This is a genomic window from Akkermansia muciniphila (assembly GCF_030848305.1).
Lineage (GTDB): Bacteria > Verrucomicrobiota > Verrucomicrobiia > Verrucomicrobiales > Akkermansiaceae > Akkermansia > Akkermansia muciniphila_A.
Window position 1 is genome coordinate 1,840,726 of record NZ_CP114598.1, and the last position, 57,398, is coordinate 1,898,123.

Consider the following 57,398-nt stretch of genomic DNA (forward strand, 5'->3'; position numbering starts at 1 on the left):
TCAGGGCAATGTTCGCGTTGCCCATATGGGGCGTGGTGGGTACCAGCGGAGCGCGGCCATTATTAAGCTGGGCAACGCGGCGGGAGACCACGTTGATCAGCATCTGGGGCTCGGAAATGATTTTGGAGGCTTGTTCGACGAGTTCGGCTTTCATGTAAAAAGGTCTAGGTGGATATCCTGATGCGGAAAAACATATAAGGGCGGCTTCTGCCCGGAATCAAGCCTATATTACGGCATGAGCTGCCTCCGCTCGCGGGAATCCAGCTCTTTCCATGCGCCGGGTTTCAGTCCCGACAAGGAGAAATTTCCGATTCTGGCGCGCAGAAGCCGGAGCGTGGGAAAGCCGATGGCGGCGGTCATGCGCCGCACCTGGCGGTTTTTCCCTTCCACCAGCGTCAATTCCAGCCATGAAGTGGGAATGGAGGCGCGGTAGCGGACGGGAGGGATGCGGGGCGGCACGTCAGGCTCCCTGCGCATGAGGCGTGCCCGGCAAGGCAGCGTGCAGTGCCCGCGGATGCGGAGGCCACCGAGTTCCAGCGGGCGCAGGTCCGTTTCGGAAGGAGTGCCTTCCACCTGGCTCCAATAGGTTCTGGGATGTCTGCCGGAGGGGTTCAGGAGACGGTCCGCCAAGCCCTTCTCATCGGATAGAAGAAGCAGCCCTTCCGAATCCGCATCCAGCCTTCCGACAGGATACACGCCGGGAGGAAAACCGAATTCGGCCAGTGTCCGGTGGTGGGGAGCCTCCTTCGTAAATTGGGAGAGAACACCGTAAGGTTTATTGAACGCCAGAATCATGCCGTGTGCGGCGAGGGTAGCATGAAATGCCGGCTTTGGCACGGGAATTTGAAGCGGCTTGACTTGTCTGCGTTGGGGAAGGAAAGTATCTGCATGCATGGAAAAACGGCAGGCTGCGTCCTGATGCTTGCGTGCTGCGTGCCCTTCTGGGTTCAGGCCGCGCCGGATACGGCAGAAGTGAAGGCAAAAATTGCGCGGAAAATCTGGCAAAACGAATGTGCCGGGACAATAAAGGGGCTGGTTTCCTGGAACCGGGGAGAGGCGTTTCCTTCCCTGGGCATCGGACATTTCATCTGGTTCCCAGCCGGAGTCACGGAAAGGTTTGAGGAAAGTTTCCCTTCTTTCATTCATTTCTGCCGCAGGAAGGGAGGCCGGGTTCCGGAATGGTTTTCCGGTGCGGCTCCGTGGCGGACCAGGGATGAGTTTGAAGCGGCGGATGTTCGCGGCGGTCTTCCTGAACAAATGCGCCGGTGGTTGTCCAGTCCGGCGGCCCTGCAAATGCAGGCGGATTTCATTATTGCCAGGTCTGTGGCCGCTCTGGAGCGTATCAAGAGCCAATCCCGCCGCCCGGAAGAGATGGCGGCCCGCTATTATGCCGTGGCGGCGGCGCCCAACGGCATGTACGCCCTGATTGACTACGTGAATTTCAAGGGAGAAGGAACCAATCCGGCGGAACAGTACGGGGGGAGGGGCTGGGGGCTCAGGCAGGTGCTGGAAGAAATGCGGCCTGTTTCTCCCGGACAGCCCGCGGCGGTTGAATTCGCGGAAGCGGCCAAAAGGGTGCTTCAGCGCCGCGTGGACAACAGCCCCCCGGGCCGCGGAGAAGCGCGCTGGCTTGCCGGATGGCGGAACCGGTGCGATTCCTATAAGAGGAATTGGTGACGAATTCCTTTCCTGACGGAAAAGACCAGTTGCGCAATTATCCTTGACCTGACGGGGATTAAGGTGTAATTCCCTCACTTCATCCTGAAACTTCGCTAAGTTTATGCCAGACACTCAAGAAGAAACAACGCTGATTCTGCTGAAGCCCGACTGTGTGCGGAAAAACCTTTCCGGCACCATTCTGAAACGTTTTTTGTCCGAAGGGTTTCGCCTGCGCGGCATAAAGATGATTCAGCTTGACGAACCGGTTCTCCGGGAACATTACGCCCACATTCTGGACCTGGTTATCAACGGAGAACCGCTTTTCCCGAAGCTGCTTGATTTCATGACCAGTTCTCCGGTCATCGCCATCGCCCTGAAGGGGCCCGGCGTTATTGTGCGCGTGCGCGAACTGCTGGGGCCCACCAACTCTCAGAAGGCGGAGAAAGGCACAATCCGCGGCGATTACGGAACAGACAGCATGATGAACATCTGCCATGCGTCCGACAGCCGTGAATCCGCCGCTGTAGAGCTGGCAAGATTTTTCCGGGAAGAAGAATTGTTTGACGGCCTTAATTAAGCGAAGGCCGCCTTTTTCCCGTCCGGTTCATTGTAGGCCGCAGCTGTTGTCGCAGTTGCGGCCTTGGTCGTGTCGGAACTGTGCTTCCTATGGGATGATGAAGAGGGAATACAGCGGTTTTGCAGGGAAAAGCAGAAAAGAACGGATTACTTTTCCCAGGGAGTGGTGAGATAAAGGAAGGCCTTTTTCATGCGGTAGGCCTCGCGCATGAAGCCGTCCATGATATTGTTGCAGCTGTGCTTGGAAAAGGAATAGCCGTAAATGCGCTTGATGGCGGCATCCTCCCCGTGCTGCTTCTGGCGCTTTAATTCCGCGTCCATGTCCCGGCGTTCGATGTTGGGGGCGCTCAGATTGTCGCCATGCCAGCGGAAATCCGCCAGCAGCCTGTTGTAATGCACGAATTTCTTTCCGGCACGGCCCAGGCGCGCGTAATATTCCCCGTCCATATCATAGTGGAAACGCTCGTCCAGCAGAAACCCCTCTTCAATAGTAGTGCTCCGGCGCAGGAACAATGCCGTGGAGGCCAGATAGGTTCCGTACCAGATGTGCATGTTCAGGCTGTAGGGCAGGGCTTTCATGGCGCGTTGGATATCTCCGTCCGGCCCGATGAAATTCCATGCTCCGTGCACGATATCCGCATCCGGGCGGGAATCCGCAAAGACCTTGACCGCCGCCAGAGCTCCCGGCAGCAGCCGGTCATCCGTATTCAGCCACATTACCCATTTCCCGCGCGCTTTGCGGAAGCCGCGGTTAATGCCTTCTGACATGCCGGAATCCTTCTCCACATGCAGTTTCAGGTGAGGATAGGAATGCAGGATATCCAGGGTGCCGTCCGTGGAGCCTGCATCCTGGATGATGTGTTCAAATGTGGCTCCTTTCTGGTTATGGACGCTCTCTATGCATTCCCGCACGTAGCGGGCGTAATTATAGCTGGGCGTAATGATGCTGAAGTCCGGTTCTGTGTCCATGGGCAAGGTCAGTTAAAAGGCTTGATGGAACGTTCCTTGGCGATGTAAATAGGGCGCTTTTTAACTTCCGTATAAGTCTTGGCCAGGTACTGGCCCAGAATGCCCAGGCACAGCAGCACGATGCCGCCCATCATGCAGAACACGCATACCAGGGAAGTCCAGCCGTAGGCGGAATGGGGCCAGATTAATTCGTGGACCGTCAAGATAATGATGGAAAGGAATGAGATGAAGGAAAGAAGCACCCCCATGATGGAGGCCAGCGCCAGGGGGGCGGTGGAAAAAGCCACAATGCCTTCAATGGAGTACAGAAACAGCTTGAAGAAAGACCACTTGGTTTGTCCTGCCACACGTTCCACATTTTCATATTCAAACCATTTGGTCCGGAACCCCACCCATTCGTACAGCCCTTTGGAAAACCGGTTGTACTCCTTCAGGGAAAGCAGGGCTTCCAGTACGGGACGGGTCATCAGCTTGTAGTCCCGGGCTCCATCTACGATGCGGGTGTCCGATATCTGGTGAATGGTCTTGTAAAAGGCACGGGCGAAAAAGGACCGCAACGACGGTTCCCCCTGCCGGGTGACGCGTCGCGTCCCCGCACAGTCGTACCCTTCCTCTTCAATGGCTTTCACCATATCCGGGAGCAGGGAGGGAGGATCCTGGAGATCCACATCCATGACGGCGGCATAATCCCCTGTGGCCGCTTCCAGGCCCGCATAGATGGCGGCTTCCTTTCCGAAATTGCGGGAGAAGGAAATGAATTTTACCTCAGGGGAATATTCCGCCATTTTCTTAATTATTTCAAGGGAACGGTCCGTGGAACCGTCGTCCACGAAGATAAGTTCCGGGGAATAGCCCTCCAGGCGTTCCTTGAAAACCCGGTCTACTTCTTGCTTGAACACCGGAATGGCTTCTTCTTCATTCAGGCAGGGAATGATCAGGGAAATGCGTTTCATATCAGTGCCCGAATCATACTTGAGAGGACGTACGGATACCAGAAAATAGTCCTAGCATGCACAAAGCCTTCCTCCGCCTTTTGGCGGAGGAAGGCTGCCGGAGAAGGAAGCCGTGAGCGGCAAAATACCGGTAAAGTCAGAATTTCGGCAGGTTGCCGATGTCATCTTCGTTTTCAGGGGCGTGCGGGTCTTTCAAATCACTATCCCCGTCTTTTCCAAAAGACCAGAAATCATAATCCGGATTCAGGCCGTTGCCCATTTTCAGGTTTCTGGCCCTGTCAGTTCTGGTGGGGATGGACTGTTCGCTGCCCAGACGGTAACGGTAGGGAGAACCCCATGGATCCGCCAGAATATAAAGGGTAACCGGTCTGCCGTCCTTGCCTTTCACATGGACCTCCCGGACAGTCGGATTGCTTTTGGGCTGCGTAGAGGGATTCAGCTCGTCATTGTAAATGGTTGTATCCCTGGCAGGGACACCCTCATTCTTATGGTCGCCGAACAGGGCCATGTAAACTACATTGGAGCTGTATTCCTCCCCGTCGGCCACGGCTACGCCGTGATTGTTGAAGGGAGCTTCCGTGCCGTAGGGATAGCGGTCATGGTCGCTGTGGTAGCTCTCCAGCCCCATTTCAATTTTGCGGACAATGGATTCCGTAGCCTGTTCATTTTTTCTGGTTTCAAGCCAGGTGTAAATGGAGATGGTCAGCGTGGCCAGCACCACGATGATCACCATCACCACCAGGATTTCCATGAGGGTGAACCCCTTTGCCTCCCGGAGCCTGCGGTATGCGGAGTGAATTTTCATCTGCTTCTGCTTGAGCGGGTTACCCCATCTTTTCAATAACCTGCAGGAGGGGCAGGAACATGGCGAACACAATGCCGCCCACGACCACGGCCAGGAATACGATCATGATGGGTTCCAGCATGGAGGTCATGGCTCCCACGGCATTGTCCACTTCATCGTCATACACATCCGCGATTTTCAGGAGCATGTCCGGCAGTTGGCCTGTTTCTTCCCCCACGTCCACCATGGAGATCACCATGGGCGGGAAAAGCTTGGAGGAGGACATGGGCGTCACTACGGATTCGCCTTCTTTGACGGAGCCATGGATGAGGCCGATGGCGTCTCCCACGATCATGTTGCCGGCGGTGTCCTTCGTGATGGTAAGCGCCTGGAGGATGGGAACGCCGGAAGTCACCAGCGTGCCGAAGGTTCGGGCAAAGCGGGCGATGGCGCTTTTGCTCTGGACATTGCCGATGACCGGCATTGTCAGCAGTGCGGAGTCAATCTTGCGGCGTCCGTTGGGCGTCTTGCTCATGGCCGTGAAGACAGCGTACAGGATGGCGACTACAGCGGCCAGAATGACGGCATTGGGTACGAAGAAGGGAGCGGCCATGAACCAGTCGCTGATGCCGAACACAAACTCGGAAATACCGGGAAGCTCCTGATTCTGCTCTGCGAACATCGCCTTGAATTTGGGCACGATGACCAGCATCAGGAAGATCACAATGCCTACGGCGATGAACAGGACGATGGAGGGGTACACCATGGCGGAGATCACCTTGCTTTTCAGTTTTTGAGCCTTTTCCTGGTATTCCGCCAGACGGTTCAGCACGACTTCCAGCACGCCGCCCAGTTCCCCTGCCTTAACCATGTTGACAAACAGACGGTCAAAAATTCTGGGGTGTTGGGCCAGGGCTTCCGAGAAGGTGGAACCGCCTTGAACGGAATCTCCCAGAGCTTCGATGGTTACGCGCAGGTTGGGGTTTGCCTCCTGTTTGGCCAGCACGTTCAGACTCTGGAGCAGGGGAAGCCCTGCGTCAATCAGCGTAGCAAGCTGGCGGGTGAAAATCATCAGAGCCTTGGCCTTGATTTTGCCTCCCAGCTTGCCTTTTTGCTTCTTGGCCCCCTTGGCCTTTTTCTTGGCGGCAGGCGTCTGCTGAATTTTGCCCTTGCCCGCTTCTACGATCTGGGTGGGGTACAGGCCATGCGCCCGGATGGCTTCCATGGCCTCCGCTTCGGAGTTGGCCTCCAGGGCGCCTGTTTTCTGGTCGCCTTTATGGTCAAGTGCTGTATATTGATATTTAGGCATATATATTATGTTTTAAGTGTTTTTTCTTGGTGGTTGAAATAAGGGGGGAAGCAATGGCGTCCGGTTGTCCATTAAGTATATTTCAGCACTTCTTCAATAGTAGTGTTGCCGTCATAAATATTTCTCAGCCCGTCTTCCCGCAGCGTGGACATGCCCATTTCAATGGCTTTCTGTTTTAGCACCACGGAAGGAGCGCGATCCGTAATCATGTCACGCAGGGTGTCGTTAATATCCAGAAGCTCATAAATTCCCTTGCGGCCCCTGTAGCCGGAATTGGAGCATTTATCACAGCCGCGGCCCGTGAAAAAGTGCTTGTCCCCCAATTCATAAGGAGATACGCCAAGCTGGGAGAGGATGGTGGATGAGGGTTCATACGGCGTGCGGCAGTCCGGACAGATGGTGCGCACCAGGCGCTGGGCAAGCACCCCTTCCAGGGAGGCGGCCACCAGGAAAGGTTCGCACCCCATGTCCACCAGTCGCGTAATGGCTCCGGCAGAGTCGTTCGTATGCAGGGTGGAGAGAACCAGGTGCCCCGTCAGGGATGCCTGGATGGCGATTTGAGCTGTTGCCATGTCTCGCATTTCCCCCACCAGAATACGGTCCGGGTCCTGTCGCAGGAAGGCGCGCAGCACCATTGGGAAGTCCAGGCCGATGGCTTCATTGATGGGAATCTGGATGATGCCGTCAATGTCGTATTCAACGGGGTCTTCCGCCGTCAGAACCTTGGAATCAATGGTATTGATTTCACGCAGGGCGGCATACAGCGTGGTTGTCTTGCCGGCGCCGGTGGGGCCGGTAACGATGAAAATGCCGTTGGGCTTGTGGACTGTGTCCAGAATATACTCGTGGATATGCGCCGGAAGCCCCAGATTGTCCATGTTCAGGTTGACGGAAGAACGGTCCAGGACGCGGAGCACTACGGATTCTCCGTACTGAGTGGGGAGGGAAGAAACGCGCATGTCCACGGAACGGTCCCCTATCTGCTTGACGATGCGGCCGTCCTGCGGAATGCGACGTTCCGCAATGTTCATGTTCGCCATGACCTTGACGCGGGAAATGACCGGCACAGACAGGTGAACGGGGGGCGGCTGCATTTCATACAGGGCGCCGTCCACACGGTAGCGGATTTTGAATTCCTTCTCAAAGGGTTCAAAGTGAATGTCGGAGGCCTTCTCCTTGATGGCCTGCGTAATGACGAGGTCCACAAAGCGGATGACGGGAGCGGCGGCGGAATCTTCCGTCTCATTGTTGACCTGCATGTTGTTCAGTTCCTGCATCAGGTCGGACATGGCGGCGGATTCGCCTCCATAGAGTTCATTGATACGGTCAGAAATCTGGTAATCCGGCGCTACCAGAACATGGATGTCCTGGCCGAGGGCGAAGCGCAGGTCTTCTACCGTCTGGGGATTCAGGGGATCCACCAGGCAGACGTACAGGCCTTCCGGGCCGTGCCGAACAGGGAGCGCCCCGTGCAGGCGCACGAGCGTGGCCGGCATCATGTTCTGCACATTCGGGTCAGGCTGGAAGTTGTCCAGTGTAATAAATTCCGTACCCAGGTCGCTGGCGATCATCTGCCAGATGTCGTCCTTGCTGCCGATAATGCCGAAGTCCGCAAGCACTTCCGGCAGTTCCTTGCCGGAGGCGGTCATTTCCTCCTTGATGTCCTTTGCCAGGGATTTGTCGATCATTCCCCGGCCGATAAAAAGTTCCAGTGTGAGGTTGGTGTCCATAATAAGCAGAATGAATAGCGGGGAAAAATCAGTTGGCGTCTCCCATGGTGACGTTCAGCACTTCTTCCGGAGAAGTAAGCCCGGCCAGCACTTTGCGTACGCCGTCTTCTCTCAAGGTTCTCATGCCCAGTTCCCGGGCGCGCTGGCGCAGCTGGGGGGAAGTCAGGTTCTCGTTAATCATGCGGCGCACCTCGTCGTCGATTTCGAAAATTTCAAACAGGCCCATTCGTCCCTTGAATCCGCCGCCGCGGCAAAAGTCGCAGCCGTGGGGCGCCTTGATTTGGCCCTGGGCAAGGCGGGACATATCAATGTTCAGCGTATGCGCCTGCTTTTCCGTCAGAGCGCCGTCCACCTTGCAGCGGTCACACAGCTTGCGGACGAGACGCTGGGCCATGATGGCGCGGACGGAGGAGGCGATCAGGAAGCGTTTGATGCCGATGTCCGCCAGACGGGCCACGGCGCTGGGCGCATCATTGGTGTGAAGGGTGGAGAATACGAGGTGCCCCGTCAAGGAGGCGTTGATGGCGATGCTGGCTGTTTCCATGTCTCGAATTTCCCCAATCATGATGATGTTGGGAGCCTGGCGGAGCATGGCGCGCAGGGCGGCGGCGAAGGTCATGCCGATATCCGCTTTCACCATGACCTGGTTGATGCCGGAGAGTTCATATTCCACAGGATCTTCCACCGTGATGATTTTTTTATCCGGGCGGTTGATGTGGTTCAGGCACGCGTAGAGGGTCGTGGTCTTACCGGAGCCGGTAGGCCCCGTTACCAGGATAATGCCGTCCGGCAGGGTAATGAGGCGGTCGAACACGGCTTCATCATCCGAGAAAAATCCGAGCTGGGGAAGGCCCAGCACCAGGGCGGATTTATCCAGAATACGCATGACGATGCTTTCCCCGTGGTTGCTGGGGACGGAGGAAACACGGAGGTCGATTTGCTTGCCGCCGATGCTCATCTGGATGCGTCCGTCCTGGGGCATGCGTTTTTCCGCAATGCTCATGGTGGTGCTCATTACCTTGAGGCGCGCGATGATGGGGCTGAGCAATTTTTTGGGATGCGTGGCAACCTCCACCAGCTTGCCGTCCACGCGGTAGCGGATGCGGAGCCTGTTTTCCATGGGTTCAATGTGAATATCGGAGGCCCTCATCTTGAAAGCGTCCGTCAGCATTTGCTGCACCAGCCGGATAATGGGAGCGTCCTCCCCTTCCAGTCCGTCGGTTTCTTCCGGAACGCTCAGATCCCGGTAAAATTCATTTAACCGGCTTTCTACCGCGCTGCGGGTGGCGACGCTGAAAATCACGTCCCGTCCCATCAGCTGGGGCAGGCTGTCCATCGTCTCCAGATTCAGGGGATCGTCAATGGCTATGTTGATGGAAAAACCGTCGTCGGAAATGGGAATGGCCCGGAAACGTCTGGCAAGTTCCGGCGTGATGAGTTCGCGCACCTCCTGGGGAATGTGCATGGCGCCCAGGTCTACAACGGGGAGAAGGGAGTTGGACGCCGCCACCTGGGCGATGACGTCTTCCGTAAGATAATTGGCCTGAATCAAAAAATCGACCAGGTCCTGGGTGGGAGATTTTTGACTGCGCGCGTACTGAAGAATTTCTTCATTCAGATATCCGGCCTGCGTAAGAAGTTCGATGAGATATGATTCGTTGGAGTACACGTCGATCTCTGGATGCTATTGTTGAAAGTCTGCCGAAATGGAGCGGCAGGATACTCCCCTATTTCTGACAGGTTCGGAACGTAAAGTCAACTTAGCTTCCCTCAAAATGGCATTTTTTTTCAGGCGTGTGCGAAGGAGGAAAAAAACTCTTTCCCTCTCCGCCGTTTCCCGAATCTGCGGAATCTCCCGGAAGGAGGGATTTTCCCTGTTTTCAGGGCTTCTGGCCGGGAAGGTTGGAAAGCAGGTCTTCCAGTTCCGACATGCTGGATACGCGCACCAGGCGGGAGCGCATTTCCTTGGCGCCGGGAAATCCCTTCGTATAAGCCAGGATTCGTGACCTCATATGGCGCATGGTGTGAAGTTCGTCCCCATAATGGCGGGACTCCAGGGCCATCCGGGCATGCCGCAAAATCAGGTTTGTCTTTTCCTGCGGGGCTCTGGCCGGCGGCATGGCCCCGTGCAGCAGATAATACTTGGCGTCTCCGAAAATCCATGGGTTTTCCATGGCCGCACGACCAATCATGACGCCGCTGACGGCCGTATTCTCTTTTACATACGCTACTGCCTGCGGGGTGGAAATATCCCCGTTCCCGATAACCGGCACGGACATGGCCCGCGCGCATTCGTCAATAATGTCCCAGTTGGCCGTCCCCGAATACTGCTGGGAGCGGGTGCGTCCGTGAATGGTAATCATGGAAATTCCCTCATTCTCCAGCAGGCGGCACGCGTCCATGGCGCACAGGCTCTGGAAATCCCAGCCAATGCGTATTTTGGCTGTGACGGGGATTCGTTCTCCTACGGCTTTCACGACGCTTCCGGCTACGGAAGCCAGCAGGGGCAGATCTTTCAGGAGGGAAGAACCTCCATTTTTGCCAACCACTTTGGGAACCGGGCAGCCGAAGTTGATGTCGATAAAATCCGGCTTCTCATGGTCAAGGATCATTCTGGCCGCCTCTCCCATGTGGTTTCCGTCCGCCCCGAAGAGCTGGATGCCTATGGGGCGATGGGCATTTTCTATCTTTGCGTACCTGCGGTTCCTCTCCCATGCCTGGAGAATGCCTTCCGCAGAGACGAATTCCGTCACCATCACATCCACTCCCAGTTCCTTGCAGATGGTGCGGAATATAGGGTCCGTCACTCCTGCCATTGGAGCCAGGAATAGTGGGAAATCCGTTTTGAAGAACGGGAGGGGAGCGGGACGGTTGGAAAAAGTCATGATTCCTTAGGGTGAGGCTAGCACGGGTTTCTATTCCATTCAAGCATCTTGCCTGTTTGGGCGGGGAGGGGAAGACGCAACATGACGGTACTGCGCAGGCATCGGAACTTTGGAAAAATACGGTGAGCGATAAGGAGGCGCGGTATTCCTCCCGGTCTCCCGGAGGGAATTGCAGGCGTGCAGGACAACATCTTTGCGTGCGTTTTCAGGAAGAAAAAACGGCTTCACTTGTTGAGTGAAGCCGTTTGGCAAAAGTTGAAAGATTGTTTTAATGGTTGCCGCAGCCGCAACCGCCGTCCTTGTGGTCGTGGTCGCACTTGCCCTCGCAATCACAATTTTCCTTGTCGCACTGGCCGCCGCAGGAGCAGGAAGACTGGGCGCTCATGGCGCGCTGGCGGGCTTCCTCTATTTCTTCAGGAGTGGGGGCGCGGCCCAAGTCAATGGACATGCCCAGATAATGATTGATGGTGTTCAGAAGTTCGTCAATGGTCTGGCGCGCTTCCAGGAAGCCGCGGGCCGCATCATTCTTGATGACGTTTTCACGCAGGGCGTCGAACTTGGAAATTTCCTCTTCGGTAGGAGGCATCCCGGCCAGGTGCTTGTTGCGCAGTTCTTCACCGTAAGCGTTGACTTCCTCAAAAAGCTTGGTTGCTTCAGGATTCTGGAAAAAGAGACCTATTTTTGCCTTGGAGGCCACAATTTTGTCTTCCTTGGCGAGCAGGTTGCAAAGGGCTTCCGTGGCGGCGCGCAGGTTGTCGTTGAGAACGGGGGTATTCATATGGAATTTATTTAATCATGTCTTTTCGTGCAGGGCAATCCGGTTGCGAGGCATGGCGCGCATTTCCTTGACGCAGATTTGCTGCAGGCGGGAAACCCGGAAGAATAAAAAGGCGTTCCACGTTAAGCGGAACGCCTTTTGATGATGATCAACGTTTTTTAATGCGCCTTGCAGAATTCTTCAAAGCGGTCCAGCGCTTCCTTCAGAATGTCCAGCGTGGTGCAGTAGCTGATGCGGATAGCCTTGTCATTGCCGAAGGCGATGCCGGGGACGGCCGCGACCTTGTAGCGTTCCAGAAGCTTGTCGCACAGGTTCAGGGAGGTGAGCCCCAGCCTGCTCGTGTCCACAAAGAAATAGAAAGCGCCCTGCGGTTCCACAACGCTGATGTTCGGGATGGCGCTGAGGCGGGAGTAAACGTACTGGCGTCGCATGTCGTATTCGTCGCGCATGTCGCTGATGAAACTCTGGTCTCCCGTAAGGGCCTCAATGCCGCCGTACTGGGCGAAGGTGCAGACGTTGGACGTGGTGTGGTCCTGAATCATCTGGATGGCCTTGGCAATGGCGGCCGGAGCTGCGGAGTAGCCCAGGCGCCAGCCGGTCATGGCGTAGCCCTTGGAAAAGCCGTTGATGGTGATGGTCAGGTCGTACAGTTCCGGACTGAGGGAGGCGATGCTGACGTGCTTGGTGTCTCCATATACGAGGTGTTCGTAAATTTCATCAGCCAGGATGAGGATGTCTTCGCTCAGGGCCACTTCTCCCAGGGCGCGCAGTTCTTCTTCGGAATAAACGGCTCCGGTCGGATTGTTCGGGGTAGTGAGGATGACCATTTTGGTGCGGGGGGTCATGGCTTCCTCAAATTGTTCGGCGGTAAGCTTCCATCCGTTTTCCGCCGTAGTTTCCACGATGACGGGAATGCCGCCGCACATGCGGACCATTTCCGGATAGCTGACCCAGTACGGTGCGGGGATGATGACTTCGTCTCCCTCGGATACGGTCGCCATGATGGCGTTGAAACAGGCATGCTTGGCGCCGGCTCCCACGGTGATCTGGGTGAAATCGTATTCCAGGTTGTTTTCCCTCTTGAGCTTTTCAGCGATGGCCTGGCGGAGTGCGGGCAGACCGGCGGAAGGCGTATATTTGGTGGCTCCGTTGTTCAGGGCCTCGATGGCTGCCTGCTTGATGTTTTCCGGGGTGTCCATTTCAGGTTCACCGCCTGCCAAACCGTAAACTTCTTCACCGGAGGCTTTCATAGCCTTGGCCCGGTTGGTCACCTTGAGGGTCAGGGAAGGGGTCAATGCCGCAATGCTGGGGGAAATCATGTCCATTGTTGTGGTGCAGTCGTAAATTTTGATGCCCTGGCGGAAAACAGGCTATTCTCCGCATAAGCGGAAAAACTTTACTCACTGAGCGCACCCCTGGCAAGGAGAATGCTTGCGGCGGCCATTCTTTTTCTTGCGGAGGGCGTTTCTCCCTTTGTAGAAGGGAATTTTCCCGTCAGCGTTTCAGGAGTTTGGCGCGCACCGCTTCCAGCTCCGGCGTTTTCAGCAGGAAAGCGGCTGCCAGATAAACGATGCCGGCACAGCCGCAGACCAGGGATATCCCCAGCACTCTGGCCGGGAAGGGCCAGTTCAGGAAGCCCTGGAGGAACCATGTCTTGCCTGCCCAGCACACCGCACCCAGCAATATTCCCGCCGCCATGATTCTGGACAGCCCGGAAAGCAGCGTCCGTCCGTCTGCGCCGCCCAGCTGGCGGCGCAGGTAAAGGAAGTAAAAGAGAAAATTGAAGGTAGTGACTACGGAGGTGGTCAGCGCCAGCCACGCCGCGTTTTTATGCAGGATATAGACAAAACAGTAGTTGAGGCCGATGCTGATGGCCAGAGCCGCGGCGGCGGCGATCAGAGGAACCCAGCGTTTTTCAAGAGCCAGGAAGACGGGCTGCACCACCTTGGTTCCGGCATAGCCCAGCAGGCCCAGGGAATAGGCCCCCAGCACTTCCCCCGTGTAGCGCACGGCCTCCTGGTTAAAGCGCCCCCACTGGTATACGGCGGAGACGAATTCCGTTCCCAGGATGGAGAGGATGAGAAAAGCGGGTACCGCAAAGAATGCCACCAGCCGCAACCCCTTGGCGATGTGGACGGCCACTTCCTTTCTCCCGTCTCCCACCATCATGCGGGAAACGGCGGGCAGCACCACCATGCCCGTCGCTACTCCGAAGAGCCCCACGGGAAGCTGCCAGAGTCGGAACGCCGTGGTCAGGGCGGTGACGGAGCCTTTTTGGAGATCCAGAGCGAACCCCGTATTGATGAAGATGGTGAATTGCGTCACGCCTGAAGCCAGCACGGAGGGGAGCATCAGCCCCCAGATTTTGCGCATGCGGGAATCGTCCCAGCGGAAATTGGGTTTCCAGCGGAAGCCGGTTTTTCTGAGTTTGGGAAGCTGCACGGCAATCTGGGCCATGCCCCCGATGGTAACGCCGCAGGCAAAACCATACAAAGCTTTGGGGCCGAAGGATGGATCAATGAAATATCCGATCAGCAGGCCGAACAGGACGGAAGTAACGTTGAAAGCGGCGGAGGCCAGCATGGGCAATCCGAAAACTCCCACTATGTTCAGCGCTCCCATGATGAGGGCGGACAGGGAGGCGAAGCCGATGAAAGGCCACATGAGGCGGCTCAGGTCCGTGGCGAACAATTGCTCCGCCGGAGAGTGATCCCCGCTGTAAAGGGCTTCCATGACGGGCCCCGCAAACAGAATCCCCAGGGTTACAATAGCGATCATCAGGGTGGAAAGCTGGGTTGCCACCTTGTTGGTCAGTTCCCACGCGGCCGCATCGCCCTGCGCCTCCCTCGTTTTGGAGGCTACGCTGGTATAGGATTGGGAGAGAGCTCCTTCCGCAAACAGGTCCCTTAACAGGTTAGGGATGCGGAAAGCCGTGTAAAAGGCGTCCAGGGCCCCGGTAGCCCCGAACAGGGAGGTGTACACAACTTCCCTGACCATGCCTGTCAGGCGACAGGCAAAGATAGCGCTGGAGGCAACCAGGCTGTTCCGCATCAGGGACATGGAAGAGGGAGTCTACTTGAACAGCTGGCGGCAATAAGGCTCCACCTTTTTCATTGCCGGGTTGTCCTTGACAGCCTGATCGCGATCATCCCGGCAGGGGAAAAGGTACAGGGCATATCCTCCGTAGCCGCCCCCCAGGTATTTTTTTGCAAGGGCGTTGGGAATATCCGGCAGGGGCCGCATTCCTTCGTCAAGCTGTACGCTGTAATACAGGGCTACGCCTGCCGCCAGGGTATTGATGTTGCGTTCCAGCACTCCGGTGCGGGCAATGAGGGAGGATTGGGAGATGCGTACGTAGTCCCGTTGTTCATCCGCCATTTTTGGAGTGTCGTGTTCCTCGCCCGTGTATAGAATAGCCATTCTGCCTTCCAGGAAGTCGCCCGTGCCTTTGACGTCCAGCACCGGAGAACTGCCGGAGCGCCATACGCACAACCCCGTTTCCGCGATGACGGCGGGATCCTGCCAGCCGACGCCCAGAGCGAGTTCGGAAGCGACCGGATCGCGCCCTTCCAACATGGCCCACGCGCCGCTACCTCCCAACCCGGAACGTTTTTCATACGGCCATTCGCAGAGGGAAACCATGGGGGTGATGGCGCAGTTGACCACATAGGAACCTTTTCTGGAGTAGCGGGGCACATCCAGCCATCCCCCGGCGAAGTCCACGCGAAGAGGTACGGAGGACGGAGCCTTAATGCGGTTCACCAGCATGGTGGTGGAAACGGGAGTGAATTTGGGGGGCGTTTTGGGAAGCACCACATAATCGGCTCCGACGCGGGCGCACAGCTCTTTCTTGATATCGCTGTAAAGGTCATCTTCCGTGACGGCCAGAATGTCCGGTTTTTCCTGAAGAAATTCCTCTTCAAAATCCAGGCCTTTCTTCATGCCGGTACCCAGAATAACCTTGTCAACCATGCGCAGGCTTTCCAGCAAAACTTTTTTGTGTTCGTCCGGAATGGACGGCTTGCGCTGCTTGTGGTGCCACAGCACGGGTTCCGAAGCAAAAGAGACGATCAGAAAGTCGCCCAGAGCACGGGCTTCTTCAAAAAACTGGATATGGCCAGCGTGGACAATATCATAGCAACCGGAGACGAAAACTTTTTTCATACGTGTGAAAATGATAATTAGTCTGCGGCAGTATGCCCTATTGCCGCGCCGGATGCAAGAGCGAGATGCAGGTATATCAAAAAACGGCACGGGCTGAAGGAAGCCCGTACCGTCAGGGGTATAGAAAATCAACCTTTGCAAAGAACGGTCAGGAAGCTATGGCTTCCTGGTAGCGGCGTTCCACATCGTCCCAGTTGATCAGGCGGCAGAAGTCTTCAATATAGTCCGCCCGGAGGTTCTGGTGCTTCAGATAATAAGCGTGTTCCCAAACGTCGCAGACGAGAATGGGGACAAGGCCGGGAATTTCCAGATTCTGATGTTTTTCCGCCCCGCAGATTACCAGCGTCTTGCTGACGGGGTCCACGCCCAGAATGCCCCAGCCGGAACCTTCCACGCCCTGGGAGGCCGCCTTGAATTCATTCATCATGGCTTCCAGAGAACCGAATTTTTCCTTGATGGCATCTGCCAGAGGTCCTTGCGGCTCTTTTTTGGGATCAGGCGTCATGTTGGTCCAGTAAATGGTATGGAGAACATGGCCGGAAACATTGAAGGACAAGTTGCGCACCCAGTTGGTGGTGGCGGAAGCGTCCAGCTTCCCGTCCGCAATTTCACGGAGCTTTTCAGCCGCGGCATTGGCGCCGGCGACATAGGCCGCATGATGCTTGTCGTGGTGGATGCGCACGGTCTTTTCATCCAGCATGGGTTCAAGCGCGTCGTAGGCGTACGGAAGGGGAGGTAACACATATTTGCCGTCGGCATAACCGATCGTGGAGGGATTTTGCTTTTTAGTCATCTTGCGTTGTGAATGTAGGAATGGCCCTGCTGCCCGGGCTTGGCTGATTGTTCCCAGCGCCGCCAATGAGGAAAGAGCAATAAAACGTCTTCTGTTCATGTCCGCGCCACGGGAATCCATGGGAGTTTGGACATGGGTTGTTTTGGAGTTGTTCAAAAAAACTGGAACCCCGGGTGTTTTATTATGCTCCCTGGGTGGCGGGTCGGGGAAAAGCTTTTCTACCTCTTGACGGCCGATGCCGGCCCCTGGGCCCCGTAGGCGCTGACGCCCCTGACGGCGACAGCCCCCGCATCTCTCAGGAAAGATTTGGGCAGGGTTACGCGGGTCTGGCTGCCCGGAAGGAGGATGCGCGTGGCCCACCGGCTGCCGTAGCGCGCCTGAACGGCCCATTTCCTGGAGGGATTGCCGGACGGCTGCCAGGAGAGGGTTACGGTGGACCCGTTGTCCGCCACGTAAAAATTCTGCGGTTGTCCGGGCGTGCCGGTTCCGCACCAGGGCATGGCGGGCGGAACAGCCATGGAGGGATACAATCTGTTCAGGTATTTCTGGATGCCTCCTGCATTCCGCATGATGGATTTGATGCTCCAGAAGCATTGCCCGGGGGCGGTTCTGGCAAGGCTGCGGGAATAGTTGACCTGAGCCGCTATTTCAGAGGCGGGGCGGCCCGGGTCTTCGCTGCTCATGATGCGTGCCGTGGCAATGCCGGGCCACACCGGGCGTCTGGAGTTCTGGGCTGCCCACCATTGCATCAATGCGGGAAAGCTCTGCTTGGCCGGGCTGCAGCGCCAGTAAAGCTGAGGGGCTAGGTAATCCACCCATCCGCGGGAAAGCCACTTGCGGGCGTCGCAGGCCAGGTGCTCGTAGGCGTCCACTCCCGCTTCAATGCCGCCGGGAACGCCCGGCCTCCAGATGCCGAACGGGCTGACGCCCACCCGCACCCAGGGTTTGGAAGATTTGACGGATTTGTACATGTCCTGCACGAAGTCGTCGATATAGCTCCGGCGCTGGGAGGGAGATTTCCCGTCTCCAAAGGCGGCGGGAGACCACGCCCGGCCGGGAGTGGGGTAGGGGTAGAAATAGTCGTCCAGGTGCACCCCGTCAATGTCGTAGCGGCGCACGACGTCCATGATAACTTTCAGCGCGTGGTCGCGGGAGGCGGAAGCGCTGGGGTTCATCAGCAGCACGGAGCCGGTTCGTTTCATCAAATCGGGGCGCATGAGGGAAACATGGTTGCGGCCTACGGCATGCTTGACGTTGGCCTTTGCCCGGAAGGGGTTGAACCAGGCGTGCAATTCAATGCCGCGGCGGTGAGCCTCCTGAATGGCGAAGGCCAGAGGGTCATACCCCGGATTGACTCCCGGGCCGGAGAGCCACTGGCTCCATGGCTCCAGAGAAGAGCGGTACAGGGCGTCGGCATTCGGGCGCACCTGGAGAAACACGGCGTTCAGCTTTAACTGGGCGCAGGTATTCAGAATGTTCAACAGCTCCGCGCGCTGGGCTGCTCCGGGGAGGCCGGAACGGGAGGGCCAGTCAATATTATGAACGGTGGATATCCATGCCGCGCGGAATTCCTGAGGGACGGCGGGGACGGATTCTCCGGAGGGCTGCCACCCGAGCGCCTGGGAAGCCAGGGCAAGCAGGGAGCAGGAAAAGGCACGAAACAGGGGAAATCTGGTCATGACGAGGGAGGGAAAGGGGTGTTTCCGGAACATTTAACGCCCATTCGGCGGATCTGTCCATGACGGATGCCGGAGGTTCCGTCATGGAGAGGCGCTCCTCAGCAGGGCCTGGACGCCAGGCTGTTGATCAGGTGGGCATTGAATCCGGCCCCGAAACCGTTGTCTATGTTGACGACGGAAACTCCGTTGGCGCAGGAATTCATCATGGCGAGCAGGGTGGTCACCCCGTGGAAATTGGTTCCATAGCCCACGCTCGTAGGCACGGCGATCACGGGGGCCTTTACCAGGCCTGCCAGCACGCTGGGAAGTGCTCCTTCCATGCCCGCCACGGCCACCAGCGCGGTAGCTTGGCGAATGGAGTCCAGATGGGAGACCAGGCGGTGCAGGCCGGCTACGCCGCAGTCCCGGTACCGGACTACACGGCTGCCCAGAAATTCCGCCGTCAGGGCGGCTTCCTCCGCTACGGATTGGTCCGAGGTCCCCGCGCTGACGATGCCGACGAAACCCTTCGTCCGCGGGACGGGATTCGGAGCAATGCGCATGAGACGGGCTTCCGGGTGCATGTCCGCCGCCGGAAAGGCGCGGGTCAGGTAGTCCAGAGCTTCCCCGCTCAGGCGCGTAGCCAGAACATTTTGTCCGGCGGCAAGCAGACTGCGGGCTATCTCTTCAATTTGCTCCGGCGTTTTTCCTGCGCCGTAAATGACTTCCGGGCATCCGGTACGTTCCAGGCGGTTGTAATCAATATCCGTGTGGGAAGAGGCGGGAGCGGTGGCGGCCCGGATTTTTTCCGCCGCTTCCTCCGTGGAAAGGCGGCCTTCCTCAAACTGGTGCAGGATGGCGGTAATGTCATTCATGATGGTTCGTTCATGCTCCCTCTGGAATATCCTTCCAGATCCAGGGTGATGTGGCGGAAACCCAGTTCCCGCAGTCGGCGCGCCACGGTGGCGGCAAGTTTCCTGTTCCAGAACAGGTCGCCTTCCTTTTCCGGCAATTCAATGCGGGCCAGGCTGTCTCCGTGGACACGGACGCGGCAGCCTTTCAGCCCCAGGGTCCTCAGGAAAGATTCCGCTGCGTCCACGCGTCTCAGCAGGGCTTCCGTTACGGGACGGTTGTGCTCCAGCCGGGTCAGCAGGCATGCGTAGGCCGGTTTGCCGCTGACTGATTCCGGAAGGCCCAGCCGGCAGGCCAGACGGCGGATATCCGCCTTGTCCATGGCAGCTTCCAGAAAGGGACTCGGAATGCCGAGTTCCTGCAAAGCTCTGCGTCCGGGCCGGTAGTCGTCCAGGTCGTCAAGATTGGAGCCGTCCGCCAGCAGGGGGAACCCCAGCTCCGCCGCTTTGTCTGCCAGGGAGGAAAACAGGGCGTGCTTGCACAGGTAGCAGCGCAGGGGCGGATTATTCGCAAGGGCGGGCGGGATGGGAAACGCCAGTTTTTCCTGCCGGACACCCAGGCGGCGGCATAACGCCGTGCTGTCCCGCACTTCCTCCTCCATCACGTAGGGCGTTTGCGCGGTCAGGGCCAGGCAGTGATCCGCTCCCAGGATTTGGACGGCGGCGGCAAGCAGCACACTGCTGTCCAGCCCCCCGGACAAGGCGACGGCAAGGCGCTCCCTGGGGAGAAGGACGGCGCGCAGCCGTTCAAACGGAGTCTGTGGCGTCGTCGTCATGGGAAGGTGTGGGAAAAAGCCCCATCAGCTGGCATTGCTCCAGAGGCAACACGGTCTTTTCCGCCAGGGTCCTGCAATCTTCAAATTCCGCTTTCCGGTGATGGGGTCGGCCGTGCATAAAAGAAGTTTTTACATGAACCGTTCCATGGGGCGTAGGGACAGGAGCGCTTTCCCGGCGCAAAAGATGGCGGAGCGTGCCATGCTGCCTGATGCCCGGCGTGCTGCTGTGCAGGAAGAAGGCTTCCCGCACGCGGTCCGTCTGTTCCGGTTGGCACAAGGCGCAAACCTTGACCGCCAGACGGCCTTTCTTCATGCAGACGGACTCCTGCCAGGTATCCAGAGCGCCTGCCTCCATCAGCTTTTCCGCCAGGTAGGCTGTTTGTTCCGGCGTCATATCGTCTATATTGGCGCACAGCTCCGTCAGCAGTTCCGGGGAAGTTTCCACTTCTTCCGTTTCTACCAGCATCACCCGGAGAATATTCGGTATGGACAGTCCCTGTCGGTGGCCTATCCCATAGCCGGTTGCGGTAATCCGGCCTGCCAGCGGAGAGGGGACGGGCTGCGCCAGGGCGGCAATGTAGGCGGCTCCGGTGGGTGTAGTGGCCTCATGGGCGGTTCCATTCAGGGTGGCCCGGAAATGTTTCGCCAGCAAAGCCGTTGCCGGCGCAGGAACGGGCATTGTTCCGTGCTGGCAGGTTACGGTGCCGGACCCCAACTCCACCGGTCCGGTGAAAACGGCGTCCACCCGGAGCATTTCCAGGCAGATGGCAGCTCCCGTGATATCGATGATGGAATCCACTGCGCCCACCTCATGGAAATGTACTTCCTCAGGAGCCGTGCCGTGTACGCGGGCTTCCGCCTCCGCCAGCAGGGTGAAAATAGAAAGGGCCGTCCGCTTGACGGTGTTGGAAAGGGCGCTTGTCTCAATAAGTGTTCGTATATCAGCCATAGTCCGGTGGTGGTGCGCATGGCTGCAGCCGGAATGCCCTTCTTCCTCCGTCAGCACGTCAATCCGGGTTCCCTGGATGCCGTGTTGCTGCGCCCGGCGGCATTCCAGTTTCCACTCCCCGTGCACATGCAATTTGGACAGTTCCCGTTCCAGGTTTTCCCGGTCCGCTCCCAAATCAATCAGGGCGGCCAGATTCATATCTCCGCTGATGCCCGCGCTGCAATCATAGACCAAGGCTCTCATGATGGCCCAGTGTAGAAGGAAAATCTCCTGGCTCAAGGTCAAAATGAGCCTTATCCCGGGAGGGGGCCGGCGCCTGGCAAATCGGGTTTGGCGGATTGCCGTTCGGTTATGAAAAGATGTCCTGTGAAATACATTGCTAGGGAACTTTAAATATGCCACAATCCCTGCGGCGCTGACCAGCGCCGCCCCCGTTCTATATCATGTCCATTCCGTTCTTTTCGAAATTACGATCCCAGAAGCACTATCTTCAACTGGTTAAGCCGGAATTGAAGCAGGTTTCCGAGTTTGTTGAAGCGCAATCATCATGTTTTGACCCGGAGGTGGCCGATTACATGGAGACGGTATGCCAGTCCAAGGGCAAAATGCTTCGGCCGGCCCTGGTTCTGCTGGTTGCCGGCGCTACGGGCGGCGTCAAACCGGCCCATATCCGGCTGGGCGCTCTGCTGGAAATGGTGCATCTGGCTTCCCTCGTGCATGATGACGTGATTGACGGAGCTGATAAACGCCGGGACGAGGCTACGGCGAATGCCCTCTGGGGCAACAGCCTCGCCGTGCTGCTGGGGGATGTTCTCTTTTCCCATGCCATGGTGCTGGGCACGGAATTCGGCAGCACGGAATTCTGCCGCAGGCTGGCGAATACCGTCAGGAACGTATGCCAGGGGGAAGTGGCCCAGTCCAGCCGCCTGTATGATCTGAGCATGACCCGGGAGGAATATTTTGAAATCATCCGGAAAAAAACCGCTTCCCTTTTCTCCGCGGCTACGGGGGGCGCTGGCTGGATTTCCGGAGTAACCCCGGAAGTGGAAGAATCCCTCTATCAGCTGGGGGATCTGCTGGGTGTAGCCTACCAGATTTACGACGACTGCCTGGACATGGTGGGAGATGAAGACGACGCCGGAAAGACGCTTCATACGGACGCCACCAAGGGCAAGCTGACCCTTCCCATCTTCAATTTGCTGGAATGCGGTGACAGGAATGTGGAGGCGACCCTGCGGGACGCCATTGAAAACCGTGAAGTAGTGGATTACTCCGCCTTTCAGGATAATCCCGTTTTTGCGGAGGCGCTGGACAAGGCGATTCAGGTAGCGCTGGAGAAAAACGAGGCGGCCCGCGAAATCCTGTGGCTCCTTCCCCAAACGGAATACCGTGAAGCTTTGGCGGAGATGACCTTTTACATGGACGATCTGCTTAACGACTGCCGTATCTCCTGACCTTCTTCAGAACTTTTTGTCCGGTCATATCCTCATGTAATTTGTGTCTTCCGGCGCTTTTCCGAAAGGAAACCTGACGGAGGGAATGGCCGGGCTGCATGTTGCTTTCTTACGGCCCGGTTGTTTTTCAAGACATGATTAAACCCCGGCCATATGTTCGGGAACGGCGGCGTTTTCTTTATTCCGTTTTTCCGTACCTGCGCGCCCGGAAGGAGTAGGCTACCGCCACCACGGCGGCCAGTACGGCGTACAGGATGAAGCGGTCCGTGGAAATGGCGTTGGCTGCTTCTCCGTTGGACAGGAAAAAAGTAATTGCGGCCACCAGCATGTTGCCTGCAAAAATCGTGAGGTTCCAGAAGCTGGTGATGAGGCTTTTTAAATGCGCCGGAGCTTGCGTATAGGCAAATTCCAGGCCGGTGGTGCTGACCAGGATTTCAGAGATGGTGAGTACGCAGTAAGGAATCAGCTGCCATGCGATGGACATGGAGGCTCCTTCTTCCAGCCGGTATTGCAGGAAAGCGACAATCAGGAATGTAGCGGAACTAAGGGCCAACCCCGTTCCGAGACGCACCAGGGGCTTCGCCAGTGTTACCGCCCTGGGATAAACAAATACGGTGATGAGGGGGATAAACACCATGACAAAAATGGGATTGGCCGCCTGGATTTGGGCCGGCCCGATGGACCAGGAACCGCCCGGAAGCGGGATGGAAAGAGGAATCATCCTGCTGCCCTGGGCCACCCAGGAGGAAGCCGTCTGTTCGAAAATGGACCAGAATGGGATGATAAAGGCAAAGATGGAAAGGATTTTCAGGATGTGCCTGGTGTCTTCCACGGCAGAAGTTCCGCAGCGTTGTTCCGCGTTTTTCCAGCCTCCGTGGAACAGGATGATGAAAAGGACTTTCCAGAAGCCGGCCTGGCCGTTGTTCCGATCCGGAGACGTTTTGTGGTATTTTTTGCGGCCCAGCCAGAAGACGAAAGTGGCGACTCCCATGAAAAGGCCCGGGACGGCAAACGCCCAACTGTACCCGTAATGCTGTTCCATGGCCGGAATGACCAGGAAGGAGAAGAAGGAACCCAGGTTGATGGCCCAGTAGAAGGCATTGAAGGCCTTGGTCATTAACTGCGGGGACTTATTGGGAATCTGGTCTCCCATAAAAGCGGAGACGCATGGCTTGATGCCTCCGGCTCCCAGCGCGATGATGAACAGGCCCGCCATGAGAATGTAACGGCGCGCTTCAATGGTGTGAAAAAGATCCGCCGTTGCCAGAACTCCGTGCCCTACGCAGTAAAGCAGGGAAATATAAAGAATGGTTTTATATCGGCCCCAGACCTTGTCCGCCAGCCATGCCCCCGCCAGGGGAAGCAGATAAACCATTCCCACAAAGATATGGAGGGTGGAGGTTGCCCAGTTGTCGCTCATCAGCAGGTGGCCCGTCATGTACAGCATGAGGATGGACTTCATGCCGTAGAAGCTGAAACGTTCGCAGGCTTCCGTTCCGATGATGTATCTGGATTGGGAGGGCAGGGCGCTCATTGGATGATGAAAAGGCAGAGGATGGAGAGAATAATAAAAATGATGGCCTCCGGGCGGAGGCCATCATGGTGAATGCGTTCAGACGGCGTTCAGGGCCTGTGAAAAGGAGACGGGCGCACTGACGGTTGTCATGAAAGGAAAAACGTTAGCGTTCCTGATTCAGGATGGGGGCAATTTCCACCTTGTATTGGGCAATGCACGCTTTCAGCCAGTCCAGCATGATCATGGATTTTGCCTGGGCAGTCAGAGCCGGGGCAATTTGCTGGGTAGCTTTGATTTGGAATTCCGGCGTATCCTCCAGTTCGCGCTTGACGAGCTGGGTCAGCAGGATGCCGTCCCCCGTGTTGATGGGCTGGGCCATCTGGCCGGGGTTGATGACGGAAACCGCCTGGAATACTTCTTCAGGAGCCGGGAGTTCTTTGGGAGGGGCCAGGCGGGAATTCATGGCCCGTTCCAGAAGAGACTGGAGTTCTTCCTGTGTTTTGGCGTTTTGCAGGTTGACGCTGCTCAAGAGTGCGTTCGGATTAATAAAGGGGCCGTAAGCGCCGGTTTTTGCGCCGGCTTTTCCGGCGATGGCATTGAACTGTTCCACAGGGTTCTCCGCCTTCTGCAGTTCCGTATTGAGTTCCGTAGCTGCCTTGTTCATGGATTCAACGGTCATGCTTTCCAGGAGGTCGGCACGCGCGCTGTTGCGGGCAGACTCGTAAGGCAGGGCTTTGACCGGAGTAACGCCTTCCAGGCGGATCAGGACGACTTGCCCGTTTTCCAGCACCTGCATGGTGCTGATCTGTTCGGCCCCGGTTTTGGCGCGCGCTTCTTCAATGGCCTTGGCATCCGCATCCGCATTCAGGGCGGGGGCTCCCGTCAGGGAGAAAGCCACATCCAGCAGATTGGCGCTGCGTCCGTCGGAAGCGGATTGGTTGATTGTCTGGTTGATTTCCTGAGGCGCGTTTTTGCGCGTTACGGCCGTGTAAGATTTTTTCTCCATTTTGCAGACGCCGGGAGCCTTGGCCAGGGCTTCGCTGATGGCCTGGTCCATGTTCCTGCCGTTGGTGGCGTTCAGCGGTTCCCAGATGTCATTTTCCACCAGGTTCATGGTCTCCATGGTGGCGTTGGAAATGTCGCCAGGCTTGGGAGCCTGGGCATCTCCTGCGGGGATAAAGGTGTAAACGGTGAAGAAGCGCGCTTCTTCATTCTTGTAATTTTCCTTATGCTTGTCCCAGAAGGTTTTTATTTCCTCTTCTCCGGGATCCGTCTTGGGACGGAAGGCGCTTTTTTCCAGGAAGGCGGTGTTGATGGTAATCTGCTGGCTGTTGGATTCGGCGACAGCTTCGGCAAAACCGGGCTCCACGGAAATACCCCCGGTCAGCACGTCCTTGATGCGTTCCAGGCTGATGGTGTCTTCCATCAGTCCGCGCAGCAGTTCCTCCTGCAGCTTTTTACCCATGTTGCCGCGCATGGAAATGAAATTGTCGTATTTTTGGGGGTCGAAAACGCCTTTGTCGTTCTGGAACTCCGGAATCTTGCAAATGGCATCGTCAATTTCCGTGGTGCTGGGCGTCAAGCCCAGGCGTCCCGCCTCCCGACGGATAATGCCGCGGTAGGCCAGAAAAGCCGCATTGGGGTTATTTGTTTTCAACAGGTAGCAGAGTTCGCGCAGATTTTCTTCCGAGCTGAAATTGTCCTGAAGCAACGGTCCGAAGGTGGAAGGGAAGGAAAAAGCCACGGACAGGCCGGTCCTGCCCATGTTGTTATAATCCTTTTCCCCATAAGATTTCCCGTCCACGGAAACGAAAGTCTGCTTGAACATGCCGGTCAGGGAGCCGCCGCTTACGTCCCCGCCGATGAACATGAGGCCCACAAACACCAGGGCCATGGCTGCCATGATGACGATTGTATGTTTACGTAAGTAATCTAGCATGGAATGTCAGGTTGAAAATGCACGTGCAGCCGGGGCAGCCCGGACAGCCCGAACCTTTTACACTTTTTCCCTCCGCTAGGCAAGAACGAAGCTCTCCGCTTCCGGCGGCTTTTCCAAAACATGGCGGCATGCTCTTTCCTGTCATGAAGGGCTTTCCCGGCCGGGGCAGAACAGTTTTTGACCTCGACGGTGATGCAAATACGCCTTATGTTGCTCCTGCGCGAAAGATTCCGGGAACCATGGGACGGTTCTGCCCTATGGCGTTCGGATGCCTCCGGCGCGTGTCCATAGTCGGATATTCCTTTAATCGCAAGGATTTATGCTGAACCAGGTAATAGAACTCAAAAGAGAAGTGACGGCGGTCCAGATCCCCAGCGGGGATGTGCTCACCCTGCCGGAAGGGGAACGCGTGTATGTCACCCAGATACTGGGTGGCTCCTATACCGTGGCTACGGACCATGGCCTGGCCCGTATTTCCAGGGAGAACGCGGACGCCCTTGGCGCTGGAGCGGAAGAACCTTCTCCGGAAGCGGCTGCGCTGGATGAGAACGCCACACTGGAAGAAAGGGTCTGGGATACGCTGAAATGTGTGTATGACCCGGAAATTCCCGTGGACATCGTCAACCTGGGCCTGATCTATGATGTGACTGTCATTGAGCTGGAGAACGGCCTTCACCATGTGGCGGTAAAAATGACCCTCACGGCGCCCGGCTGCGGAATGGGCCCTCATCTGGTCATGGAAGCCAAGGACCGTATTGAAGCGTTGGAAGGGGTGGAGGCCGCGGATGTGGAAATGGTGTGGGATCCCCCCTGGAATCAGGACATGGTCAGCGAGGAGGGCAGAATGAAACTCGGATTGATCTGATTTTCCATGCCGGTAACGTTGAGATTATCAGATGAGGAAGCGCGTGATTTGGCGGAAATGCTTTCCACCGCCGCCACGGTGGCTGCCTCCAACCAGCAGGACGGGGCGGAAGCGCGCCTGGCTGCGTGGGGAAATTTGGTTTCCCGGCTGATGAAGGAGCTTTCCGTCACTCCCAAATTGAAAGGGCGCATTGCCTATGCGGAGGACCTGGGCGGCTATGCCTTCACACGGGAATATGAAGAAAACGCTTTTTTTCAGGATTGCTTGGATGAATATCGGGATAATTCTTTCTGGGCGGATCTCGTGACGCGTATGGCGGACAAGGCCATCAGCGAACACCTGGGAGCGGAATATTTTGAAAACATGCCGGAAGAGGAACGCCGCCGCACTGCGGAAGCCCTGGAAAAATCCCTGTGGCAGGAATGCGCCAGATACGGCATTGACCGGCTGGGCTTCATCCTGCCCCCGTCAGACGGGTAAGGAGAAAAAACGTTTAAAAATCCTGTGAACCGGGGCGGCTCGCAGGTTCGGGCGCGATTTGCACGCATACCCTGGGGAACACCGGTCCGTATTGCCTTTCTGCCGAGAAAATACTCCCTTATATCCGTCCTGTTTCAGGTCTCGGGAACATGCGCGCTTTCTGGATGCGGCAAAATGATCCGGGGATTGTTTAGTCCTGCGTACGGCGGTTCACCGCATCGGGACCTTATTCCTCCGCATTTTCCGGCAGTGGCGGGGTAGGGCTACCCAGGTGTTCCGTTTCCTTGGGAGTGGAGAGCACCTTGTAATACGCCCATGCGGCGGCGGCCAGTACGCCGCCGATGGAAACAATCATGGTTAACCAGCCGGTTGGGGACATAATCAGTTCATGTTCTCCTGAACTAGACTGGTAACAGTCTTGTCAGGCAGGATGAGTTTAATATTTTGGGGCAGGGGGCGATTTTGGAACAGCTTGAAATCCGTCATTTTCGTGCTTCCCCCCGTCTGAAGCAGCACGGAACCATCAGGTTGGATATTCGCCATGACGTTGGTGGAAGGGGTTCGGTCGCCGGTGAACGTTACGCTGGTATTGGGATGCCATTTGCCGTCCTTGTACGCGAAGCTTGGGCCAAAGAAGGCTCCGCGGGCCTTCTTGGCGGATTCAAAATTGCGCATAAAATCTTCCACGAATCCGACGGAGAAGGAAAGCTCCTTTTCCGAGGAATGCGTTTTCCATTTGGAAATAAGATCCCAGGACTTGTTTTTGTTATTAAAGTAATAGCCGCTGATTTCCTTGAATTTGCCCATTTTTTTGACGCAGACGAGGAAGCGCATCTCCTCCCCGATTGTCCAGGGATAATCCACGAAGCTTTGTCCGCCTGTCCCTTCACCGCCAAAACGTCCGGAGCGTGCATCTTTGCCCAGTTTTACCAGCTTGGTGCGTTCTTCTTCCGGAACGTCGTTGGGGTTGTCCCCGTGTGCCACCGGATCCCAGATGGAAAAGATGATTACTTTTTTACCGTTGGATTGTTCCTGAAAACCGATATAGCCGTCATCAAAGTTCATGGCGCAGAAGTAGGTGCCGGGAACGGATGTTTTGGCTTTTACTACATTGTACAGGGCGCTCGCCTGGACGGGATGTCCCTGCTGATTGATATGGACGGAACGGCACTGGCGCTTGGCCAGCAGTTCCGGGTCCTGTGCTTGCAGGATAGTTCCGGAGAACAGGGCGGCGCAAATGACGGCGGTGGAGGTTAAAAGACGCATGGTTGTGAATGATTGATGGTTGTCTGCCTGATGACCGGAGGAAGGGCAGGCAAATAATTAGAACAGGCTAATTACGGTTGTCCTGAGGGAAATCTCGCATGCAGGCCGCACTTTTTTCACAATTTTTCCGGCATGAATATGATAAAAGAAATGTATGGCTCAGGCGAATTGCTCAGGATCCTGAAACGGCTGAAATCGTAAGCCCGGAAGGCCGGGCAGCTGCAACCTCTCCTTCTCCCTTCCGTTTTCGGCCGGCCGGCGCGGAACACGCGGCTTTTCCTGAATGAGGAAGGCCGTTCTGCGAACAATTCGGAGAACGGCCTTTGGAATCATGGGCGGAAAGGAAGCGTTTGTTACCGGATGGGATTCAGGAACAGAGGCATCAGGCCCCCCAGCACGATGAAAATGGAGAACGCGGCCAGCATGACTCCGGAAATGACCGGCACCTGCACGGGTTCTGCGTTTTCTGCGGGTTTGTCCCAGTACATGGAGCGGATGACTTTGAAGTAATAGTAAAACCCGGACGCTGCGCAGACGATCATGACGGGGAGCATCCAGCCCAGGTACAGCCCCGTATTGATGACGTGCACGAAAGAAATCATTTTGGCGAAAAATCCGGCCGTCAGCGGCACGCCCGCCAGGGAGGCGAACATGATGGTGACAGCCAAGGCCAATCGGGGATTGGTTTTGCCCAGACCGCGGAACGCGGAAATTTCCTCGCTTCCTCGCTGGATGCGAATCATAGCAAGGGCGAAAAAGACGCCGAAGGTCATGACCAGGTACACAGCTAGGTAGAACGGAGCGTTCGGAGCCAGCTGACCGTCCACAGTACCGATGAATAAGGGAAGGATGAAGCCTGCCTGCGCGATGGAGGAATAACCCATCATGCGTTTCAGGTTCGTCTGGGGAATGGCGCCCAGGTTGCCCACCAGCAGGGTAGCGGCGGCCATCAGGGCTACGACGAATTCGACGGGGGGCAGCACGGCGAATGGGGCCAGGATGATGCCGAGCAGGGCGAATCCGGCTACTTTGGAGGCTACGGAAAGGAAAGCCGTCACCGGAGTGGGAGCTCCCTGGTACACATCCGGAATCCACAGCTGCATTGGAACTGCGCCGATTTTGAATGCTGTGCCGAGCAGTAGCATGGCGAGGGCCAGGTACATGGCGGGGGCTATCTGGCCGGCCAGAGCGTGGCTGACGATGGTTTCATTATAAATGAATGTTCCCGTAATGCCGAAATACCAGGCCAGGCCGAAAACGAGGAATCCCGTGCTGACTGCGCCCAGAATCAGGTACTTGATGCCCGCTTCCGTGGAACCCAGGTTCCGCCGGAAATAGCCTACCATGATGAAGGAGCTCAGGGTGAGCACTTCCAGGGAGACGAACAGTTCCACCAGGTTGGAGGCTTTGCACAGGGAGGTGATGCCTACGCAAGCCAGCAGGGGCAGGATGTAGAATTCCCCCGTGCCCTCCTGGGATTTGGAGTCATTGGAGGAAAAGTTGATGACGGCCCGGAAATCTACGGAAAGCAGCAGGGTGACAGCTGTGGCGACGAGCGCCAGGATGATGTAGGTATTGTCATAGAGCCCTTCCATGTAGAAGGGAAGCATCGCCAGGGTTCCCGCCGCGCCAATCAGCCCGAAAAAGAATTTGGGCGTTTTTTTGCAGAAGGTCTCCGCCAGAAGCAAAAGCATTGCCAGGCCGGCCAGGATAAATTCCGGAATATACGCTTGCATGGGTAAAAGAAAAATCAGGTTAAACTAGGATTGTATTCGGAAGGGGAGAAATCAGGAGAAGAACTGAAGCACCAGCGTGGGGAAGAAGCCGAAGACCGCCAGGGCGATGACCAGGAAGCAGTTGGCCGCCCGTTCGGAGGGAAGCAGTTCCGTGGCGTAGGCGGAGGCTTTGGACAAATCCCCCTGGAAGATATTACGGTAGGCTCTCAGCATGTATACCGCGCCGATGACCAGCCCCCAGAGGCACAGGATGGTGGCGATTTGAACGGGGCCGAAGCTGTTGCTGAAACCGGCGAAACCGGAGAAAAAGACCATGAATTCCCCAGGGAAATTGGCGAGGCCGGGGAGGCCGATGGAGGCCATGCCCGCCAGACCGAAAACGAAAGCCATGCGCGGCAGCTTGGTGCCCAGTCCTCCCAGAGAGTTGATTTCCAGTGTGCCTGTCTGCTTTTCAATCTGTCCGCAGAGCAGGAAGAGAAGGGCGATTGTCAGGCCATGGGCCAGCATCAGCAGAGCAGCCCCTTTCAGCGCCCAGGGATTGGCTTCCGCGGAACCGGAAACCACCAGGGCGGCGAAAGCCAGGAAAATATAACCCATGTGCATCACGGAGGAGTTGCCCAGCAGCAGGTCCAGCCTTTTCTGGTTGACGGTCACGTAACCCACCCAAATGACATTGCAGACGAGCAGAACCAGCAGGATGTTCGTCCAGGGAAGGAATCCTGTTTCCATCAGCGGCTGGAACATGAAAAGCCCGTACAGACCAAATTTCTTAAGGACTCCGGCGTGCATCATCGCTACCGGAGCGGGTGCGGATGCGTAGGCGGGGGCTGCCCAGGAATGGAAAGGGAAAAGGGAAATCAGCGTGCCGAATCCGGCGATGAGCAGAGCTCCGATAAGTTCCGCATGGGCAAGTTCGCGCCCGCTGGCCATGAAGTCTTTCAGGCCGGAGAAGGTGAAGCCCGCCTGCGTGCCGATCATCAGCAGGGCGGCCAGCAGAACCATGGAGGCAAGCCCCAGGTAAAGCGTGGCGCGCCAGGCCGTGGTGCGGCGGTCGCCGCGTCCATACAGGCCGATCATCACGAAGGTGGGGATAAGAGCCAGTTCATGGAAGGCGAAGAAGGAGATCATGTTGTCGGACAGAAACGCCCCGGTGGCGCCTGCGGAAATCAGAAGGGCGGAATTGTACCAGGAAGCTTCTCCCCCCTGGGGCGGGTTGGTGCCCAACACGGAGGCGAAGGTAACCAGGATGGTCAGCAGCAGCATTACTTTGGACAGGGCCGGAGCCAACGTGAGCTGGAGGTCCATCCCTTCAAAGCGGGACCAGCAGGAGGAACAGCCGTCAAAGCTAACCAGGGCCCAGATGCCGAGGGCCAGCGTCAGGGTGGCGCTGAGCAGGGCTGTCGGGCGTGCGGGCGCCTTGCACAGACCGATGAGGGCCGCGGCAATCAGAGGAATGAGAACAAGCCAGATAAGCATGGTATGTGATTGGTTGGTTAGGTTAGCAGGAATAGAAGACGGTAAAGTAAATGACCAGGAGCAGGCCAATGCCGAAGAGGGCCGTATAAGCGGCCATGTTGCCGGACTGCAGACGGCGCAGCAGGGAGCCTATGGCGGCAGTCAGCCGCGCCAGTCCGCCCACGATGAGGCCGGAGATGATGAACTGGTCCATAAAGTCGATGATGGCGGCCAGAACTCCCTGGATGCCCCTGACCAGCACCTTATCATAGAACAGGTCGATATAAAGGCGGTTGGCGAGAGCCCGGGAAACAACATTGCCGGAGAGCTTGTCAGAAGCCGGGGAACCTGCGTAGAAGGCAGCCGCAAGCAGGATTCCGAGCACCAGTGCCCCCATGGAGACGTAGAAAGGCATGCCCATGTGGAAGCTTTCGGAAACGAATCCGTTGAAAGGAACCAGCCTGTCTGCGATAAATCCGTAGCCGGAGATGAGAGCCAGGACCGCCAGAATCAGCAGGGGAACCAGCATGAGGCCGCCTACTTCCGAAGCGTGTTCCGAGCTGTGGCTGCGGCTCCTGCCGAAGAAGACCACAAAGATGACGCGCATCATATAGAAGGTGGTCAGCAGGGCAACGCCTGCGCCGATCCAGAAGAAGACCGGGTTTTTGTGAAGGGCTGCCTCCAGAATGGCTTCCTTGGAGAAGAAGCCGGACGTGAACGGAATGGCAATCAGCGCCATGGTGGCGATGATGAAGGTGAGGGAGGTCAGCTTCATGCGCTTCATGATGCCGCCCATTTTCCAGATGTCCTGTTCATGGTGGCAGGCGAAGATGATGGCCCCGGCGCCCAGGAAGAGCAGGGCCTTGAACCACGCGTGGGTGAAGAGGTGGAACATGGCTGCCTCCCCGGCCAGCAGCCCCAGGGCCATGACCATGTAGCCGAGCTGGGAGAGGGTGGAGTAGGCCAGAACGCGTTTGATGTCATTCTGCTGGGTAGCCATGAAGGCGGCGATGACGGCCGTAATGGCCCCGATGCCGGTAATGACGTTGCAGGCCAGGGCGGGGAAAGCCTCAATGCCGATGGAGTATTGAACGCGCACCATCATGTAAACGCCGGCGGCTACCATGGTGGCCGCATGGATCAGGGCGGAGACGGGGGTGGGACCTTCCATGGCGTCCGGAAGCCAGACGTGCAGCGGGAATTGGGCGGATTTGCCCACCGCTCCGCAGAAAAGGCACAGCACCGTAATGTTCAGCAGGTTTTTACTGATTCCTACGGGTATTTCCATCAGGCTGAAATCCAGCGTGTTGGTCAGCGCCCAGAGGGTCAGAATGCCGATCAGGAAGCCGAAGTCCCCGACGCGGTTGCAGATGAAGGCTTTTTTGGCGGCGTTGGCGGCAGTGTCCCGGGTGTACCAGTGGCCGATGAGCAGATAGGAGGAGAGGCCCACCAATTCCCAGAAGATAAAGGTCATGGCGATGTTGTTCGCCAGAACGATGCCCGTCATGGAGAACATGAAAAGGCTCAGGCACGCGAAGTAGCGCGTTTTCGCCTTGTCGTCCGCCATGTAACCCAGAGAGAAAACATGAACCAGCAGGCCGATGCCCGTGACCACCAGCATCATGCGGGAGGAAAGGGGATCCAGAATGAAACCCAGATCCACGGAAAAGATGTCGGAAATCGGAAGCCAGGAGAAGGAGGCAGACCCGGTCCGGTCCAGCAGGCCCAGGGAAAGAACGAAGGTCGCCAGGCAGGAGAAGGTGGAGGTGAGGGCCGCGACGTTAGGACGTTTGGTCAGCAGGAACCAGTCAAAGGCGGCTACGACCAGCGGCAGGAAGAGCAGAAGCCAGGTGTATTGAATATCAATATTGAACATATTCGTGGAGTAGTGTGTTGCTCTTAATCTTTCAGCGTGTTGAGATTTTGCGTGCTGGCCGTGCGCCTGGCCCTGTACAGGGAGACGATGAGGGCCAGACCGATGGCCACTTCCGCCGCGGCGATGGTCAGGATAAAGATGGAGAGGGCCTGGCCGTCATAGTTGGGCAGGCCCATGGTGCCCTGGGCGCGGGAAAACGCTACCAGGGACAGGTTGGCTGCACTGAGCATCATTTCCAGGCACATGAAGATGACGATGATGTCGCGCCGGACAATCACCCCCATCAGGCCGATGGCGAACAGGACGCCGGAAAGGATCAGATAATGCGTAAGAGGTATCATGGTGATGGCTGTGGTAAGGGGTTCTTTATTTTCCAGAGGGGCGGCGGCTCAGCACGACGACGCCGATGGAGGCCACCAGCAGGGCCAGTCCGGCGATGACCAGGCTCCGGTTATATTTGTCAAACAGAGTACGGCCCAGCAGGGCGGTGTCCGGGAATTCTCCGTTGTCTATCTCCGCACGGATGGTGGTGCCTTCCGGATAGAGGTGAGCGGAACATTGGGGAGAAAGGGAAGGGAGAATGACGGAAGGGGCTCCGTTGTTGCGGAGGCCGCAGGCGGGAGCTCCCATTCCGGTTTTGGAGGGGGCTGCGTTCTCCTGCCCGATTTTCAAATCGTTCCAGGCCTGTTCCGCGCCGGCCATCGGACAGCGGTGCGTTTCTTTGGCGCCGGGCAAAGAATAGATGATGCCGATAAGCTGGCCCAGGAAGAGGCCGGTGATGATGACCCCGATGGCGACGGAGAAAGGCCTGCTGAAGGGGGATGTTTCCTGCTTCACATTCAGCAGCATGATGATGAACGCGAAGAGCACCATAATGGCCCCGGCGTATACAAGGATCTGGAGAATGCCCAGGAAGTGGGCTCCCAGCCCGATCATGACGGCGGCGGTGGCTCCAAAGGAAAGAGCCATCATCATGGCGGAGGAGACGGGGTTGCGCATGAAGACGACCATCAGGGACAGGACCACGGCCAGGGCCCCGAAAACGTAAAAAAGTATGTCGCTGGCAAAAATGTTCATAACGTACGGGAAATGGAGTGTTCGGGGGTTATTTGTATTGGTTCCACTTGTTGACCAGCCCCTTGCGGGTGCCGCCCAGTTCATAGAGCTTGGCCTTGTTGTGGATGGCCTGGGTTTTATCCGTGGGGGTAAACAGGTAGTTATGGCTCATGAAGATGGCCTGTTCCGGGCAGGCTTCCTCACACATGCCGCAGTAGATGCAGCGCAGCATGTCAATTTGAAATTCCCTGGGGGCTTTTTCCACTTTGCCCCACGGTCCTTCCTGGATGGGGCCGGGGGTGATGGTGATGGCGCGGGCCGGGCAGATGAATTCGCAGAGCTGGCAGGAAACGCAGCGTTCACGGCCGTCTTCGCCTTTCACCAGCACGGGGGCTCCGCGGTAATATTTCGGCAGATGTTTGTCCCATCTGGCTTCCGGATACTGCATCGTAACGCCGATGCCGGAACCGGCCAGTTCTTTTTTGTTGCGGGATTTGCCCAGCAGATCCAGAACGAGGTGCTTGATAGTGAGCCAAAGACCGCCAAGAATGGATTGCAGATAGAACCGCTCTCCAAGGGAGATCTTCGGACGCTTGATCGTTTTGAAGGCCATAATAGTGATGTTGTCGGAATGAAGAAGGGGGAGATTACTTGACGAAGTACAGGATGGCGGCTGTAAGGAAGATGTTGATGACGGCCAGTTCAAAGAAGACCATCCAGCCGAGCTTCATCACCTGGTCATAACGGAAGCGGGGGAGCGTCCACCGCACCCAGACGAAGAAGAAGGCGAAGAAGAGAAGCTTGAGCACATATGCGATGAGCTGGCAGATGACCGCCACCCAGTTGGCTACGTGTTCGTTGAGCCAGCCGTCCAGGCCGAAGCCGATGGACCAGCCCCCCAGGAACAGCGTGATGACCAGGGAGGACCCCACCACCATGGCGGCATATTCCCCCATGAAGAACTGGGCGAATTTCATGGAGGAGTATTCCGTATGGTAGCCGCCCACGAGGTCCGTTTCACATTCGGACATGTCAAAGGGCGTGCGGTTGGCTTCCGCGAAAATGGAAGTGAGGAAGATGATGAAGCTGATGGCTACGGGCACCAGCAGTATCCAGCGCTGCCAGCTTAGGCCCTCGCCCCATACGGGAAGCAGAAGCCAGCCGTTGGCGGCCTGGTATTCCACGATGTTGGACAGGTCCAGCGTGCTGTAAATCATCAGTACGGGGATGATGGACAGGCCCATGCTGATTTCATAGGAAATCATCTGAGCTGAGGAGCGCACGCCTCCCAGGAAGGGGAATTTGGAGTTGGATGACCATCCGGCCAGCACCAGACCGTACACGGAGAGGGAGGAAATGGCGAACATCCAGAGGGGGCCTACGCTGAGGTTGGCCACCGCCATGTTGACGTTGCCGTAAGAGGTTTGAAGGTCTCCGGCGAAGGGAACGACGGCTGCCGTCATCAGCGGGGGAGCAAGCACCAGAATGGGGGCGATCCAGAAGTACACGCGGCGCACGAAGGGCGGCGTGAAATCCTGCTTCAGGAACAGTTTGCCGCCGTCCACCATGGGTTGCACGAGACCGAAGACGGGGATGTCGCGGTCCAGGCGGAAAAAACGGCACAGGTTGGCGATTTTGCCGTCATGAGGCAACCCGAAGTAGTCCAGCGTCTTTTTGAACGGCAGGTCGGATTTCATGCCGAAGCGGCGGAAGATGCTTAACGGAATGCCGGCGCGGTTGGGGCCCACGCGGTCCTGGATCCAGGCGGCCACCCGGCGTTCAATGTACACGCAGACCGGAATAAACAGAATGGTGATGGCAAAACAGATGACGATTTTGATCAGCAGAGTGATGATATAAAACCACACAGGGTTGCTGAGCACCTCGTCGCAAAAGGTTAGAATCGAATCAATCATGGCGGATTAACAGGTTGTGTGCGTGTGAAGTGTGATTAGCGGCCCTGGTTTTTTTCGCGTTCCACCACGGGAATGGTGACGCCGGTTTCCAGAATGGGCTGGCCCCCGTCTCCGATGGAACCCCAGGAGACTCCATTGAGCGCGCCGTATTCCGTGCTCATGGCGGTGAGGATGTCCAGGGCGGAGTTGAAGTCTTTCAGAGCGGGATTGCCGCCCAGCAGAAGGGTGATGTCTCTGAAAATCTGCCAGTCGTCCCGGGCGTATCCTATGGGCTGGATGGCGCGGTTCAGGCGTTGAATGCGGCCCGCGACATTAATCATGGTGCCGAATTTTTCAGCGTAGGTGACGCCCGGCAGAACCAGGTCCGCATGGCGCGCCGTTTCATTGGCGCTGTGGGCGGTCATGAACAGGTAGTCCAGCTTGTCCAGGTCTTCCGCCGTGAAGCCTGCTTCCGGAGATGTGAGGTCTTCCCCCAGGGTAAGGATGCCCTTGACGGAGCCGTTGCGCACTCCTTCGCGAATGGCGTCCAGCCTGGAACCGGGTTCGATGCCTAGCACCAGCCTGACCCCGTTCGTGTTCGGGTTGCGGTCCGCAGAAATAAGCATGCCGTCGCTTTCTCCCACGCGGGGAACGATGTCCACCATATCCGTGCCGATTTGGGCGGCCAGATGGCGGACCATGTAAAGCTCTTCATTGGTCATGCGGCCGGAGGCGATGATGGCGAGCTGGTTCGGGGCGATGCGTTTGACGGCTTCCGCGGCGGAAACCAGGGCCGGCTCCCATGTGGAGGGGCGGTGGGGCGCTTCCGCATCCGTACGGATGACGGGCTGGGGAATGCGGGTTTCCGCATTGATGTATTTGTAGTTAAGGCGGTGAGAGTCCGGCATCCAGCAGGAGTTTACGGCATCATTCTGGCGCGGGGTAATGCGGTACACCTTGTCTTCCCTTGTCCAGAGGGTGATATTGGTGCCCGTCCCGCAGTCCACGTCAATGGTTTTGGTTTCCTTCAGGAACCAGACGCGCATTTTAAAGCGAAAATCCTTGGAGGTGAGGGCGCCTACCGGGCAGAGGTCCACGGTGTTCATGGAGTAGTTGCTGTCCAGCTCGCGGCCGGGATAAACCGTGATGGCGTTGAAGGTGCCGCGTTGGGACATGGTGAGCACTTCATCATGCATGATGTCGCGCATGAAGCGCACGCAGCGGCCGCAGAGCACGCAGCGTTCCTGGTCCAGGTTTACGCGCGGGCCAATGCTCAGGTTTTTACCTTTTTTGGTCTTTTTTTCTTCAAAACGGCCTTCCACCTGGCCGTAGTCGTTGGAGTATTCCTGAAGCTTGCATTCCCCGGCCTGGTCGCAGATGGGGCAGTCCAGAGGGTGGCTGGTGAGCAGGAATTCCATCACGCCGCGGCGGGCTTCACTGGCCAGCGGGCTGTCCGTGCGGATGCCCATGTTTTCCGCCACCGTGTTGGCGCAGGAGATGATGGGGCGGGGCATCCACTGGATGCGCTGGTAGCCGTTTTCATCATAGGAGGGCGTCTGGCCCGGTGCGAGCCTGGGCGGCATCCCCTGTTCCACCATGCACATGCGGCAGGAGCCGGCGACAGCCAGCTTGGGGTGGTAACAGAAGCACGGAATGGGCACGCCCACGGAACGGCAGGCGTCTGCAATCCGCGTGCCGCGCGGGAACCGGTGCCACGTTCCGTTGATTTGGACGTTCACCTTGCCTTCCGCGGCGGCAATGTCTTTGGGGAGTTTGGAAGCTTCTTCACTCATGATGACGGATGGGAGAGGGATGGTTTTGAGAACTGGTGTTGCGTGCTGCTGTTTAGCGGGTGAGGAAACGGTTTTGCTCCCTGCCTTCCTCCGTGTGGGGCAGACAGGCGTTGAAGGGATCCGTCAGGGCCACGAATTCCTCCTTGAACTTGGAGACCATGGCCTGGGTGGGCCAGGAGGCGGCTTCACCGAAGGCGCAGACCGTTTTCCCTTCAATCTGGTTGGCCACTTCAATGAGCAGATCTACGTCCGACGGGGCGGCTTTCCCTTCCAGGATGCGGGTGCTGAGTTTCATCATCCACGGGCAGCCTTCCCGGCAGGGGGTGCACTGTCCGCAGGATTCATGGGCGTAGAAGCGGTTGATGTTGTTCATGGCCCAGGGCATGGAGCGGGAGTCGTCCATCACGATGACCGCGCCGGAACCGGACATGGAGCCGTGCTGGGCGATGCTGTCCAGATCCAGCGGAATGTCAAAGAAGGTGATTTTCCCCATGGTGCCGTCCGGATTCTTCACTTTGTATTCCGCGTCCGTGCGCATGACCTTGGAAGAGGAACCGCCGGGTATCACGGCCTTGAACTGGCGCCCGTCCCGCGGGCCGCCGCAGACGTCATACAGCAGTTCGCCGAAAGTCATGGAGCCGGAGATGATTTCATAGAACCCGGGACGTTTAACGTCGCCGGAAACGCCGATGATGCGGGTGCCGGGGGAACGTTTGGCCCCTTCCTGGCTGTAAGCTTCTCCACCCATGGCCATGATGTGCTTCACCTGGCAGAGGGATTCCACGTTGTTGACAATGGTGGGGCAGCCGTACAGGCCGATGGCGGCCGGGAAGTAGGGGGGCTTGATGCGGGGATAAGGGCGGTCCCCTTCAAGGGAGTTGAGCAGGGCCGTTTCCTCACCGCAAATGTACGCTCCCGCCCCGCGGTGCAGGTGGATTTCCAGATCATAGCCGGACCCCTGGATATTGCTGCCTAGGAAGCCGCGTTCGCGGGCTTCCTGAAGAGCCTTGAGCATGATTTCCGCGGCGATGGGAAATTCTTCGCGCATGTAGATGTAGGCCTGATGCGCCCCCACCGCGTAGCTGGAGATGACCATTCCTTCAATGAGCTGGTGGGGATCCTGGTGGACAATGTAGCGGTCCTTGAACGTGCCTGGTTCGGATTCGTCACAGTTGCAAACCAGATAGACAGGTTTCGTGTTGTTCGGCGGAATGAAAGTCCACTTCACGCCGGTGGGGAACCCTGCGCCGCCACGGCCGCGAAGGCCGGATTTTTTCACCTCGTCAATGACGGCCCTGGGCTCCATGCCGAGCGCCTTTTTCAGTTCTTCATAACCGCCGTCGGCCAGATAGCAGTCAATGGACGTGTTCCAGCCTTCTCGGTTAACGTTTTTCAGGATGCGGCGCGTTTCCCTGGGGTGGGGTTCTTTACCGGGAAGATAGGTGATGCTCATGGCGAAAATCTGGTGCGGGGATGGAAAAGGATTAGGCGTTCTGGTATTTGGCGATTACTTCCTCCAGCACTTCCGGAGTGACTTTTTCGTACAGGAGGTCGTTGACCATCATGTTGGGGCCGAAGCCGCAGTTGGCCAGGCATTCCACTCCTTCCACACTCCACAGGCCGTCCGGGCTGACTCCAATGGGGTGGTGATGGTCAATGCCGTTTTTGTCAATGCCCAGACGCGTGCAGATGGCGTCGAACAGGTTGTCCGCCCCCGCCATGGCACAGGAAAGAGTGCGGCATACGCGGATGTGGTTTTTTCCGGGGCACATCTGGCGCAGACCGGGATAGAAAGTCACCACGCCCAGAACATGGGCGGCGGAGATGTTCAGTTTCTCACCCACCCAGGCGATGGCGTCTCCGCTGATGAAGCCGAACTTTTTCTGGATTTCATGAAGGATGGGCAGCACGGCGGATTTCTGCTTGCCTTCCGGGTAATGCGTAACGTATTCGCTGGCGGCGGCGTTAAGTTCCGGCGTTACTTCAAAGGCCGGGTAGAACCGTTCGCCCGGGCTGGGCTGGTGGGCGATAGTCGCGTCGATGGCGTTTTCAGCGTAATCGGACATGGGGAGAAAGTTTGGTGTTTGCGTTGAAGTGGATGAGAGTGGCGGGTGTTTAACGGTCGCATTCGCCCATCACGAAGTCGAAGGAACCGAGAATGGCCGGAACGTCGGAAACCAGGTGGCCTTTCATCAGTTCCGGCAGGATGGACAGGTTGCAGAAGGAGGGGGAGCGCATGCGCAGACGGTTGGGAAGTCCGCCTCCCTTGGAGTCCAGGAAGAAGCCCAGCTCTCCCTTCGGGTTTTCCGCAGCAAAGTAAACCTGCCCGGCGGGGGCGTTCACTCCCATGGTTGTCGTCATGAACTGGCGAATCAGGGATTCCATGTCCGTCAGGACTTTTTTCTTTTCTGGCAGCGTGCCTTTGGTGTCCACCATGTTGATGGGGCCGTCCGGCATGGTTTCAATGACCTGGCGGATGATGCGCAGGGACTGGCGCATTTCTTCAATGCGCACGGTAAAACGGTCGTAGCAGTCTCCGTGTTCGCCTACGGGGACGTCGAATTCGTAATTTTCATATCCCAGATAGGGGGTGAGTTTGCGCAGGTCCCGCTTAATGCCGCTGGCTCGCAGGTTGGCCCCCGTAATGCCCCAGGAAAGCGCTTTTTCACGGCTGATGACGCCTACGCCCTGAAGACGGTCAATGAAGATTTTGTTCTTGAGCAGGAGCGCTTCCGTTTCATCAAGGGTTTTGGCCGCTTCATCGCAGAAGACGAGCACTTCCTTGAGCATTTCATTGGGAACGTCGCGTGTCTGGCCGCCGATGCGGGTGTAGGAGGAAGTGAAGCGCGCCCCGGTGAGCTGTTCGTAAAAATTATGGATTTTTTCACGTTCCTCATAACAGTACAGGAAAACGGTCATGGCGCCTACGTCCATGCCGTACACGCCCACTCCCAGGATGTGGGAGGAAAAGCGGGAAAGTTCCAGGGCCAGTACGCGCAGGGCCTGTCCACGGGGCGGCAGTTCCCAGCCCAGCAGTTTTTCCACCGCGCAGGCATAGGCGATGTTATTGGACAGGGGCGCCAGGTAATCAAAACGGTCGGTGTAGGGGACAAACTGGTTGTACTGGATGGTTTCACCGATTTTTTCCATCCCGCGGTGCAGATGGCCAACCACCGGATCACAGCTGATGATTTCTTCACCGTCAAGTTCCAGCACCAGGCGCAGCACGCCGTGAGTGGCGGGGTGGGAGGGGCCCACGTTCAGGGTCATCGTTTCTCCGAGCGGTTCGGATGTATTGGTGAGATAGTCTGCGTTAGCGGCTGTATCTGCAATGGCGAAAGTTTTGGTGCTCGTCTTCATGTGGATGTCCGTGCCTGGCTGAACCTGATAATGGTGCCGGATGATTATGCCACTTCACACCATGCGGGCAAGCCAAATGTCAGTTTTTTTGGCATTCCGGGAAGGTGGTGCGGGAGTCTCCTCAACTGATGAATGTTAGTTCATTCTAATAATGGGCTTTTATCCGGAACCTGCCGAATATGGGAAAAAGCGGATTTGGAATCCCGTGTTTGTGCTTGCGCTCATTCTCGGTCTTTATGTGCTCGCTCTGGGGAGAATGCCCGATCTCCGGAGGGAGTGCGGAGTCTGGACATGGCTGTTTACTTTAAGCATGTTCGTTTCAGCCGGGGTAACCGTTTATTATGTCTGCCTGACATTATGTCTGCCTGACGCGCGCAGGGTCCATGAATTATGTGTGGACTGGAGGTCTGATTGTGTGGTTCATGAATATTTACAGAATCAGGTGGAGGAAGCGGACGACCTCCCCTCAATGAGGGCTGTCCTCAGGGTGCCTGATGTATGGGATTTTCTGCGGCGCCTGCAATGAGGGGGCTGCGGTGGGAATGGCGGCGGCGTTTTGCATCATGGCCGCAGTCGGCATGCTCCGGGACCGCAGGGCGGACGTTTATGTATGGTGCGGGTTTGCCGGCGTTGTTTTGGGAGGCTTGTTTCTATTTACTTCCGGTGTGCATTCCCACCCATCATGTCCAGTTCGTGTCGTCCATGCCTGTTTTAGCGGCGTCAACCGTGTTCTCCGTATTGTACCGGAATGGAATCATGGTGCGTGGACTGCGCGCGGTGACTGCATGCCTTGCCGGTGCGACTTTGCTGTTTGGGGTGATGTTCGTCCTGGAATATTATCATGTAGGCTTTCTGGTTTTCCAGAGAGAGGAGTTGATTCATGAGGCTCTTCAAAAGGGGAATCTGGAACCGGAAGTACCTTCCATTTCTCCTCTTTTCTTTGAAGGAAAAGTGTCCGGAACGGATGGAAATTGGGGAGGGCCGGATACCAACCGCCGGTTTTGCATCCGCGGGCTGGTGGTGAAAAAGCCCTGAGGGAAGATGTCTATTTGACGATGTTCCGGGGAGTGAAGTGCATTTCCTGTTCCTCAATGCCGAATTGCCAGGTGGCTGTCTGCCACATGTTGGCAGCAGGATTTTTCCAACGGACCTGGACGGTTACAGGGCTGAGCCGCAGGGGACGGGATGGAGTCCATTTCAGAATTTTTTCCTTGGCGTCGTACCGGGCGTTTACCAGGCCGAAGCCGGAGATGCGCATTTCCATCTGCCTGGGGTCCAGGGAGGGTTCCCCTGCCAGGGAAATGGATATATCGGGAGTCTGGTTTTTCACCACGGTATTGGCTGCCGGATAAACGGGCTGAGCCGGAGCCGGGTAGGAAGTCAGCTTTTTGCCGCTGCCGCCGCCAGGGGTGGCCGCCGGAGTTTCCGGAGTGGAGGGAACGTTGAAATTCACGGCTCTGGTGAATGTCTTAGGGTCTTTGCCGAAGACCATGTAGCGGTGAATCCGCCAGCGGTCCGTGTCCTTGGTCACTTTTTTGGGGATTACCGTAAAGGCCGCCTGGAATCCGGCTTCTTCCGCCCTGGAGATCATTTCCGGCAGGATGAAGCCGCCCGGATAGCAATAGGCCTCCACGGAAGAACCGGGGAATTTTTCCTGAAGGATTTTCCGGGAATGGCCTATTTCCGCCGTTGCCAGCTCCTGAACCGCCTGGGCGCCTTTACGCTGGGCGGCACGCCAGGATCTCGGGTACAGGTGGCTGACGGAGTGGCTGCCCAGGGTGGCGCCGTTATCCAGCATTTCCTGAATCTGGGCGGGGCTCATGGCCGAACCGCGGCCCGTGATGAATTTGGTGTATGGGAAAATGGTAAAGGGGAATCCCGCTTCTTTCAGGATGGGGTAGGCGTCCGTGTAAACGCTCTTCCAGCCGTCGTCAATGGTGATCATGACGCATTTGGCCGGAAGCCGCCTGTCCCCCAGTTTCCATTCCAGGAATTCCTTCATGGAGATGACGGGCACTCCGGACGCTTTCAGCGCCCGCATCTGGGAGCGGAACACATCCGTATTCATGCGCATCTCCGTAGCGGGAAGGGTGCGGCTGAAATCATGGTAGCCCAGAATGGCTACGCGGGTTTCATGCTGAGGGACCGGAACGGAGGAAAAGGCCGTGGAAGGGATGACGAGGGGCGTCACCGCAGGTTGTGCCGGGGCATGCAGGTTCGTTTCCCCGGGGATGGGTTCCGCGTTCGGGATGGACTCCGCCTGGGGAGCGGAAGAGCCTGTCTCTCCGGGAATGGGTTCCGCCATGGGGATGTATTCATCCTTGCGGTTGGCTTCAATCAGGTCCCTGACGGGAACGATGCCGGCGGCCGGGTCTCCCTTGACGGTTCCCCCGATGACCGGGCCGGGGGCAAAGGGAAGGGGTGACGCCGGCGGCAGGTCGGGCGGAAGCTCCGCACATGCGGCACCGGCTGCGATCAAGAAAACGGAGAGGAGGCCTGGGACGGAGCGCATATCTGCAACTACTATTTTTAAGTTTTCTGTTCAACCTTAAACTCAGGCAGGCATGACAGCCTGTTCCGCGCCGCGCGCGTTTTTCCGGGGCCTGTCTGGATTTTCCCGCTGAGCGCGTTTCTGTTAAAAAGCATGCAGACTCATTTTCCGCTCGCGGAAGAAAGGAGAGGCGTTTAGTCTGTCCGCAGACATGATCTGTATTTGTCATTTCTTCAAAGTTCTGGCGCGCCGTGCGGGTCTGCTCACTATCATCGCTGCCGCCGCTTTTTTCCTAGGGGCTCCCGCCGGTGAGGCTTCGTCACGCGCGGCGGCTCCCGCCTATCCGGCCGCGGAAGTGGGGGGGGAATCCCAGTACAGCCATTTTCCCATTCCCCTGAATCAGTACAAGCCGGTGCCGCCGGATGCCGGCCTGTACCAGGTGCTCAGTGAACGCAACAAGCAGTCCGGCGGTTTCAACCTGGCCGTGACGCTCGTTTTCTTCGGGGCTATTATCCATACGTTTCTGGCCGGCCGCTTTGAGCGTTATTCCCATAAACTGGCCCTGCGCTACAAGGAAAAGCTCAAGGAAACCAATTTCCGCGTGATGCATCCGGAAGAGCGCCTCCCGGTTTCCTTCGCGTCCGCCATTTTCCATTTCCTGGGAGAAGTGGAAGCCGTGTTCGGAATCTGGCTTATCCCTTTCATGTTCGTGTGCTGGAAATATTATTCCTTTGAGGATTTTTCCGCCTACTTGAATTATGATTGTTCCTTCACGGAGCCGATGTTCGTGATGATTATCATGATTATCGCTTCCTCCCGCCCTATTTTCAAGCTGGCGGAGTATGTCGTGAACTGCGGCGCCAGGCTTGGGAAGGCCACGCCGGGCGCGTGGTGGATTTCCGTGATGTGCCTGGCTCCCCTGCTGGGTTCTCTGATTACGGAACCCGCCGCCATGACGATCGGGGCCCTGATCCTAAGCAAGAAATTTTACGACCTCAAACCGAAGAAAACGTTGATGTACGCCACTCTGGGGCTGCTCTTCGTGAATATTTCCATCGGGGGCACCCTGACGCATTTTGCAGCTCCGCCCGTGGTGATGGTGGCGGAAAAGTGGGACTGGGGGCTGACTCACATGATCCAGCATTTCGGATGGAAGGCCGTTTCCGCCATCGTCATTTCCAATTTGGCGTATTTTCTCCTTTTCCGCAGGGAGTTCGCCCGCCTGGCTTCTCAGCAGAGAGAGTTCGACGAGTTTGACGACGCCGTTCCCCAGTCCTGGGAAGACCGCAATGACAAAATACCGCTGTGGGTGACCCTGGCGCATGTCTGCTTCCTGGTCTGGACGGTTCTTTTCGCCCATGAGCCGGTCATGTTCATCGGCAGTTTCCTGTTCTTTATCGGTTTTACGCTGGCTACGCCGCAATACCAGAACCAAATGTCTCTGCGCGTGCCCATCATGGTGGGGTTCTTCCTGGCGGGGCTGGTCATTCTGGGCGGCGTGCAGGCCTGGTGGCTGGAACCGGTGCTGACGCGGCTGGGGGACTACGCCATGGTCGGGGCTACGCTGCTGACGGCATTTAATGACAATGCCGCCGTCACCTTCCTGGCGTCCACGGTTCCCAACCTGCCGGAAGCCGTCAAGTATTCCGTGGTGGCGGGCGCTGTGACGGGCGGCGGTTTGACGGTCATCGCCAACGCCCCCAACCCGGCTGGGCAGGCCATTCTGGGTAAATACTTCAAGGGCATCAATCCCCTGTGGCTGTTCGCCTGGGCGGCTTTTCCCACAGCCATCGTGTTCATTTTCTTCACCTGCTTCGGTCATTAAGGCCCGGAGCGGAATGTCACTCTTATGTTTACCGGACTCGTTGAAACAACAGGAACTGTGGAAGGGTTTACGCCTATTAACGGCGGAGCCCGGCTGACGCTGGCCATTCCGTTCGGCCGTGAACTTTCCCTGGGGGATTCCGTTGCCGTCAACGGATGCTGCCTGACGGTGGATGCCCTGGAGGGTGAACGCATCTCCTTTGATCTTCTTTCCCAGACTCTCCGCGTCACCAGTCTGGGAAACCTCAAGCCGGGGGGGCTGGTTAATCTGGAACGCGCCATGTCCGCCATGGACCGTTTCGGCGGCCACTTCGTGATGGGGCATGTGGATCATACCGGCACGATTGCCGCCCTGGAGCCCGTAGGGCAGGACCACCGTCTGGAGGTGCGCATTCCGGAGGAACTAACCCGCTATTGTATTGACAAGGGTTCCATCACCATTGACGGCATTTCCCTGACCATAGCCAATTTGAACGGCTCCCTGCTGGAGTTCTGGATTACTCCCCATACTTTCGGCCGAACGAATCTGCAGGATGCCGTTCCCGGCCAGCCGGTGAATCTGGAAGTGGATATGCTGGCCAAGTATGTAGAGAAACTGTTTTCTGCACGTGAACGTGCGGAAGGATAGCCCTGCCCGTAAGGAGAAACAAATGCCGGGCATGTCAGGGATGGTTCATCCCTGCCGGGCTATAAAAAGGCATTCCTGTTTTCTGCAGAAGAAGGGAAGGGCTGCGGAGATTTTCGAACAGGAAGCCGGGACATTGCTGTTCCGGTGAGAGAAAGGCCGTGGGAGGGGGGGCGGAGAAAAATGCGGAAGGTTCTGTTTGCTACCGGGCCATGCCGCCTTTTGCCGTGATCCATTTGCCGCGTTTGACGACCTGTTCAAAGAACAGCCCGTGGCGTTCCGCTGCCTCTTTCGTTTCTTCCCACTGGGAGGCCAGAATGCCGGAGATGACCAGTGCGGCATCCTTCTTCATGGCGGCGATGATATGCGGAAAAGCTCTTTGCAGGATAGTTGAAAACAGGTTGGCGACGACAAGATCCCCCTGCTGGGATTCCGAAGGCTTCCATTCGAAGACGTCTCCCACAAATAAGTCCAGCTGTTCCGCCGTGACGGCGTTGCGGACCATGTTGTGCCGGGCCACTTCAATAGCCATGGGGTCAAAGTCGAAGGCCGTGGCGTGCTCCGCCCCCAGCTTCAGCGCCGCCATAGCGAGCACGGCGGTGCCGCAGCCTATATCCGTCATGGTCCATGATGTTTTTCTGCGGGATTTGGCAACGTCGCAGATGAAACGCAGGCAGGTGGATGTGGTAGCGTGGTCTCCTGTTCCGAAAGCCATTTCGGCGGGGACGCTCAGGATGCTGCGCGAGGGGAACTGCTTCCGCAGGGCGGCCAGATTTTCCGGAGAGCTCTGTTCCGTAATGACCAGGGCGTCTCTTATTTTGAGCGGAGGGCGTTTTTCCCGCTTTTGGGCCGCCACCCAGTCCTGCGTCCTGACTTCCCGGACGGTTCCTCCAAAATATTTTTTCAAAGCCAGGGCGTCTTCTTCATCATCGCAGTAAACGGTAATTCGGACCGTTTTTCCCCCTTTGATTTTTGTAATCACGGCGTTCGGATTCCCGGCGATGCGTTCGCTCCACGCGTCTTCCCATTTGGCGGCGGAAAGTTTGTTCCAACTCCATGTCATGCAGAAAGTATGGGATTTTTCCGGCAGGGAGGCAAGAATGGATTGCCAGTGGCGGCGTTTCCACTTTCCTGGGCTGTGGAACTCTATTGTTAAGAAATTGATTTGTTTGAAGAAAAACATTAAATATCAACTAATAATAAATTTTATTTCCAGTGTGGACGCGAATTATGAATCCGCCGTCAACACTCAAATTTGATAAAAAACAATTTAATGCTTATTTACCCTGTTATTTTCGAGCGCCGGATTTTGAAAAAGCTTCTCTCCCTTTATGGATAAAGTTCTTCTCACACGACGGAAAGGTGATGCTGCCCAAGGCATCAGGAAATTCCGCAAGCCCTTCCATCCCAGGATTCCCTTTATATACGGATTCATAATCCGTTAACATCTGAAAGCCGTCTAGGTTTTTTAATTGTAAAATCGATTATGAAGAAATCATTGTTTTTATTGATGAGTGCTGCCTTGTTAGGAAGCGCTTCCGCTTCTTCCGTATCATGGACTGGTAGAGCAGGAACTGAAAATTGGACAGATGCGGCCAACTGGGATACCAATGCTGTCCCGGGCAATGGCGATACCATTAGCATCAGCGGCGCTTCCGTTAATTGGGAAAAAAACGGAGGTTCCATCTTTGGTAATTCTTCCACCATTTTCAATCTAACCGACGGAGCAACGGTTTCTCTGGGAAACTTAACTCCTTCTTCATCAATTCCCAGCAAAAATCCCCGGTTTGACGGGCAATTCAACGTGGGAGAAGGAAGCGTTTTGAACGTCAATGCGCTGTTTGCGTACGGCACAAGCCGGATTGACGGGACGGTGAACGTTTACAATATTTTTGATCCGGGTGCCAATCATTCCATGGTTTTTGGTGTTCATGGCGTGATCAATTACATGTCCGGCTCCATGAATGGGGTGGAAGGCAATAACCGCACGACGACCATTTCCGCTTCCCTGAATACCGGGATAGTAACAGCGACATCTACATATGGTCTTGAAAAGAGGTATTTGATTTGCGGGGCTGAAGAAGAAGCTTTCAACACAAATCTTTATCAAACGTGGAACCTTGCAGCGGGGACAATAACTGGAACCGATGGAGGCGCGCTGACTTCTACTGAAGGAGAGTTGACTGCGACAGCCGAGGATTTTGGCAAATATCATCTGGGTACTGACGAGAAGGGTGTGTATGTCCAATATGTGGCCGTTGTGCCGGAACCTGCCACAGCCTCCCTGAGCCTCCTGGGGCTGACTGCTCTCATGATGCGCCGCCGCCGATTGGCATAGAATAATATATTATTTTTCAGCCCGCCGCTTTCCTGACAGAAAATACAGGCAGGAAAGCGGCGTTTTTTATTTTGAACCTGTTGAGCAGGTTGGGATTCGCCTACACCGTTTGTTCCATTGCCTTGGCGTTCCTTTTTTGGGTGGAGCTTGTCTGCTGCGCGTTTCCAGTCCGTTGAATTTCTCCCAGGCTCCGAGGCAACAAGGAAGGGCGCGTCGTATCTCCAACCTCCGCCTCCCGAACTGGTCAGCCATTGTCTTTTTCTGTTACCCAGGGAAGGGAAGACCAAAAACCGCCGTAACGGGATGAAAAAGATGCGGCCGCCGGCTGTTGGCTATAGGGATTTGCCGTTCGGCCACATCAGCATCCGTTTCAGGAAGCGTTCGTTGTTGACGGTGATTTTCGGGAAGAGGCGTTTGCTGGATTCCTTGAGCGCCCTGATGGCGTCTTCACCCTGCAGCGGCATGCGGCCGGAGCCGTCGATGATGGTGCGCAGCCATGCTGTCTGCGGCATGCCGCATGCTTCCACGGCCTTGAAGGGCATGCGCTCCCTCCAGTTGGTTCCTCCCGTAGTGCCGGGAATATTGAGGCGTTTGTTGATGCCGAAGAGGGCAGGCCAGAGAATGGCCGCATAACGGGAACGGGAACGGAACAGGGCGTTGTACATGGCCGTTTTGATTTCCTGGTTCCAGCAGGAAAGCCAGGTTTCAGGCTGCATGCCGGAGAAATCCGCAAACCATTTCAGCAGGCGCGCTCCGTCCTCCGCCTGGCGCACGATGTTTTCCTGTTCCGGGCCGGACGGCGTTTTGGGGGAGCCGTCCTCCCACAGTCCCAGCTTGCGGGCGCGTTCTATTTTCGCGTAGCTGTCGTTCCATGTCTGCATGATGGTTTCGAAGTCATGCGTTCCGAACGCCGCAAAGGAGCATTCGTGATACTCCTGTCCGGACGTAATGGTTCCGTCCTCCTTGATTTCCCAGTGAGGAATCTTGAAACCGGGAATATCCAGCTGGCGCATGTTCGGGCGCACGTAATCCGGAACGCAGCCCAGGTCTTCCCCCACCACGCTGACGCCGGGAGCGGCGGAAAGCAGAAGGCGCAGATACAGGTCTCCGTCCGCTAGGTTCATGTTGCGGTCCGCAGCATTATCATCCCCGCGGGGCTTGAAGCCGGGCAGCCTCCCGCCCGTCCTCTGGGCCGCCTGATCGTGGGAAAGAGGCAGGAAGTCCCCGTTTTCCGTGGGTTTCCACGGGAAGGAGTAAATGCGGTAAAAGCCCAGGATGTGGTCAATCCTGTACATGCTGAAAATCTTGGTGCAGTACTTTACCCTGCGGCGCCACCAGGCGAAGTTATCCTGAGCCATGACATCCCATTTATACAGCGGAATGCCCCAGTTTTGCCCCCATTTGGCCGTGAATGGGTCTTCCGCATAGCTGCCTTCCGCCGGGGCTCCTCCGCACCATTCCGTGTCAAACAGGTGGCGTTCAAAAAAGACGTCGGCGCTGGAAAGGGAAACGCCAATGGGGATATCCCCCATCAGCTTCACATTGCGTTCGTCCGCATAAATACGGATGAATTCCCACTGTTTTTCACAGAGCCACTGGAGCCAGCGGGCAAAGTCCTTTTCTTCCTCGTAATCGGCGGCAATGGCCTTGGCCCGCGCCGGATCCTGTTCCGGCCAGCGCCACCAGATTTCCGTGCCGAACAGGTCGCAGAGGACCTGAAAACAGACAAAGTCTTCCAGCCAGCTTCCCTGTTCTTTCACCCATTCCCTGAATTTGGGCATGATGCATTCATATTCCGGCTTGGTTTTGAAATTGTTCCAGGCTCCCCGCAGAATCCACATTTTCCAGAATCTGACCTTGGGATAGTCCACCAGATCCGGGCCGGAGGGCTGTTCCCACGGCAGCGTGTCCCCCGTTTCATTGAATACGCGTTCTTCCAGGCCGGGGATGGTCCAGGGTTCCAGGGAAAGGTACAGGGGTTCCAAAGCTACGGAGCTGATGGCGGAATAGGGGGAGGGGCATTCGTCCCTGCCCAGGGCGTTGACGGGGAGCAGCTGAAGGAACCCCACATGGGCGTCCGCCGCCCAGTCAATCCATTGGCGCAAGGCCGTCAAGTCACCGATGCCGTGGTCATTGCTACGGCGCAGGGAGAACAATGGCAGAACTACGCCGGCTAATCTTTTCTCATCCATATCAGAACGCATTACTTGAGCGGTTCCCCCGGATAGACCTTCGTCAGCCGTTGGAACAGTAAGCGCCAGAATAGCATTTCCGGTGGGAAGGCAGCAAGCTTAATACGTTGTCTTTGCGCCATGCTTTGCGGTTTTTCCTGGGAAGTGGAGCAGGGGCGGGCGCCGGTAAGGCAGGCTGTTTGTTTTCCGCCGCGGGAATAAATGCCTTACCGGGAATCCGGTTATTTGCCCGGGAGGCCGGTTCGGGAGAGGCATGGTTTTCTCTGCGGAAACAGCATGAACAGGAGGGAAAGGCGGAATTTTTCTTTTAGAAACAGCCTCCGGCGGAAACAGGCGCAAATTCTGCTTCCATCCGTAAGCCGCGGCAATTAAGATAATCCGCAAATGAAATTGCTTTTTCCCTCTTCCGCTCTGCTGGTGCTGCTGGCCTCCTGCGGTCCGAACAAGCATGTGAATGCCTGGGACCGCCAGAGTTCCGCGTTGGATCCCGTAGGAATCACTTCCAAAAAAATGGCGGCTAAAAACAAGGCGGAACAGGCATTTTACAAGCCTGGGGAAGCCGTTACGTTCAAGAAGGACAGAATGATGGTGTTTGAGCAGAATCCGGAAAATAATTTTTCCACCAGCGGAACCGTCAGGGGTGGTGTGAAAACCGGAAAGGTGCTGGTCTGCGGGGATTTATTCGCCAAAGTTGAGTTTGAAGACGGCAGCCAGGGCTACGTGAGCCTCTCGGAGATTGTTAATCCGCAGGAAATGATGAGTTTTTATCCTGTTTCCGCCTCCGATATGATTGGCCCGGACGGTGCCTTGCTTCCTTTGCCCTCCAATATGGGAGCCGTCAGTCCGGAAGCCGCCGCCGCTTCCCGTGAGCTGGATATATCCCGGATGAATACCTCTCTGGTTCCTGTTCCGAATTCCGTTTCTCCGTCGGGAGCCGCGCCTCAGGAAGCGCCTCCGGAAAACGTTCCCCTGCCTGAATCCAGCGTGAAGCAGTAGGGCCTTTGAGGAAAAATCCGGAAAGCCGGGCGGAAAACAGGAGGCAACATATGCAGGCCTGCGCTCCGCCCGTGTTTTTGTTCCCGGTTTCTTTCTGCCGGACAAGGAAGTAATCTTATTCCGCCGTCAGTTCATACGCAACGGCATCCGTTACGGTGACGGTGGCGAATTGTCCGACGGGCAGCGTCAGAGGAACGGAAACGGTTCCGTCGATGTCCGGAGCATCCCATTCCGTCCTGGCGACTCCGGGAGCATCCACCAGCACGCGGATTTGTCTGCCGATTTGCTCCTGGCCCGTTTCCGAGGCGAGACGCGCCAGCAACATGGTTGCTTCATTGTAGCGGCGCGCCTTGGTGCGGTGGTGCACCTGGTTGGGCATCTTGTAGGCTTTTGTCCCTTCCTCCCGTGAGAAGGTGAATATGCCGGCGCGTTCAAAACGGAATTCCTCGATAAACTCCATCAGCTCCTGATGGTCTTCTTCCGTTTCTCCGGGGAATCCGGTGATGAAGGTGGTGCGGATGGCGATGCCCGGAACGGCTTTCCGGATCTTCCGGAGCAAGGTGCGGATATAGTCTCCGTCCGTTACGCGCTGCATGGCGTCCAGCATGTTATCGGAAATGTGCTGGAGGGGGATGTCTACATAGCGGGCCACTTTGGGGCATTCCGCGATGGCTGCGGTCAGTTCGTCGCTCCAGTGGGCGGGGTGGGTGTAAAGCAGCCTGATCCAGAATTCCCCCTCAATGGCGTTCAGGGCGCGGAGCAGGGAGGCCAGGGACTCTCCGCGGGAGGAATCGACCGCGCTGCGGCGGTTGGGGCGTTCGTCCGTCCATTTATCCATGCCGTAATAGGTGATGTCCTGCGCGATGAGGCAGATTTCCTTCACGCCGAACCGGATAAGGGCTTCCGCTTCACGCACCACGTCCTGCTGGGAACGGCTGCGGTGGCGTCCGCGGATCATGGGAATAATGCAGTAGGCGCAGCCGTGGTTGCAGCCTTCCGCTATCTTGATGTAGGCCGTGTGCGGCGGGGTAAGGCGGTAGCGCGGCGTGTTCCAGTCAGGAACGTACCTGCATTTCCCTTCAATGAAATTCCGGTCCTGTATGGTCCGGTTCATCACTTGAGTGATGATTTCCGGCAGTTTGGTGATTTGGTCCGGACCGATAAAGGCGTCCACCTCCGGCAGCAGGGCGGGCAGTTCCTTCCGGAAACGCTGGGACAGGCAGCCCGCCACGATGAGTTTCTGGTTTTCCGGATAAGCCCCGTTTTCCCGGGCGCGCACGATGTCCAGAATGGCGTCGATGGCTTCCTGCTTGGCCTGGTCAATGAAAGCGCAGGTATTGACTACCATTACATCCGCAAGTTCCGGTTCCGGAGTCATGGTCATGCCGGCTGTTTGCAGGTGGCCGATCATGATTTCAGAGTCAACCAGATTCTTGGGACAGCCCAGGGAAATGAGTCCAACGGTGAGAGGCATGGCAGTGAGTAGGAAGCGTGATGGCGTCAATCCCCGGAGGGGGAGTCGTCCTTGACGACGACGAGGTCGAATGGACGGATGTCCACGACGCGCACAGGGGTACCCTTAATCAGTATGCCTTGTCGAGAGAAAACCTCGCATATTTCGCCATGAATCATGGCTTTTCCGTTAGGTTTCAGCTCCGTGACGGCGTTCCCGCGGTCTCCTACCTGAACGCGCGCAATGTTGACCGCCTCGCCGGCGGAACCTCCGCTGACTGTGGCGTTGGTGACGCGGCGCATCAGGACGGAATCCGGGAGGTATTTCATCAGCAGGGCAATCAGGAGGGAGCCTCCGGTCAGGCCCAGGGCCAGTTTCAGGAGGGGGATGCCCAGGACTGCCGCCAAGGTGTTGACGTCATCCCACTGTCCGTCCCGGATGATGTGGTCCCATTCCCAGGAGCTGACCATGCCGCCGAACAGGGCCAGAAAAATGCAGACGCCGCCCGCAATGGCCGCAATGAACGTGCCCGGGATAACGAAGAATTCCACGCAAAGAAGGACTATGCCCAGAACGAGCAGGGCCGCCGTCTCATAGCCGGCCAGATTCCCGGCAATGTTGTTGCCGAAGAAGAACAGGGCAAACGCGGCAATGGCCACAACGCCGCCGATGCCGAATCCCGGCGTTTTGAATTCCATGTAAATGCCGCCGATGCCCAGTAGGATCAGGATGGGGGAAGCCCACGCAATCCACAGGCCGATGCGCTCAAAGGCCGTAGGTTCCGCCGTGACCACAGGGGCATTCACTTTCTCCTGGGCCAGCAGGTCCGTGACGGAGGAGGCTGTGCCCTGGGCCAGCAGGGGCCTGCCGTCTTCCAGCCGCGCGGCGGCTTCCTTGCCCGTCAGGGTCAGGAGGGCGCCTTTTTCCAGTTTGACGGGGCCGAACTGCTGTTCCTGGTCGGACGGGATCATCATGGCTTTCACCACTTCCGGGCGGTAACCCTTTTCCGTCACGACGGAGCGGGTAAAGGCCCAGAAGGCGCTTTCCGCTTTCTTGCGCATGACGGGGTCCATTTCCTCTCCGGATGAAGTGATGATGCCGGCCGCCCCTATGGAGGAGACGGGCGCCATGTAAATTTTATCGCACGCCGCGGAGATGAGCGCCCCGGCGGACATGGCCCTGGGGTTCACGTAGGCGTAGGTGGGAATGGTGAGCGGCTGGATGCTTTTCATCATCATCTCGCTGGTTTCCCAGGCCAGGCCCCCGGGCGTGTTCAAGTCGAATATTACCGCGCGCGCCTGTTCCTCTTGCGCCCTCTTCAGGATGCGGTTCATGAAACCGAAGCTCTGTTTGCTGGTCAGGGAGTCTTCCCCCACGGGGATGACGACTACCCTGTCGCGGAAGGTTTCCTCCGCGGCCGCCCGGAAGGGGTAGCCGGCAAACAGGGCCAGCAGAGCCAGCAACAGAAGGTGAATGCGCTTCATAAGGGTAGGCTAGCATGTTCCATTCCCGCGCTCAATGGGGAAATGCGTTCCTCCGGGGCGGGAGGCCATTGGCGCTGCGCCATTTTTCCCGGCCTGCCTGCGGAGGCGTCGTTTTTCCGCGCATGGCGTTCCGATTCTGTCTTCTTGTACACCCGTGCCCCCTGTGATAGACTGGTTCCGCCTTATGGGAAGGATTGATGAAGACAGCATCCGGCGCGTTCTGGAGGCCACTGACATTGTAGATGTAGTAGGGGCCTATCTTCCCCTGAAAAGGGCCGGTTCCCGGTGGAAAGCGTGCTGTCCGTTCCACAATGAAAAGACGCCTTCCTTTATTGTGGACCAGAGTCGGCAGAATTTCAAATGCTTTGGTTGCGGGGAAGGCGGGTCCGCCATCACTTTTGTAATGAAGATGGAGAACCTGGGGTTTGCGGATACCGTGCGAAGGCTGGCGGAAAAAGCCGGAATCTCCATTGTGGAGGAAGTTTATGACGCGGCGGAGGAAAAGCGGCGCAAGGCACGCACGGCGTTGCTGGTGGCCCACAAGAAAGCAGCTGGGTTTTTCCACAGGCTCCTGCTTTGTTCCCCGAAGGCGGCGGAGGCCAGGGCTTACCTGAATTCCCGCGGATACGGGGCGGACATGGCGAAACGCTGGCAGGTGGGATGGGCGCCTGACTCCTCGTGGGAGTTTCTGGCCTGGGCCCGCAGAGAGGGGATTCCGGACCAGGTGCTGATTGATTCCGGTCTCGCCAACCGCGGAGAACGGGGAGATCTGTACGCCCGCTTCCGGGACAGGCTGATGTTCCCCATCAACAATGTGTACGGAGAATGTGTGGCGTTTTCCGGCCGTATTCTGCGGCCTCAGGAAAACGCAGGCAAGTACGTTAATTCCCCGGAGACGGCCATTTTCAAAAAGGGGGATGTGGTGTTTGCCCTGGACAAGGCGCGCGGTCCAATGGGAAAAAGCGGCAAAGCCCTGTTGTGCGAAGGGCAGATTGACGTCATTGCCTGCCATGAGGCAGGGATTTCTTTTGCCGTAGCGCCTTTGGGGACGGCGTTTACTCCGGAGCATGCCAGGATTCTTTCACGCTATGCTTCGCGGATAGTGTTGTGTTTTGACGCGGATAAGGCGGGCATGGCTGCGGCGGACCGGGCATTCCGTGAACTGGCCCCCTTCGGCAAGGATATTTACCTGGTGAACCTTCCTGCCGGGGACGATCCGGATTCTTTCATGAAGAGGGAAGGGAAAGAGGCTTTTTCCGGGATGGTGGAGCAGGCCCGTTCCTTCTTTGAGGTCCGCATGGAACGGGCCAGGGAGAGCGGCTTGTTGGATGACGCGGCTTCCAGCGCCGCTTTTGCCCGTGAGATGACGGCCTTGCTGGCCTGCATGAGCGATCCGGTGGCCCGGGACCTGGCTACGGCTGACATGGCCACGCGCATGCGCATGGCTGCGGATAATTTGCGCGGCGCCGTCAGAATGGCCGGACGCCGGAAGGGGCAGGAACAGGCCCAGTCCGCAGAACGCAAGATGGCTGCGGAGGTTCCGCATCAGCCTCCTGTAAAGATGGATCGCGCCGTGGCCGTGCTTTGTGAACTGGCCATTCAGAATTCCCGTGCGCAGGGGCTTATCGTGGACCGCATTGAAGAATTGCTGGAGCCGATGCGGCTGCTGCAGGGCGGAGGCATCTTAAAGAAAATTCTGGCCAGGCTGCCTTCTCCGGACAGCCCCGCGGCCGTTCAGGCTTTTCTGGCGTCCCTGCCTCAGCCGGAACGGGACGCCCTGGGCATGCTGAATCTGGAACCTATCCCCATTCCCGATGTGGACAGGAGCGTACAGGAAGCCTGCTCCGGCATTGCGAAGGCCGCTTTGGAGAGGCACATCGCCTCCCTGATGGCGGAACTGGCGGATCCCTCCACGGATGCTGCCAGAAGGCTGGAATTATCCAAACTTAGTGTTGACTTGAAGCGTTTGCTGGGTACAATGTAACGCCTCAATACCTCCGGGTGTTGATATAATGGTGAATTGTGCCCTCTTCTTTTCAAGATATGTCCAAATCCGGTGACCCATCCCCCTCTTCTCCCAAGAAGACTTCCGCCAACAAAAAAGCTTCTGAATCCAAGGAAAAAATAGCGGCCCGGCCTGCCGCAAAAAATTCCAAAACCGCTCCCAAGGCGGCTCCTGTCAAAAAAAGCTCCGCCAAGGCTGCCGCTCCGGTTGCGGAAAAGGCCGCTGCCAAGCCCGTTGCGGAAAAAAAGGCCCCGGCAAAGAAAGCGTCTCCGGCTTCTGCCTCCAGGAAGGCGGCGCCGGCCGCCAAAAAGGCTCCGGCAAAGGCGCCTGAAGCAGTTCCCGCCAAGAAAGCTCCAGCCAAGGCTGCGGAGAAGAAGCCGGTGGAGAAGAAGACTGCCAAACCTG

At 57.1% G+C, this 57,398-nt stretch carries 50 protein-coding genes (2 of these 50 only partly in view); 12 read left to right on the plus strand and 38 right to left on the minus strand.

Features of this window, described 5'->3' with window-relative positions; all coding sequences use genetic code 11:
* On the minus strand, window positions 1-154 hold the 5' portion of the coding sequence (locus O4G22_RS08010) for a DNA-directed RNA polymerase subunit omega (RefSeq protein WP_094135859.1). It extends 68 nt beyond the left edge of the window; 154 of the gene's 222 nt are visible here — the first part of the coding sequence; its start codon is at window positions 152-154; the stop codon falls past the left edge of the window.
* A 74-nt stretch (window positions 155-228) separates the two neighbouring features.
* On the minus strand, window positions 229-795 hold the full coding sequence (locus O4G22_RS08015; RefSeq protein ID WP_297667974.1) for a pseudouridine synthase: 567 nt from the start codon (window positions 793-795) through the stop codon (window positions 229-231).
* A 93-nt stretch (window positions 796-888) separates the two neighbouring features.
* On the opposite strand from O4G22_RS08015, the gene O4G22_RS08020 reads away from it, so the two are divergent.
* Complete coding sequence (locus tag O4G22_RS08020; RefSeq protein ID WP_306701478.1) at window positions 889-1,677, plus strand: hypothetical protein; 789 nt, start codon at window positions 889-891, stop codon at window positions 1,675-1,677.
* A gap of 103 nt (window positions 1,678-1,780) precedes the next feature.
* Window positions 1,781-2,236 (plus strand): nucleoside-diphosphate kinase, encoded by a 456-nt coding sequence (locus tag O4G22_RS08025; protein ID WP_094135860.1) that lies wholly within the window; start codon window positions 1,781-1,783, stop codon window positions 2,234-2,236.
* Between the two features lie 146 nt (window positions 2,237-2,382).
* Here O4G22_RS08025 and O4G22_RS08030 read toward each other — a convergent pair whose 3' ends face one another.
* The 16 genes from O4G22_RS08030 to larC form a co-directional block, all read right to left on the minus strand.
* The gene (locus O4G22_RS08030; protein ID WP_306701479.1) at window positions 2,383-3,204 is read right to left on the minus strand and encodes a glycosyltransferase family 2 protein; all 822 of its coding nucleotides are present in this window, start codon (window positions 3,202-3,204) and stop codon (window positions 2,383-2,385) included.
* 8 nt (window positions 3,205-3,212) lie between these two features.
* Window positions 3,213-4,157: a glycosyltransferase family 2 protein gene (locus O4G22_RS08035; RefSeq protein ID WP_306701480.1), complete on the minus strand. Its 945-nt coding sequence runs from the start codon at window positions 4,155-4,157 to the stop codon at window positions 3,213-3,215.
* A 136-nt stretch (window positions 4,158-4,293) separates the two neighbouring features.
* Entirely contained in the window at window positions 4,294-4,962 is a 669-nt protein-coding gene (locus O4G22_RS08040) for a prepilin-type N-terminal cleavage/methylation domain-containing protein (RefSeq protein ID WP_297404067.1), read from the minus strand.
* A 19-nt stretch (window positions 4,963-4,981) separates the two neighbouring features.
* Complete coding sequence (locus O4G22_RS08045; protein ID WP_306701481.1) at window positions 4,982-6,250, minus strand: type II secretion system F family protein; 1,269 nt, start codon at window positions 6,248-6,250, stop codon at window positions 4,982-4,984.
* 71 nt (window positions 6,251-6,321) lie between these two features.
* The gene (locus O4G22_RS08050; RefSeq protein WP_295978074.1) at window positions 6,322-7,980 is read right to left on the minus strand and encodes a GspE/PulE family protein; all 1,659 of its coding nucleotides are present in this window, start codon (window positions 7,978-7,980) and stop codon (window positions 6,322-6,324) included.
* A gap of 28 nt (window positions 7,981-8,008) precedes the next feature.
* Complete coding sequence (locus O4G22_RS08055) at window positions 8,009-9,649, minus strand: GspE/PulE family protein (RefSeq protein ID WP_290488104.1); 1,641 nt, start codon at window positions 9,647-9,649, stop codon at window positions 8,009-8,011.
* Between the two features lie 211 nt (window positions 9,650-9,860).
* Complete coding sequence (dusB, locus tag O4G22_RS08060; RefSeq protein WP_295978076.1) at window positions 9,861-10,865, minus strand: tRNA dihydrouridine synthase DusB; 1,005 nt, start codon at window positions 10,863-10,865, stop codon at window positions 9,861-9,863.
* A gap of 268 nt (window positions 10,866-11,133) precedes the next feature.
* Window positions 11,134-11,643, minus strand: coding sequence for a YlbF family regulator (locus tag O4G22_RS08065; RefSeq protein WP_306701482.1), 510 nt, complete (start codon window positions 11,641-11,643; stop codon window positions 11,134-11,136).
* A gap of 158 nt (window positions 11,644-11,801) precedes the next feature.
* Window positions 11,802-12,968, minus strand: a complete 1,167-nt coding sequence (locus tag O4G22_RS08070) for a pyridoxal phosphate-dependent aminotransferase (protein WP_094135869.1) — start codon at window positions 12,966-12,968, stop codon at window positions 11,802-11,804.
* 169 nt (window positions 12,969-13,137) lie between these two features.
* Window positions 13,138-14,703 carry a murein biosynthesis integral membrane protein MurJ gene (murJ, locus tag O4G22_RS08075; protein WP_306701483.1) on the minus strand — a complete coding sequence of 522 codons (1,566 nt, stop codon included), beginning with the start codon at window positions 14,701-14,703 and terminating at the stop codon, window positions 13,138-13,140.
* A 12-nt stretch (window positions 14,704-14,715) separates the two neighbouring features.
* Window positions 14,716-15,807, minus strand: a complete 1,092-nt coding sequence (locus O4G22_RS08080) for an adenylyltransferase/cytidyltransferase family protein (protein ID WP_094135871.1) — start codon at window positions 15,805-15,807, stop codon at window positions 14,716-14,718.
* Window positions 15,808-15,955: 148 nt separating this feature from the next.
* On the minus strand, window positions 15,956-16,600 hold the full coding sequence (locus O4G22_RS08085; protein ID WP_306701484.1) for a superoxide dismutase: 645 nt from the start codon (window positions 16,598-16,600) through the stop codon (window positions 15,956-15,958).
* Window positions 16,601-16,818: 218 nt separating this feature from the next.
* Entirely contained in the window at window positions 16,819-18,279 is a 1,461-nt protein-coding gene (locus O4G22_RS08090; RefSeq protein ID WP_306701485.1) for a glycoside hydrolase family 10 protein, read from the minus strand.
* A 98-nt stretch (window positions 18,280-18,377) separates the two neighbouring features.
* A complete protein-coding gene (larB, locus tag O4G22_RS08095) occupies window positions 18,378-19,133 on the minus strand; it encodes a nickel pincer cofactor biosynthesis protein LarB (RefSeq protein WP_297404064.1) in 756 nt (251 codons plus the stop codon).
* The gene (gene larE, locus O4G22_RS08100) at window positions 19,130-19,945 is read right to left on the minus strand and encodes an ATP-dependent sacrificial sulfur transferase LarE (RefSeq protein WP_297667961.1); all 816 of its coding nucleotides are present in this window, start codon (window positions 19,943-19,945) and stop codon (window positions 19,130-19,132) included. The genes larB and larE overlap by 4 nt, the downstream gene beginning before the upstream one ends.
* Complete coding sequence (larC, locus tag O4G22_RS08105) at window positions 19,917-21,137, minus strand: nickel pincer cofactor biosynthesis protein LarC (RefSeq protein WP_306701486.1); 1,221 nt, start codon at window positions 21,135-21,137, stop codon at window positions 19,917-19,919. The genes larE and larC overlap by 29 nt, the downstream gene beginning before the upstream one ends.
* Window positions 21,138-21,337: 200 nt before the next feature.
* On the opposite strand from larC, the gene O4G22_RS08110 reads away from it, so the two are divergent.
* Complete coding sequence (locus O4G22_RS08110) at window positions 21,338-22,348, plus strand: polyprenyl synthetase family protein (RefSeq protein WP_297405112.1); 1,011 nt, start codon at window positions 21,338-21,340, stop codon at window positions 22,346-22,348.
* A 178-nt stretch (window positions 22,349-22,526) separates the two neighbouring features.
* On the opposite strand, the gene O4G22_RS08115 is transcribed toward O4G22_RS08110, so the two are convergent.
* Window positions 22,527-23,882, minus strand: a complete 1,356-nt coding sequence (locus O4G22_RS08115) for an MFS transporter (protein ID WP_297405113.1) — start codon at window positions 23,880-23,882, stop codon at window positions 22,527-22,529.
* A 145-nt stretch (window positions 23,883-24,027) separates the two neighbouring features.
* On the minus strand, window positions 24,028-25,803 hold the full coding sequence (locus tag O4G22_RS08120) for a peptidylprolyl isomerase (RefSeq protein ID WP_297405114.1): 1,776 nt from the start codon (window positions 25,801-25,803) through the stop codon (window positions 24,028-24,030).
* Between the two features lie 319 nt (window positions 25,804-26,122).
* Between O4G22_RS08120 and sufT the strand changes: the two genes are divergently transcribed.
* Together sufT and O4G22_RS08130 are read left to right on the plus strand one after the other, a co-directional pair.
* Window positions 26,123-26,668 carry a putative Fe-S cluster assembly protein SufT gene (gene sufT, locus O4G22_RS08125; protein ID WP_094136498.1) on the plus strand — a complete coding sequence of 182 codons (546 nt, stop codon included), beginning with the start codon at window positions 26,123-26,125 and terminating at the stop codon, window positions 26,666-26,668.
* Between the two features lie 6 nt (window positions 26,669-26,674).
* Window positions 26,675-27,148, plus strand: coding sequence for a hypothetical protein (locus O4G22_RS08130; protein ID WP_306701487.1), 474 nt, complete (start codon window positions 26,675-26,677; stop codon window positions 27,146-27,148).
* A gap of 226 nt (window positions 27,149-27,374) precedes the next feature.
* Here the strand turns inward: O4G22_RS08130 and O4G22_RS08135 are convergent, their stop codons facing one another.
* From O4G22_RS08135 to nuoD, 13 genes are all read right to left on the minus strand, one after another.
* Entirely contained in the window at window positions 27,375-27,503 is a 129-nt protein-coding gene (locus tag O4G22_RS08135) for a hypothetical protein (protein ID WP_256943703.1), read from the minus strand.
* A gap of 26 nt (window positions 27,504-27,529) precedes the next feature.
* A complete protein-coding gene (locus O4G22_RS08140) occupies window positions 27,530-28,414 on the minus strand; it encodes a DUF3472 domain-containing protein (RefSeq protein WP_297405116.1) in 885 nt (294 codons plus the stop codon).
* Window positions 28,415-28,767: 353 nt separating this feature from the next.
* The gene (locus O4G22_RS08145; RefSeq protein WP_297405117.1) at window positions 28,768-30,150 is read right to left on the minus strand and encodes an NADH-quinone oxidoreductase subunit N; all 1,383 of its coding nucleotides are present in this window, start codon (window positions 30,148-30,150) and stop codon (window positions 28,768-28,770) included.
* Window positions 30,151-30,201: 51 nt separating this feature from the next.
* The gene (locus O4G22_RS08150; RefSeq protein WP_297405118.1) at window positions 30,202-31,626 is read right to left on the minus strand and encodes a complex I subunit 4 family protein; all 1,425 of its coding nucleotides are present in this window, start codon (window positions 31,624-31,626) and stop codon (window positions 30,202-30,204) included.
* Between the two features lie 22 nt (window positions 31,627-31,648).
* Window positions 31,649-33,481, minus strand: a complete 1,833-nt coding sequence (gene nuoL, locus O4G22_RS08155; RefSeq protein ID WP_297405119.1) for an NADH-quinone oxidoreductase subunit L — start codon at window positions 33,479-33,481, stop codon at window positions 31,649-31,651.
* A 23-nt stretch (window positions 33,482-33,504) separates the two neighbouring features.
* Window positions 33,505-33,822: an NADH-quinone oxidoreductase subunit NuoK gene (nuoK, locus tag O4G22_RS08160; RefSeq protein WP_215834112.1), complete on the minus strand. Its 318-nt coding sequence runs from the start codon at window positions 33,820-33,822 to the stop codon at window positions 33,505-33,507.
* Window positions 33,823-33,847: 25 nt separating this feature from the next.
* A complete protein-coding gene (locus O4G22_RS08165) occupies window positions 33,848-34,558 on the minus strand; it encodes an NADH-quinone oxidoreductase subunit J (RefSeq protein ID WP_297405120.1) in 711 nt (236 codons plus the stop codon).
* Window positions 34,559-34,586: 28 nt separating this feature from the next.
* Window positions 34,587-35,150, minus strand: coding sequence for a NuoI/complex I 23 kDa subunit family protein (locus O4G22_RS08170; protein WP_297405121.1), 564 nt, complete (start codon window positions 35,148-35,150; stop codon window positions 34,587-34,589).
* A 34-nt stretch (window positions 35,151-35,184) separates the two neighbouring features.
* Window positions 35,185-36,453 carry a complex I subunit 1/NuoH family protein gene (locus O4G22_RS08175; protein ID WP_094136488.1) on the minus strand — a complete coding sequence of 423 codons (1,269 nt, stop codon included), beginning with the start codon at window positions 36,451-36,453 and terminating at the stop codon, window positions 35,185-35,187.
* A gap of 35 nt (window positions 36,454-36,488) precedes the next feature.
* On the minus strand, window positions 36,489-38,225 hold the full coding sequence (locus O4G22_RS08180; protein WP_306701490.1) for a molybdopterin-dependent oxidoreductase: 1,737 nt from the start codon (window positions 38,223-38,225) through the stop codon (window positions 36,489-36,491).
* A gap of 52 nt (window positions 38,226-38,277) precedes the next feature.
* Window positions 38,278-39,678, minus strand: a complete 1,401-nt coding sequence (gene nuoF / locus O4G22_RS08185) for an NADH-quinone oxidoreductase subunit NuoF (protein WP_290488087.1) — start codon at window positions 39,676-39,678, stop codon at window positions 38,278-38,280.
* Window positions 39,679-39,709: 31 nt separating this feature from the next.
* Window positions 39,710-40,291, minus strand: a complete 582-nt coding sequence (locus O4G22_RS08190) for a complex I 24 kDa subunit family protein (RefSeq protein WP_306701492.1) — start codon at window positions 40,289-40,291, stop codon at window positions 39,710-39,712.
* Between the two features lie 49 nt (window positions 40,292-40,340).
* On the minus strand, window positions 40,341-41,585 hold the full coding sequence (gene nuoD / locus O4G22_RS08195; RefSeq protein WP_012420649.1) for an NADH dehydrogenase (quinone) subunit D: 1,245 nt from the start codon (window positions 41,583-41,585) through the stop codon (window positions 40,341-40,343).
* Window positions 41,586-42,311: 726 nt separating this feature from the next.
* Between nuoD and O4G22_RS08200 the strand changes: the two genes are divergently transcribed.
* Window positions 42,312-42,620, plus strand: coding sequence for a hypothetical protein (locus O4G22_RS08200; protein ID WP_306701494.1), 309 nt, complete (start codon window positions 42,312-42,314; stop codon window positions 42,618-42,620).
* Window positions 42,621-42,630: 10 nt separating this feature from the next.
* Here O4G22_RS08200 and O4G22_RS08205 read toward each other — a convergent pair whose 3' ends face one another.
* The gene (locus O4G22_RS08205; RefSeq protein WP_306701496.1) at window positions 42,631-44,064 is read right to left on the minus strand and encodes a polysaccharide deacetylase family protein; all 1,434 of its coding nucleotides are present in this window, start codon (window positions 44,062-44,064) and stop codon (window positions 42,631-42,633) included.
* A gap of 223 nt (window positions 44,065-44,287) precedes the next feature.
* Between O4G22_RS08205 and O4G22_RS08210 the strand changes: the two genes are divergently transcribed.
* Window positions 44,288-45,901 carry a putative Na+/H+ antiporter gene (locus O4G22_RS08210; protein ID WP_306701497.1) on the plus strand — a complete coding sequence of 538 codons (1,614 nt, stop codon included), beginning with the start codon at window positions 44,288-44,290 and terminating at the stop codon, window positions 45,899-45,901.
* Window positions 45,902-45,925: 24 nt separating this feature from the next.
* Entirely contained in the window at window positions 45,926-46,528 is a 603-nt protein-coding gene (locus O4G22_RS08215; protein ID WP_094136482.1) for a riboflavin synthase, read from the plus strand.
* A 199-nt stretch (window positions 46,529-46,727) separates the two neighbouring features.
* Here O4G22_RS08215 and O4G22_RS08220 read toward each other — a convergent pair whose 3' ends face one another.
* Window positions 46,728-47,588, minus strand: a complete 861-nt coding sequence (locus O4G22_RS08220) for a 50S ribosomal protein L11 methyltransferase (RefSeq protein WP_287688637.1) — start codon at window positions 47,586-47,588, stop codon at window positions 46,728-46,730.
* 423 nt (window positions 47,589-48,011) lie between these two features.
* On the opposite strand from O4G22_RS08220, the gene O4G22_RS08225 reads away from it, so the two are divergent.
* The gene (locus O4G22_RS08225; RefSeq protein WP_306701498.1) at window positions 48,012-48,863 is read left to right on the plus strand and encodes a PEP-CTERM sorting domain-containing protein; all 852 of its coding nucleotides are present in this window, start codon (window positions 48,012-48,014) and stop codon (window positions 48,861-48,863) included.
* 332 nt (window positions 48,864-49,195) lie between these two features.
* On the opposite strand, the gene O4G22_RS08230 is transcribed toward O4G22_RS08225, so the two are convergent.
* Window positions 49,196-51,055, minus strand: coding sequence for a 4-alpha-glucanotransferase (locus O4G22_RS08230; RefSeq protein WP_300771393.1), 1,860 nt, complete (start codon window positions 51,053-51,055; stop codon window positions 49,196-49,198).
* Between the two features lie 384 nt (window positions 51,056-51,439).
* On the opposite strand from O4G22_RS08230, the gene O4G22_RS08235 reads away from it, so the two are divergent.
* Entirely contained in the window at window positions 51,440-52,051 is a 612-nt protein-coding gene (locus O4G22_RS08235) for a hypothetical protein (RefSeq protein WP_290487898.1), read from the plus strand.
* 115 nt (window positions 52,052-52,166) lie between these two features.
* Here O4G22_RS08235 and rimO read toward each other — a convergent pair whose 3' ends face one another.
* Both rimO and O4G22_RS08245 read right to left on the minus strand, forming a co-directional pair.
* Window positions 52,167-53,525 (minus strand): 30S ribosomal protein S12 methylthiotransferase RimO, encoded by a 1,359-nt coding sequence (gene rimO, locus O4G22_RS08240; protein WP_306701500.1) that lies wholly within the window; start codon window positions 53,523-53,525, stop codon window positions 52,167-52,169.
* A gap of 26 nt (window positions 53,526-53,551) precedes the next feature.
* Entirely contained in the window at window positions 53,552-54,988 is a 1,437-nt protein-coding gene (locus tag O4G22_RS08245; RefSeq protein WP_300771396.1) for an NfeD family protein, read from the minus strand.
* Window positions 54,989-55,142: 154 nt separating this feature from the next.
* Here O4G22_RS08245 and dnaG point away from each other — a divergent pair, with 154 nt between their 5' ends.
* Together dnaG and rpoD are read left to right on the plus strand one after the other, a co-directional pair.
* Window positions 55,143-56,972, plus strand: a complete 1,830-nt coding sequence (dnaG, locus tag O4G22_RS08250; RefSeq protein WP_306701501.1) for a DNA primase — start codon at window positions 55,143-55,145, stop codon at window positions 56,970-56,972.
* A gap of 59 nt (window positions 56,973-57,031) precedes the next feature.
* Window positions 57,032-57,398, plus strand: partial view of an RNA polymerase sigma factor RpoD gene (rpoD, locus tag O4G22_RS08255; RefSeq protein WP_306701502.1) — the 5' portion only. 1,700 nt of this gene lie beyond the right edge of the window; 367 of the gene's 2,067 nt are visible here — the first part of the coding sequence; it begins with the start codon at window positions 57,032-57,034; its stop codon lies off the right edge, out of view.

What these genes read in the sequence shown, in the direction of transcription:
- O4G22_RS08210 (WP_306701497.1), top strand. Translation starts at nt 44,288, where the DNA reads ATGATCTGTATTTGTCATTTCTTCAAAGTTCTGGCGCGCCGTGCGGGT.
- O4G22_RS08020 (WP_306701478.1), top strand. Translation starts at nt 889, where the DNA reads ATGCATGGAAAAACGGCAGGCTGCGTCCTGATGCTTGCGTGCTGCGTG.
- O4G22_RS08225 (WP_306701498.1), top strand. Translation starts at nt 48,012, where the DNA reads ATGAAGAAATCATTGTTTTTATTGATGAGTGCTGCCTTGTTAGGAAGC.
- O4G22_RS08220 (WP_287688637.1), bottom strand. Translation starts at nt 47,588, where the DNA reads ATGACATGGAGTTGGAACAAACTTTCCGCCGCCAAATGGGAAGACGCG.
- O4G22_RS08030 (WP_306701479.1), bottom strand. Translation starts at nt 3,204, where the DNA reads ATGGACACAGAACCGGACTTCAGCATCATTACGCCCAGCTATAATTAC.
- O4G22_RS08135 (WP_256943703.1), bottom strand. Translation starts at nt 27,503, where the DNA reads ATGATTGTTTCCATCGGCGGCGTACTGGCCGCCGCCGCATGGGCGTAT.
- rimO (WP_306701500.1), bottom strand. Translation starts at nt 53,525, where the DNA reads ATGCCTCTCACCGTTGGACTCATTTCCCTGGGCTGTCCCAAGAATCTG.
- O4G22_RS08110 (WP_297405112.1), top strand. Translation starts at nt 21,338, where the DNA reads ATGTCCATTCCGTTCTTTTCGAAATTACGATCCCAGAAGCACTATCTT.
- O4G22_RS08175 (WP_094136488.1), bottom strand. Translation starts at nt 36,453, where the DNA reads ATGATTGATTCGATTCTAACCTTTTGCGACGAGGTGCTCAGCAACCCT.
- O4G22_RS08050 (WP_295978074.1), bottom strand. Translation starts at nt 7,980, where the DNA reads ATGGACACCAACCTCACACTGGAACTTTTTATCGGCCGGGGAATGATC.
- O4G22_RS08235 (WP_290487898.1), top strand. Translation starts at nt 51,440, where the DNA reads ATGAAATTGCTTTTTCCCTCTTCCGCTCTGCTGGTGCTGCTGGCCTCC.
- O4G22_RS08015 (WP_297667974.1), bottom strand. Translation starts at nt 795, where the DNA reads ATGATTCTGGCGTTCAATAAACCTTACGGTGTTCTCTCCCAATTTACG.
- murJ (WP_306701483.1), bottom strand. Translation starts at nt 14,703, where the DNA reads ATGTCCCTGATGCGGAACAGCCTGGTTGCCTCCAGCGCTATCTTTGCC.
- nuoD (WP_012420649.1), bottom strand. Translation starts at nt 41,585, where the DNA reads ATGAAGACGAGCACCAAAACTTTCGCCATTGCAGATACAGCCGCTAAC.
- O4G22_RS08145 (WP_297405117.1), bottom strand. Translation starts at nt 30,150, where the DNA reads ATGCAAGCGTATATTCCGGAATTTATCCTGGCCGGCCTGGCAATGCTT.
- O4G22_RS08025 (WP_094135860.1), top strand. Translation starts at nt 1,781, where the DNA reads ATGCCAGACACTCAAGAAGAAACAACGCTGATTCTGCTGAAGCCCGAC.
- O4G22_RS08090 (WP_306701485.1), bottom strand. Translation starts at nt 18,279, where the DNA reads ATGACCAGATTTCCCCTGTTTCGTGCCTTTTCCTGCTCCCTGCTTGCC.
- O4G22_RS08045 (WP_306701481.1), bottom strand. Translation starts at nt 6,250, where the DNA reads ATGCCTAAATATCAATATACAGCACTTGACCATAAAGGCGACCAGAAA.
- dusB (WP_295978076.1), bottom strand. Translation starts at nt 10,865, where the DNA reads ATGACTTTTTCCAACCGTCCCGCTCCCCTCCCGTTCTTCAAAACGGAT.
- O4G22_RS08085 (WP_306701484.1), bottom strand. Translation starts at nt 16,600, where the DNA reads ATGACTAAAAAGCAAAATCCCTCCACGATCGGTTATGCCGACGGCAAA.
- O4G22_RS08165 (WP_297405120.1), bottom strand. Translation starts at nt 34,558, where the DNA reads ATGAACATTTTTGCCAGCGACATACTTTTTTACGTTTTCGGGGCCCTG.
- O4G22_RS08180 (WP_306701490.1), bottom strand. Translation starts at nt 38,225, where the DNA reads ATGAGTGAAGAAGCTTCCAAACTCCCCAAAGACATTGCCGCCGCGGAA.
- sufT (WP_094136498.1), top strand. Translation starts at nt 26,123, where the DNA reads ATGCTGAACCAGGTAATAGAACTCAAAAGAGAAGTGACGGCGGTCCAG.
- O4G22_RS08245 (WP_300771396.1), bottom strand. Translation starts at nt 54,988, where the DNA reads ATGAAGCGCATTCACCTTCTGTTGCTGGCTCTGCTGGCCCTGTTTGCC.
- O4G22_RS08170 (WP_297405121.1), bottom strand. Translation starts at nt 35,150, where the DNA reads ATGGCCTTCAAAACGATCAAGCGTCCGAAGATCTCCCTTGGAGAGCGG.
- O4G22_RS08035 (WP_306701480.1), bottom strand. Translation starts at nt 4,157, where the DNA reads ATGAAACGCATTTCCCTGATCATTCCCTGCCTGAATGAAGAAGAAGCC.
- O4G22_RS08150 (WP_297405118.1), bottom strand. Translation starts at nt 31,626, where the DNA reads ATGCTTATCTGGCTTGTTCTCATTCCTCTGATTGCCGCGGCCCTCATC.
- O4G22_RS08065 (WP_306701482.1), bottom strand. Translation starts at nt 11,643, where the DNA reads ATGAATACCCCCGTTCTCAACGACAACCTGCGCGCCGCCACGGAAGCC.
- O4G22_RS08230 (WP_300771393.1), bottom strand. Translation starts at nt 51,055, where the DNA reads ATGGATGAGAAAAGATTAGCCGGCGTAGTTCTGCCATTGTTCTCCCTG.
- O4G22_RS08080 (WP_094135871.1), bottom strand. Translation starts at nt 15,807, where the DNA reads ATGAAAAAAGTTTTCGTCTCCGGTTGCTATGATATTGTCCACGCTGGC.
- O4G22_RS08130 (WP_306701487.1), top strand. Translation starts at nt 26,675, where the DNA reads ATGCCGGTAACGTTGAGATTATCAGATGAGGAAGCGCGTGATTTGGCG.
- O4G22_RS08040 (WP_297404067.1), bottom strand. Translation starts at nt 4,962, where the DNA reads ATGAAAATTCACTCCGCATACCGCAGGCTCCGGGAGGCAAAGGGGTTC.
- O4G22_RS08115 (WP_297405113.1), bottom strand. Translation starts at nt 23,882, where the DNA reads ATGAGCGCCCTGCCCTCCCAATCCAGATACATCATCGGAACGGAAGCC.
- O4G22_RS08120 (WP_297405114.1), bottom strand. Translation starts at nt 25,803, where the DNA reads ATGCTAGATTACTTACGTAAACATACAATCGTCATCATGGCAGCCATG.
- O4G22_RS08070 (WP_094135869.1), bottom strand. Translation starts at nt 12,968, where the DNA reads ATGGACATGATTTCCCCCAGCATTGCGGCATTGACCCCTTCCCTGACC.
- nuoL (WP_297405119.1), bottom strand. Translation starts at nt 33,481, where the DNA reads ATGTTCAATATTGATATTCAATACACCTGGCTTCTGCTCTTCCTGCCG.
- larC (WP_306701486.1), bottom strand. Translation starts at nt 21,137, where the DNA reads ATGAGAGCCTTGGTCTATGATTGCAGCGCGGGCATCAGCGGAGATATG.
- nuoK (WP_215834112.1), bottom strand. Translation starts at nt 33,822, where the DNA reads ATGATACCTCTTACGCATTATCTGATCCTTTCCGGCGTCCTGTTCGCC.
- larE (WP_297667961.1), bottom strand. Translation starts at nt 19,945, where the DNA reads ATGACGACGACGCCACAGACTCCGTTTGAACGGCTGCGCGCCGTCCTT.
- O4G22_RS08215 (WP_094136482.1), top strand. Translation starts at nt 45,926, where the DNA reads ATGTTTACCGGACTCGTTGAAACAACAGGAACTGTGGAAGGGTTTACG.
- O4G22_RS08140 (WP_297405116.1), bottom strand. Translation starts at nt 28,414, where the DNA reads ATGCGTCTTTTAACCTCCACCGCCGTCATTTGCGCCGCCCTGTTCTCC.
- O4G22_RS08190 (WP_306701492.1), bottom strand. Translation starts at nt 40,291, where the DNA reads ATGTCCGATTACGCTGAAAACGCCATCGACGCGACTATCGCCCACCAG.
- nuoF (WP_290488087.1), bottom strand. Translation starts at nt 39,678, where the DNA reads ATGAGCATCACCTATCTTCCCGGTAAAGAACCCCACCCCAGGGAAACG.
- larB (WP_297404064.1), bottom strand. Translation starts at nt 19,133, where the DNA reads ATGAATGACATTACCGCCATCCTGCACCAGTTTGAGGAAGGCCGCCTT.